The sequence below is a fragment of the Enterococcus sp. CWB-B31 genome (assembly GCF_020567645.1).
GTDB lineage: Bacteria > Bacillota > Bacilli > Lactobacillales > Enterococcaceae > Enterococcus_L.
Genome location: NZ_JAJDJW010000003.1, coordinates 173,014 through 230,684 on the forward strand (window position 1 = coordinate 173,014; position 57,671 = coordinate 230,684).

At 38.4% G+C, this 57,671-nt stretch carries 52 protein-coding genes and 1 pseudogene (1 of these 53 running past the window's edge); 44 read left to right on the forward strand and 9 right to left on the reverse strand.

Annotated elements, in window-relative coordinates; genetic code table 11:
- Positions 1-87: 87 nt before the first annotated feature.
- The 5 genes from argF to LI954_RS04970 all read left to right on the forward strand — a co-directional run bounded on the left by argF (position 88) and on the right by LI954_RS04970 (position 4,899).
- The gene (gene argF / locus LI954_RS04950) at positions 88-1,107 is read left to right on the forward strand and encodes an ornithine carbamoyltransferase (RefSeq protein WP_229443858.1); all 1,020 of its coding nucleotides are present in this window, start codon (positions 88-90) and stop codon (positions 1,105-1,107) included.
- A gap of 18 nt (positions 1,108-1,125) precedes the next feature.
- The gene (gene arcC, locus LI954_RS04955; RefSeq protein ID WP_229443859.1) at positions 1,126-2,067 is read left to right on the forward strand and encodes a carbamate kinase; all 942 of its coding nucleotides are present in this window, start codon (positions 1,126-1,128) and stop codon (positions 2,065-2,067) included.
- Positions 2,068-2,114: 47 nt separating this feature from the next.
- On the forward strand, positions 2,115-2,810 hold the full coding sequence (locus tag LI954_RS04960) for a Crp/Fnr family transcriptional regulator (protein ID WP_202065703.1): 696 nt from the start codon (positions 2,115-2,117) through the stop codon (positions 2,808-2,810).
- Between the two features lie 104 nt (positions 2,811-2,914).
- Complete coding sequence (locus tag LI954_RS04965; protein ID WP_229443860.1) at positions 2,915-4,363, forward strand: YfcC family protein; 1,449 nt, start codon at positions 2,915-2,917, stop codon at positions 4,361-4,363.
- A 74-nt stretch (positions 4,364-4,437) separates the two neighbouring features.
- Positions 4,438-4,899 (forward strand): ArgR family transcriptional regulator, encoded by a 462-nt coding sequence (locus tag LI954_RS04970; RefSeq protein ID WP_229443861.1) that lies wholly within the window; start codon positions 4,438-4,440, stop codon positions 4,897-4,899.
- 785 nt (positions 4,900-5,684) lie between these two features.
- Here LI954_RS04970 and LI954_RS04975 read toward each other — a convergent pair.
- Complete coding sequence (locus tag LI954_RS04975; RefSeq protein WP_229443862.1) at positions 5,685-6,443, reverse strand: DeoR/GlpR family DNA-binding transcription regulator; 759 nt, start codon at positions 6,441-6,443, stop codon at positions 5,685-5,687.
- Between the two features lie 164 nt (positions 6,444-6,607).
- On the opposite strand from LI954_RS04975, the gene LI954_RS04980 reads away from it, so the two are divergent.
- The 5 genes from LI954_RS04980 to LI954_RS05000 all read left to right on the forward strand — a co-directional run bounded on the left by LI954_RS04980 (position 6,608) and on the right by LI954_RS05000 (position 12,801).
- Positions 6,608-7,555 carry a class I mannose-6-phosphate isomerase gene (locus LI954_RS04980; protein ID WP_229443863.1) on the forward strand — a complete coding sequence of 316 codons (948 nt, stop codon included), beginning with the start codon at positions 6,608-6,610 and terminating at the stop codon, positions 7,553-7,555.
- Between the two features lie 18 nt (positions 7,556-7,573).
- Entirely contained in the window at positions 7,574-8,137 is a 564-nt protein-coding gene (gene hxlB, locus LI954_RS04985) for a 6-phospho-3-hexuloisomerase (protein ID WP_202065715.1), read from the forward strand.
- Positions 8,138-8,148: 11 nt separating this feature from the next.
- Positions 8,149-8,778, forward strand: coding sequence for a 3-hexulose-6-phosphate synthase (gene hxlA / locus LI954_RS04990; RefSeq protein ID WP_202065723.1), 630 nt, complete (start codon positions 8,149-8,151; stop codon positions 8,776-8,778).
- 419 nt (positions 8,779-9,197) lie between these two features.
- Positions 9,198-11,228, forward strand: coding sequence for a penicillin-binding transpeptidase domain-containing protein (locus LI954_RS04995; protein ID WP_229443864.1), 2,031 nt, complete (start codon positions 9,198-9,200; stop codon positions 11,226-11,228).
- Between the two features lie 1,033 nt (positions 11,229-12,261).
- The gene (locus LI954_RS05000; protein WP_229440901.1) at positions 12,262-12,801 is read left to right on the forward strand and encodes a DUF1697 domain-containing protein; all 540 of its coding nucleotides are present in this window, start codon (positions 12,262-12,264) and stop codon (positions 12,799-12,801) included.
- 989 nt (positions 12,802-13,790) lie between these two features.
- Here the strand turns inward: LI954_RS05000 and LI954_RS05005 are convergent.
- Positions 13,791-14,582, reverse strand: a complete 792-nt coding sequence (locus LI954_RS05005; protein WP_229443865.1) for a YdcF family protein — start codon at positions 14,580-14,582, stop codon at positions 13,791-13,793.
- 545 nt (positions 14,583-15,127) lie between these two features.
- On the reverse strand, positions 15,128-15,424 hold the full coding sequence (locus LI954_RS05010; protein WP_202065731.1) for a hypothetical protein: 297 nt from the start codon (positions 15,422-15,424) through the stop codon (positions 15,128-15,130).
- 128 nt (positions 15,425-15,552) lie between these two features.
- Here LI954_RS05010 and LI954_RS05015 point away from each other — a divergent pair, with 128 nt between their 5' ends.
- From LI954_RS05015 to fucO, 11 genes are all read left to right on the forward strand, one after another.
- Positions 15,553-15,993: a universal stress protein gene (locus tag LI954_RS05015; RefSeq protein WP_420705967.1), complete on the forward strand. Its 441-nt coding sequence runs from the start codon at positions 15,553-15,555 to the stop codon at positions 15,991-15,993.
- A 526-nt stretch (positions 15,994-16,519) separates the two neighbouring features.
- Positions 16,520-17,362, forward strand: a complete 843-nt coding sequence (gene licT / locus LI954_RS05020) for a BglG family transcription antiterminator LicT (protein ID WP_202066198.1) — start codon at positions 16,520-16,522, stop codon at positions 17,360-17,362.
- A 134-nt stretch (positions 17,363-17,496) separates the two neighbouring features.
- Complete coding sequence (locus LI954_RS05025; protein WP_229443867.1) at positions 17,497-19,383, forward strand: beta-glucoside-specific PTS transporter subunit IIABC; 1,887 nt, start codon at positions 17,497-17,499, stop codon at positions 19,381-19,383.
- A gap of 21 nt (positions 19,384-19,404) precedes the next feature.
- Positions 19,405-20,853 (forward strand): glycoside hydrolase family 1 protein, encoded by a 1,449-nt coding sequence (locus LI954_RS05030; RefSeq protein WP_229443868.1) that lies wholly within the window; start codon positions 19,405-19,407, stop codon positions 20,851-20,853.
- A gap of 921 nt (positions 20,854-21,774) precedes the next feature.
- Entirely contained in the window at positions 21,775-22,248 is a 474-nt protein-coding gene (locus tag LI954_RS05035; RefSeq protein WP_202065741.1) for a PTS sugar transporter subunit IIA, read from the forward strand.
- Between the two features lie 12 nt (positions 22,249-22,260).
- On the forward strand, positions 22,261-23,100 hold the full coding sequence (rhaD, locus tag LI954_RS05040; RefSeq protein WP_202065743.1) for a rhamnulose-1-phosphate aldolase: 840 nt from the start codon (positions 22,261-22,263) through the stop codon (positions 23,098-23,100).
- Between the two features lie 87 nt (positions 23,101-23,187).
- Positions 23,188-23,481, forward strand: a complete 294-nt coding sequence (locus LI954_RS05045) for a PTS sugar transporter subunit IIB (RefSeq protein WP_202065745.1) — start codon at positions 23,188-23,190, stop codon at positions 23,479-23,481.
- Positions 23,482-23,496: 15 nt separating this feature from the next.
- A complete protein-coding gene (locus tag LI954_RS05050; protein WP_229440906.1) occupies positions 23,497-24,918 on the forward strand; it encodes a PTS galactitol transporter subunit IIC in 1,422 nt (473 codons plus the stop codon).
- Positions 24,918-25,964, forward strand: a complete 1,047-nt coding sequence (locus LI954_RS05055) for a 2-hydroxyacid dehydrogenase (protein WP_229443869.1) — start codon at positions 24,918-24,920, stop codon at positions 25,962-25,964. The genes LI954_RS05050 and LI954_RS05055 overlap by 1 nt, the downstream gene beginning before the upstream one ends.
- Before the next feature lie 207 nt (positions 25,965-26,171).
- Positions 26,172-28,280 carry a BglG family transcription antiterminator gene (locus tag LI954_RS05060; protein ID WP_229443870.1) on the forward strand — a complete coding sequence of 703 codons (2,109 nt, stop codon included), beginning with the start codon at positions 26,172-26,174 and terminating at the stop codon, positions 28,278-28,280.
- Between the two features lie 12 nt (positions 28,281-28,292).
- A complete protein-coding gene (fucO, locus tag LI954_RS05065) occupies positions 28,293-29,444 on the forward strand; it encodes a lactaldehyde reductase (RefSeq protein WP_229443871.1) in 1,152 nt (383 codons plus the stop codon).
- A 1,343-nt stretch (positions 29,445-30,787) separates the two neighbouring features.
- Here fucO and LI954_RS05070 read toward each other — a convergent pair.
- The gene (locus LI954_RS05070; protein ID WP_229440909.1) at positions 30,788-31,495 is read right to left on the reverse strand and encodes a histidine phosphatase family protein; all 708 of its coding nucleotides are present in this window, start codon (positions 31,493-31,495) and stop codon (positions 30,788-30,790) included.
- 21 nt (positions 31,496-31,516) lie between these two features.
- Complete coding sequence (locus tag LI954_RS05075; RefSeq protein ID WP_229443872.1) at positions 31,517-32,146, reverse strand: MBL fold metallo-hydrolase; 630 nt, start codon at positions 32,144-32,146, stop codon at positions 31,517-31,519.
- 386 nt (positions 32,147-32,532) lie between these two features.
- On the opposite strand from LI954_RS05075, the gene guaC reads away from it, so the two are divergent.
- The 3 genes from guaC to LI954_RS05090 all read left to right on the forward strand — a co-directional run bounded on the left by guaC (position 32,533) and on the right by LI954_RS05090 (position 35,136).
- The gene (guaC, locus tag LI954_RS05080) at positions 32,533-33,510 is read left to right on the forward strand and encodes a GMP reductase (RefSeq protein WP_202065764.1); all 978 of its coding nucleotides are present in this window, start codon (positions 32,533-32,535) and stop codon (positions 33,508-33,510) included.
- A 310-nt stretch (positions 33,511-33,820) separates the two neighbouring features.
- Entirely contained in the window at positions 33,821-34,150 is a 330-nt protein-coding gene (locus LI954_RS05085; RefSeq protein ID WP_202065766.1) for a PadR family transcriptional regulator, read from the forward strand.
- The gene (locus tag LI954_RS05090; protein ID WP_229443873.1) at positions 34,150-35,136 is read left to right on the forward strand and encodes a permease prefix domain 1-containing protein; all 987 of its coding nucleotides are present in this window, start codon (positions 34,150-34,152) and stop codon (positions 35,134-35,136) included. Before LI954_RS05085 ends, LI954_RS05090 begins: the two co-directional genes overlap by 1 nt.
- Positions 35,137-35,194: 58 nt before the next feature.
- Here the strand turns inward: LI954_RS05090 and LI954_RS05095 are convergent, their stop codons facing one another.
- The gene (locus LI954_RS05095; RefSeq protein ID WP_229443874.1) at positions 35,195-35,731 is read right to left on the reverse strand and encodes an ECF transporter S component; all 537 of its coding nucleotides are present in this window, start codon (positions 35,729-35,731) and stop codon (positions 35,195-35,197) included.
- Between the two features lie 13 nt (positions 35,732-35,744).
- Positions 35,745-36,566, reverse strand: a complete 822-nt coding sequence (gene thiD / locus LI954_RS05100; protein WP_229443875.1) for a bifunctional hydroxymethylpyrimidine kinase/phosphomethylpyrimidine kinase — start codon at positions 36,564-36,566, stop codon at positions 35,745-35,747.
- A 119-nt stretch (positions 36,567-36,685) separates the two neighbouring features.
- Between thiD and LI954_RS05105 the strand changes: the two genes are divergently transcribed.
- The 5 genes from LI954_RS05105 (at position 36,686) to LI954_RS05125 (ending at position 42,617) form a co-directional block, all read left to right on the forward strand.
- Complete coding sequence (locus LI954_RS05105) at positions 36,686-38,131, forward strand: PLP-dependent aminotransferase family protein (RefSeq protein ID WP_229443876.1); 1,446 nt, start codon at positions 36,686-36,688, stop codon at positions 38,129-38,131.
- 199 nt (positions 38,132-38,330) lie between these two features.
- Positions 38,331-39,056: a nitroreductase family protein gene (locus LI954_RS05110; RefSeq protein ID WP_229443877.1), complete on the forward strand. Its 726-nt coding sequence runs from the start codon at positions 38,331-38,333 to the stop codon at positions 39,054-39,056.
- 289 nt (positions 39,057-39,345) lie between these two features.
- Entirely contained in the window at positions 39,346-41,070 is a 1,725-nt protein-coding gene (locus LI954_RS05115) for a phospho-sugar mutase (protein ID WP_229443878.1), read from the forward strand.
- A 146-nt stretch (positions 41,071-41,216) separates the two neighbouring features.
- A complete protein-coding gene (gene proC / locus LI954_RS05120; RefSeq protein WP_229443879.1) occupies positions 41,217-41,996 on the forward strand; it encodes a pyrroline-5-carboxylate reductase in 780 nt (259 codons plus the stop codon).
- A 333-nt stretch (positions 41,997-42,329) separates the two neighbouring features.
- Complete coding sequence (locus tag LI954_RS05125; RefSeq protein ID WP_202065793.1) at positions 42,330-42,617, forward strand: ArsR/SmtB family transcription factor; 288 nt, start codon at positions 42,330-42,332, stop codon at positions 42,615-42,617.
- A gap of 158 nt (positions 42,618-42,775) precedes the next feature.
- Here the strand turns inward: LI954_RS05125 and LI954_RS05130 are convergent, their stop codons facing one another.
- Entirely contained in the window at positions 42,776-43,099 is a 324-nt protein-coding gene (locus LI954_RS05130) for a helix-turn-helix domain-containing protein (protein ID WP_229443880.1), read from the reverse strand.
- Positions 43,100-43,242: 143 nt separating this feature from the next.
- Here LI954_RS05130 and LI954_RS05135 point away from each other — a divergent pair, with 143 nt between their 5' ends.
- The 6 genes and pseudogenes from LI954_RS05135 (at position 43,243) to thrB (ending at position 49,196) form a co-directional block, all read left to right on the forward strand.
- Entirely contained in the window at positions 43,243-43,497 is a 255-nt protein-coding gene (locus LI954_RS05135) for a type II toxin-antitoxin system RelB/DinJ family antitoxin (RefSeq protein WP_202065798.1), read from the forward strand.
- Entirely contained in the window at positions 43,487-43,771 is a 285-nt protein-coding gene (locus tag LI954_RS05140) for a type II toxin-antitoxin system YafQ family toxin (protein WP_229443881.1), read from the forward strand. Before LI954_RS05135 ends, LI954_RS05140 begins: the two co-directional genes overlap by 11 nt.
- A 171-nt stretch (positions 43,772-43,942) precedes the next feature.
- Positions 43,943-45,230: pseudogene (locus LI954_RS05145) on the forward strand (tyrosine-type recombinase/integrase).
- A 753-nt stretch (positions 45,231-45,983) separates the two neighbouring features.
- Positions 45,984-47,273, forward strand: a complete 1,290-nt coding sequence (locus LI954_RS05150; RefSeq protein WP_229443882.1) for a homoserine dehydrogenase — start codon at positions 45,984-45,986, stop codon at positions 47,271-47,273.
- Between the two features lie 4 nt (positions 47,274-47,277).
- Positions 47,278-48,336, forward strand: coding sequence for a threonine synthase (thrC, locus tag LI954_RS05155; protein WP_202065804.1), 1,059 nt, complete (start codon positions 47,278-47,280; stop codon positions 48,334-48,336).
- A complete protein-coding gene (gene thrB / locus LI954_RS05160; protein WP_202065806.1) occupies positions 48,333-49,196 on the forward strand; it encodes a homoserine kinase in 864 nt (287 codons plus the stop codon). The genes thrC and thrB overlap by 4 nt, the downstream gene beginning before the upstream one ends.
- A 409-nt stretch (positions 49,197-49,605) precedes the next feature.
- Here thrB and LI954_RS05165 read toward each other — a convergent pair whose 3' ends face one another.
- Positions 49,606-50,451, reverse strand: a complete 846-nt coding sequence (locus LI954_RS05165) for a pyruvate, water dikinase regulatory protein (protein ID WP_202065808.1) — start codon at positions 50,449-50,451, stop codon at positions 49,606-49,608.
- 93 nt (positions 50,452-50,544) lie between these two features.
- Between LI954_RS05165 and LI954_RS05170 the strand changes: the two genes are divergently transcribed.
- The 9 genes from LI954_RS05170 to recO form a co-directional block, all read left to right on the forward strand.
- On the forward strand, positions 50,545-50,973 hold the full coding sequence (locus tag LI954_RS05170; RefSeq protein WP_202065810.1) for a Fur family transcriptional regulator: 429 nt from the start codon (positions 50,545-50,547) through the stop codon (positions 50,971-50,973).
- A gap of 181 nt (positions 50,974-51,154) precedes the next feature.
- Entirely contained in the window at positions 51,155-51,331 is a 177-nt protein-coding gene (gene rpsU, locus LI954_RS05175) for a 30S ribosomal protein S21 (protein WP_002356740.1), read from the forward strand.
- A gap of 25 nt (positions 51,332-51,356) precedes the next feature.
- Positions 51,357-51,806: a GatB/YqeY domain-containing protein gene (locus tag LI954_RS05180; protein WP_229440914.1), complete on the forward strand. Its 450-nt coding sequence runs from the start codon at positions 51,357-51,359 to the stop codon at positions 51,804-51,806.
- Between the two features lie 408 nt (positions 51,807-52,214).
- Entirely contained in the window at positions 52,215-53,126 is a 912-nt protein-coding gene (locus tag LI954_RS05185; RefSeq protein ID WP_202066200.1) for a PhoH family protein, read from the forward strand.
- A gap of 29 nt (positions 53,127-53,155) precedes the next feature.
- Positions 53,156-55,354, forward strand: coding sequence for an HD family phosphohydrolase (locus LI954_RS05190; protein ID WP_202065812.1), 2,199 nt, complete (start codon positions 53,156-53,158; stop codon positions 55,352-55,354).
- Complete coding sequence (gene ybeY / locus LI954_RS05195; RefSeq protein WP_229443883.1) at positions 55,354-55,833, forward strand: rRNA maturation RNase YbeY; 480 nt, start codon at positions 55,354-55,356, stop codon at positions 55,831-55,833. The genes LI954_RS05190 and ybeY overlap by 1 nt, the downstream gene beginning before the upstream one ends.
- A complete protein-coding gene (locus LI954_RS05200; protein WP_202066202.1) occupies positions 55,817-56,218 on the forward strand; it encodes a diacylglycerol kinase family protein in 402 nt (133 codons plus the stop codon). Before ybeY ends, LI954_RS05200 begins: the two co-directional genes overlap by 17 nt.
- A 118-nt stretch (positions 56,219-56,336) precedes the next feature.
- Positions 56,337-57,239: a GTPase Era gene (gene era, locus LI954_RS05205; protein ID WP_202065816.1), complete on the forward strand. Its 903-nt coding sequence runs from the start codon at positions 56,337-56,339 to the stop codon at positions 57,237-57,239.
- A gap of 192 nt (positions 57,240-57,431) precedes the next feature.
- A protein-coding gene (gene recO / locus LI954_RS05210) for a DNA repair protein RecO (RefSeq protein ID WP_229443884.1) crosses the window boundary here: on the forward strand, positions 57,432-57,671 show its beginning. Its footprint extends 540 nt past the window's final position; only the first 240 of its 780 coding nucleotides appear in the window; it begins with the start codon at positions 57,432-57,434; its stop codon lies off the right edge, out of view.

The following is a 57,671-nucleotide window of genomic DNA, read 5'->3' on the forward strand; positions in this document are numbered from 1 at the left end:
ATCAACAGCAACAATCTTGATTGAACCCAATTAGAACAATATTTTGCGAGTTTCCGAACTTGCTCATCTAACATAGGAGGAACGAAAATGACATCAGTATTTCAAGGTAGAAGCTTATTAGCAGAAAAAGATTTTAAAAGAGAAGAGCTGGAATATTTAATTGATTTTTCCATTCATCTCAAAGATTTAAAGAAACAGAATATACCGCACAGATATTTGGAAGGAAAAAATATTGCGCTTCTTTTTGAAAAAGCATCCACACGTACAAGAGCTGCATTTACCACTGCTTCCATTGATTTAGGGGCTCATCCGGAATTTTTAGGCGCAAACGATATTCAATTAGGGAAAAAAGAATCTGTTGAGGATACCGCAAAAGTTTTAGGAAGGATGTTTGACGGAATTGAGTTTCGTGGTTTTAGTCAGGAAGTAGTGGAGGATCTGGCAAAATATTCAGGTGTACCGATTTGGAACGGGTTGACAGATGAATGGCATCCAACTCAAATGATTGCAGATTTCATGACTATTAAGGAAAACTTCAAAACGCTGGAAAACATTACACTTGTCTATGTTGGTGATGGTCGTAACAATATGGCAAACAGCTTGCTGGTTACAGGAGCGATTTTGGGTGTGAATGTTCGAATTTGTGCACCAAAGGAACTGCATCCGGAAAAATCAGTCGTAGATTATGCTGAACAATTTGCATCAAAATCAGGCAGTAAATTACTAATCACAGATGATGTTGCAGAAGGCGTAAAAGGTGCAAATGTACTTTATACAGATGTTTGGGTTTCAATGGGTGAGGAAGACAAATTCGAGGAACGTGTGAGTATGCTTAAGGATTATCAGATTAATATGGATATGGTAAAAGCAACCGGTAATGCTGATGGAGATCTGATCGTTCTTCACTGTTTACCGGCATTTCATGATACAAATACAACCTATGGAAAAATGATTAAGGAAAAATTTGGTATTGAAGAAATGGAAATTACAGATGAAGTTTTCCGAAGTAAATATGGAAGACAATTTGAAGAAGCAGAAAATCGGATGCATTCCATTAAAGCAATTATGGCAGCGACTTTAGGAAACCTGTTTATTCCAAAAGCATAGGTAGAAGGAGGAGTATGTGTGACTCAAAGAAAAAAGCGAATTGCAGTAGCTTTGGGCGGTAACGCCATTCTGACCAAGGATGCCAGTGCTGAGGCTCAACAGCATGCATTGGAACAAACCTCTAAACATTTGGTTGAGCTGATTCAGTCAGATGTTCAGCTGATCATATCACATGGGAATGGACCTCAGGTAGGCAATCTGTTGTTGCAGCAACAGGCGTCTGACTCTGAAAAAAATCCGGCTATGCCTTTGGATACCTGTGTAGCAATGACACAGGGAAGTATTGGCTTTTGGCTTCAGAATGCTTTAGAAAGGGAAATCAGAGAAGCAAGCTTAAATAAGAAAGTTGCAACCATCATTACCCAGATAATTGTGGATAAAAAAGATGAAGCATTCAAAAATCCCAGCAAGCCGATTGGTCCATTCCTTACACGTGAACAAGCTCAAGCTTTAGAAAAAGAAACAGGAGCTGTTTATAGTGAGGATGCTGGAAGAGGCTGGCGCAAAGTTGTGCCAAGTCCCAAACCAATAGCCATCCAAGAGCAGTATAGCATAAAAACGCTGGTTGACAACGATATTATAACCATTTGTTCCGGCGGTGGAGGAATTCCGATTGACAGTCAGTCGTTTAGAGGGATAGAGGCTGTTATTGATAAGGATTTTGCTTCTGAAAAATTAGCAGAACTGGTTGATGCAGATATTTTTATTATTTTAACTGGTGTGAATCAGATTGCTTTGAATTATGGAAAGAAAAATGAACAATGGCTGGATCAAATGACTGTTGCTGAAGCAGAACAATACATGAAGGAAGGGCACTTTGCTCCTGGTAGTATGCTGCCGAAAGTGGAAGCAGCTGTCCAGTACGTCAAATCTCGACCAGATTGTAAAGCAGTAATCACTTCTTTAGAAATGCTTGCAAGCATTGATGAACAGGGTGTTGGTACAGAAATCATTTTTTGATTTAGATTACGAACCAGAATGAAAATAGTTCTTTTGGAGTGAGACATATGGAAACAAATGACAGAGCTAAAAAGCAAAGAATTACTAGTGAATATCCTTATTTCTCGGTCTTGGACAATGAAACTCAAGGGCTTCTAATTGAAAATATGTATTGCCGTTCATATAAAAAAGGACAAATACTTTTTTTTACAGATGATAAACGAGATAGAATTTTTTTCTTAAACAAAGGGTTAGTTCGGCTTGAACGATCAGAGGAAAGTGCTGTATACAATTTCCTGGGAGTCATCGGTGAAAAAAGACTATTTCCATTGCTGGGGCTGTTTGAATCAGAAAAATATTACTTTTCTGCGGTTGCTGCGACAGATATAGAGGTGTGCTATATACCTGCTGTGCTTTTTGAAAAAATCGTTCAAATGGATGTATGGAAATTGAAGCTTATTACGGCTGATTTAAATGTGCTCCTCAAAAAACAGGTAAGAAGAATTCAGTATTGTACTACATCTAAGGCGAAGCAGAGAGTAAAAAATACTTTAGCGATTTTGATGGAGGATTTAGGACAGCAGGATGATGACAGAATTATCATTCCGCATCCGATTATGATTAACGATCTATCGAAGCTCAGTGGTACAACAAGAGAAACAGTTGGTCAGACACTTAGAGAATTAGTTAAGAAAAGAAAAATAATATATGAGTACAAACAATTTACTTTTCTTGATGGCGACTATTTTAAATTGGGAAAATAGATTGAGGGACTCTATATAGAGAGGAAAAATATGAAAGGAGCTCTATCTGAAGGCTGAAGTTCAAAAATATTTTTCTTTAGGGCTCTTTCGTATAGAATCGAAAAATGACAAAGAAAAAGGAAAAAAAGTCTATTTCATCTTTTAGTATTCTGTTCATCATTCTTATTCTTTTAACCGTGGCTTCATGGATTTTTTCAGGACAAACATTTGCACCGACGTTTCTTTCAGGAGGAACTGAAGAAGTCAGCAGTGTAGTTGGTGCCAGTGTTTCAGATCTGGTAATGTCCCCCTTTAACGGTTTTAGAGATGCGATTGACATTTGTGTATTTATTCTGATTTTAGGCGGATTTTTAAATATTATTACAAAGACAGGCGCATTGGAAGCTGGAATTCAGCATATTGTTCGAAAACTGAAAGGGAATGAGCTGATTCTGATACCAATCCTGATGATTTTATTCTCCATCGGCGGTTCAACTTACGGGATGGCAGAAGAAACTATTCCATTTTATAGTCTGCTAGCTGTAACCATGGTTGCCTCCGGTTTTGATATAATCGTTTCAATTGGAACCGTTATGCTGGGAGCGGGAGCAGGTGTAATCGGTTCCACAGTGAATCCATTTGCAACCGGTGTAGCAATGGATGCTTTAAAAAGCGTTGGAATTATACCAAATACGGGGATTGTTTTAGGAATTGGTTTTACTTTATGGCTTGCTACAACAGCTTACTGTATTTTTTGTGTAATGAGTTATGCTAGGGAAGTAAAGGCTGAAAAAGGTTCAACTATTTTGAGCCTGCAGGAACAAGAAGATATGGAGAAACATTTTGCAAGGACCGATTCGCAGACGATTGAATTCACTGGTAAACATAAAGCGATTTTATCTGTTTTTGCTTTTTCATTTGCCATAATGGTGATTACCTTAATTCCATGGGGATCATTTAATATCCACCTGTTTGACGGCTGGACGTCCTTGTTGACAGGTGAAAGCTTTGGTGACTGGTACTTTGGAGATTTGGCAATGTGGTTCTTTTTGAGCAGTTTGGTTGTTTCACTCATTCAGGGTTTCTCTGAAAGAGAGATCATTGCAACATTTATAGATGGAGTAAAAGACATTTTATCTGTTGTACTGATTATTGTCGTTGCTCGTGGCGCTTCTGTCATCATGCAGGTTACACACCTCGATTTATTTATTCTGGATCGAGCAGCGAATCTGCTTCAGGGCTTGTCTCCGATATTGTTTGTAATCGGTGCGTATGTTTTGTATTTGTTCCTGTCATTTCTGATCCCATCTACATCAGGCCTGGCGTATGTGTCAATTCCGGTAATGGGAGCTTTAGCCAATAATATTGGTTTGAATCCAAATGTCATGATTATGATTTTTACTGCCGGATGCGGACTGGTGAACTTGATTACACCAACTTCCGGTGTTGTCATGGGAGGACTTGAAATTTCCAAAGTGAACTATTCTACTTGGACAAGGTTTATGATGAAGCCGCTCATTATCATTGGAGTCAGCAACCTGCTGATTTTGATTGCAGCCATGCTGTTTCTATAAGCAAAAATTGACATGCATGATTGATTATCAGGGGAGCTGTTTTTTGCTGGGCAATGGAAAATAGGTGAAGACTTATGAATAAAAATGATCGCCAAAAAAAAATAAAGAAGATAATAATTGAGAATGAAATTGAAACGCAGGATGAACTGCTGATTTATCTGAAAAGAGAAGGTCTTGTGATTACGCAGGCAACGATTTCAAGGGATATGAAAGAATTGAATATTGTCAAATCTTATTTGGAAGATGGTAAGAAGAGACTCACTCTTTTAGTTCTTGAAAAAAATGATTCTGAACTGGATCAAAAGCTGAAAAAAAGTATAAAGGATTACACTAAGTCCATTGAAATTGTTAGATTCATCATTATTATTCGAACAATTCCAAATGGTGCAGATGTCATTGCAAACTATATGGATAAAAAAAGATTTTCTGAAGTAACAGCGACAATTGCAGGATATGATACCTTGATTGTAATCACAAATTCAGAAAAGAATGCGGAGAAATTTTGCGTACAATTGAATACGTATATCAATCAATGACAAAAGAATGAGTGTTGATTAATGCCGCTCTGACAGGTTTTCTTAATGAATAGAATAAGGATAAATCAAGCTTGTGATTTAGTTCGTTGCTGAAAAGTACAGTACTTTAAAAGACATTCAACCCGAATTCTCCTTCGTATTGTATGAAACGTATAAAGATATCTGGTGCTTATTTATTATTTGATGATATATTGTTCAGAAACGAACAGATTATAATGCTCCAGCTTATGTCTGAGAACAGGAAGCTGGAGAGACTTAATAGATAATCGACATGCAAATCGTTTTTGTCACTGTGAGTGTGACAGAGAACAAGCTGCAGGTCGATTGTTTTTTTGAATGACGAGAGGGGTCTTTTATCCAGTACTGCTGTTCGCCAAAGGATTTAACACAAAGCTGAAACTACTATATTTGAACGGTTTCATCTATAATGGAATCTGGAAGTAGGGAAGTTGAATGTTGTTTACAGGAGCTAGACATTGTGAATTATAGCCAGCTGTTTGGTTGTTACAAAGAAGTCAGATTATTGTACGAATGGATCGGGAATTCAGTTGTTTTTCGAACTAACTCCTCTCAAGGATTTGACGTGTTAGATGAATATATTTTAAATTACCCATTCTTATGAAAGAGAGCAGAAATGAGTATAATTTATTGGATTAAGTAAAAGTAGACTTTTTCATTCTATGGAATATAAAAAAGCTGTAAACCATCCACTGATAAAGAGGTAGTTTACAGCCTAGTCATTCATGCTGGGATTAATTTACTACAAAAATTACCCAATATTTTTTTCATTCAGATTGAAAAAATATAAGTTCTTTAGGAAATTTTTCCCGTTCCTGGTCAGTCAGTCTGCGCTCCATAAAAATCATATCCAAAGAGTCATAGGTTATAAATGAATAAAGCCCTTCATTTACCAGTTTAGAGGTATCACACAAAATAAAATTTTTCCTGCTGTGTTCAATCACAGCTTTTTTTATTTCCAGCTCATGATAAGAGCGAATCGTTGGGCCGGATTTAGAAAAGCCGTCACAGCCGATAAATGAGATGTCTATATTTAATCCGCTGATTGCATTCAACGTCCAATCACCTACATAGGAATTACTTTTCTTTCGGTATAAACCGCCCGTTAGAAGAATCTGGTTATCAGAAGCAGATAAAACCTGACTGATTTGCAGTGAATTCGTAATGATTGTTAAATCATCTCGCATAACCAATAATTTAGCTAGTTGTAAAACACTTGTACTTGTATCTAGAAATATCGCAGCATTTTCAGGGATAAATTTCATGACAGCTTCTGCAATTGTTATCTTTTCTTCCAAATGTTCACTTTCCTTAACAGAGAATTCATTCTCAAAAAAAGAGTTAACCATGGAGACAGAGCCGTGTTTTTTAGAAATTAAGTTCTTGTCCTGCAGAAGGCTGACATCTTTTCGGATGGTTTCTGTTGTTACTGCGAACCTGTCAGCCAAATCATTGATGCTTACTTCACCCTTGGTAATAACTTCGTGCAGTATTTTATTTTTTCTTTCTTCACTGGTTAATTTCATCCTTTTCCTCCAAAAAAAGTTCTCTACGTAGTATATCATAACAAACTAAATTTTTGGTTATTAAGATCAAAACAAACAGGTTTTATTTAGAAAGGTTGCAAAAACAAAAAAAGTGTTTATAATTTGAAATGTAAGCGAAAACAAATTTAAGGAGTTGGTTTTCTTTGGAAAAGCAAATTTTAAAGATTCTTCCTTTTTTTGAAGCGAGGATATGGGGCGGTAAGCGAATGCTGGAAACGTTTAATTATCATACCGAGATATTTCCAGTTGGAGAAGTCTATAATGTTGCAGCTTTGCCCGGAGAAGCAGATTGTTTTGTTGAAGATACAGATATGACATTATCAGAATTATATACTGCCTGCCCTGAGTGGTTTCAGTGTGACACTGTACAATTACCGATCCGTGTTAACTTACTAGATCCTTTGGCAGACTTGTCAGTTCAGCTGCATCCAGATGATGAATACGCGTTAAATCATGATAACTCTCGTGGAAAACCAGAAGCATGGGTTATTTTGGACACTCCAGAAGACGGCAAGATTGAGTTTGGGCATCATGCACGTTCAAAAGAAGAGTTTGTGGAGCTAGTCCAAAGTAAAGAGTGGGGAAAACTGCTTAAGTATCTTCCGGCGAAAAAAGATTATTTTATTGATATTCCTGCTGGTACGTTACACGCAATTGGAAGAGATGTACTGACCTATAATATTTCCAGAAACGCTGACTTGACTTATCGACTGTATGATTATGATCGAGTCGATCCGAATACAAAGGAAGAAAGAGAGCTTCATATTGAGAAGGTGATTGACAATGTGCTGATTCCAGATCGTTCTACAGGATTTGTCTGGTACGATTCCTATTTGAAGGCTGGCTGTGAAATTACTGATTACTGGGATGAGCCAGGGTTATATACATTGAGTCGTATCAAAACAGAAGCAAAGGGGAGATATGAACCAAAGCGATTTGCATTTATCACGATTGTTGAAGGAGCTGGAAAAATAAATGACACAGAAGTTTCAAAAGGCGAGACGATAATTGTTCCAGACCATTTTGGAAAATTAACACTGTCCGGTAAGATGGATATGTTTGTGGCAAGCTATAAAAATTTGAAAAAATAATGAGGAGGACAATTCTGAATGAATCCTGTTGACTTGTCGTATAAGGCAGCGTTGGAGCTGGCGGAAACACTTAAAAATGTGAACATTCAGCAAGTGAATACATTGTTGGAATTGATAAAAATAAAAAAAAGAATATTTGTGACAGGTGCAGGACGTTCCTTGCTTATGCTGAAAGGTTTCGCCATGCGTCTCATGCATATTGGCTATGAAGTCTATATTGTCGGAGAAGTAACCACTCCAGCATTTCTGGAAGATGATTTGTTAATTGCTGCCAGTGCTTCTGGAGAAACAAAATCTTTAATCTCTAATGCCGAACGAGCGAAAGAGTATGGCGGCTCAATCGTTGCACTGACAATTTTTGAACAGTCGAGTCTGGGAAAGCTTGCTAATGAAGTGGTAAAAATTCCGGCATACACAGACAAATTACCTGTGAGTGAAATCAACCGAAAAGGAATTCTTCCGGGGGGAAGTATGTTCGAAGAAGCGATTCTTTTATTAGGGGACTCGCTGATTCTTGAACTGGCGAAAGACCAGCAAGTGGATACAACAAAAGCATTTGAAAATCATGCAAATTTAGAATAGGCGGGATAAAAATGAAATTACAGCTGGCAATTGACGAACTGAATTTGGAGCAGGCGTTAGAACAACTGGTTACTCTTGAACCTTTCATAGATATTGCGGAAGTAGGTACCCCATTTTTAATTGATGCCGGGCGTGAAGCGGTTAAGCAGATCAAAGAAAAATTTCCTCAGCTGGATGTATTGTGCGATGCTAAAATTATGGATGCAGGAGCATATGAAGCACAATTGGCATATGATGTTGGTGCAGCTTATGTGACTGTACTTGGAATTACGGATGATTTAACCATAAAAGGCTGCGTTGATCAGGCAAAAAAACAGGGAAGAAAAGTAATGGCAGACATGATTTGTGTAAAGGATTTAGCTGCAAGAATTCCAGTAATTGAAAGTCTGGGTGTAGATGTTATTGCTGTTCATACTGGTGCAGATCAGCAGGCAGCAGGCAGAACACCCCTTGAGGAGTTAAAAGAAATAAAGAAATATGCTAAAAACGTTGAAATTGCTGCAGCAGGTGGTATCAGCAGTCAAACAATCAATGAGTATGTTGCATTGGAACCGGATATAATTATTGTCGGCAGCGGGATTTTGAATGCGGCTGATCCGCTTAGAGAAGCCAAACTGATTAAGGAAGCATTGAAAAGATGAACAGATACTTTCCTTGTTAGGATTATTGAATATTTTTTCAGCTCATTCAATTGAAAACCCAAAATACTTTATATAAATAATGAAGCCTCTTGCTTGATATGATTTCAGAGAGGTTTTTTTGTTTTGAAATGTATAAAAACAGGAAACTGAAAGAGTCAGGAGGCTGATTTAAATGTCTCACTGGTGAATATGGCAGGTATTGTCAGCTACGCCAATTACTTGTACAAAATGAGTTTTATAGTTTGAAAGAAGGAGTTATTTAAGAATAGAAAAACTGGATAAATAATAAGATTTAAATATATGATAACTTTTGCAGTAAAAGCTGTTCTTGCATACAATAAGATTGTAAGATTAAAATATAGGACAAGTAATGATGGATTAATTTTTTTATTAACTGAAGGATGAAAAGGAGACTTGGTATGGCAGGAAATGGGAAAATGAAGGTATTTATTGGCGTTGCAGCAATGGTAGTGGTTGCTGGCTCAGTTGGCGGTTATTTTGTATATAAAAATCAGCAGGAGAAAAAGAAAGTTGACAGTATTGTTGATAAATACTCCGACACATTGGCAAAGCAGGATTTTTCTGCGTATAATGCATTGTTTTCAGAAGAATCATTTAAGGACAATTCAACTTCTAAAGAGGAAGTAATTCAGCGATATGAAAATATCTTTTCAGGTATTGGCACCAATAAAATAAATGTTGAAAGCCTATCTGTCTCAAAAGAAGATGATGGAAACTATTTGATTACGTATACTTTAAAACTGGAAACATCTTTTGGAGAAATCTCTACGGAAAAGTATGATGTTGAACTGATAAAAAAAGATGATGAGTATACATTTAACTGGAAACCTTCTTTAATCTTCCCGGAAATGGATGAGGATGATACAGTCAAAGTAGAGAGTGACGATGTTGAGCGTGGCGAAATACTAGACAGAAATGGAAAGAAAATTGCAGAAAATTATGACTATCAGCAATTGGGCATAATTCCCGGACAGCTGGGAGAAGGAGAGCAGAGGGAACAAAACATACAGACAATCAGCGAAAAGTTTGGCGTTTCCATTGAGATTATAAATGAAAAACTGGCTCAGTCTTGGGTGAAGGATGACTGGGTTGTTCCTATTAAAACACTGGAAAATGCGATTAGTACTGCCGAGATGGGTGAGTTGCCTTCTGGAGCAAGTATTGGCAGCACAAATCAAAGACACTATCCATATGGAGAAGCAACGGCTCATTTATTAGGCTATGTTGGTAAAGTTAGTGCAGAAGATATTGAGAAAAATCCGGTGCTGTCTGAAGAAGACTATATTGGAAAATCTGGATTGGAAGCAGCCTTTGACGAGCAATTGAGGGGGAAATCCGGTGCTGTTATAAAGATTGTTGACAAGGACGGGAAAGAAAAGAAAACCCTTTTGTCTGTCGAAAAAATAGATCCTGCTGATATTACCTTGACAATAGACAGCGAAGCACAAAAAATTGCTTATGATTCACTAGGCGGAAAGCCTGCCACTGCGGTTATTTCAAACCCTGAAACTGGAGAACTGCTGGTTGCAGCTGGGGCACCTTCCTACAATCCGAATAAAATGGTGTTAGGCATTTCGGAAGAGGAGTATAAGAGGTATGCGGATGATACGAACCTGCCGTTCATGGCTCGTTTTTCCAATCGTTATGCACCAGGTTCAACGTTTAAAACAATCACAGCAGCTATAGGCTTGGACTCTGGAAATATTAATACAACAGAAGAGCGAACTATCGAAGGCTTGAAGTGGCAAAAAGATGCCAGCTGGGGCGGATTTTGGACAACACGGGTAAAGGATACGCCAGTTGTGGATCTGAAAAAAGCATTGGTCTATTCGGATAATATTTTCTTTGCGCAGAAGAGTCTGGAAATGGGAGAAGATGTTTTTCGTGGCGGACTAAACAAATTCATTTTTGGAGAAGAATTGGATCTTCCAATCTATGTTGAGCCTGCGAGTATTTCAAATGAAGAGACCTTTAATTCTGAAATCCTTTTAGCTGATACAGCTTATGGACAAGGAGAATTAATGATTTCTCCGATTTCTCAATTAACCATGTATAGTGTATTTATGAACGACGGTACACTTGTTTATCCGCAAATAGTAAAGGATCAGGAAGTGAAAACGAAGCAGGAAGTGGTTAGTGCGAATGCTGCCAATATTGTACTGAATGATTTGATTGACAGTGTTGCTTCACCGGAGGGCTATGTCTACAGCTTGTATAATCCTGATTTTACGTTGGCTGCGAAAACAGGTACAGCCGAAATAAAGGATAAGCAGGATACAGATGGAACAGAGAACAGCTTTTTGCTGTTTTTCGATGTGAACAACCGCAATTTTATGGGACTGATAATGTCTGAGAATTCTGGTGAAAATGGAACGGCAACGGAAAAATCCGGTGCTATTGTTCAATATCTGGAAGAGCATTATAAATAGGAAAAGAGAAATGCACGTATAAGAAAATCCTCTGATTTTGGTTGAAAGTTAATAGATAAAAGCAATTACCCGTCATTTTGATCGTAAGAGGGACTGTGACATAAGTATGTCTAAGTCCCCTAAAACCGAATAAACGGTGTTCCAGAAGCTGTCTCTTCGGAAATAAGTCGAACTATACTGAAAATATGAGTAGCTCCAGGGAGGTATCAATTCACAGCTAGTCATATTATGACTAGTGTTCCTTGACAATTTTCGTATATTCCGACTTATTGTCATAAATCACTACGATTGACTCGTCAGAGTAGATGATGCATGATACCTACCTGGTTCTTGAGACAGAACACTTCTGTCACAACCTCCTTTCTTTTGGTCTTTTCAGCATATAGCTTGGTACATCTAGGGCAGTTAGAAAAATTATTTTTTCTCATTATTTAATTTTCATGAAATACTATTTTTACAGTTTTTAAAACAATGAATTTCTGTTGACCAAACAGCGGACGTGAAAATAATCAGAAAAATGGAGCTGCCATGTGGACAAAAAGTTCGTTGTTTTTATTATCCGAACAGGCATATTATTGAAATAGGTGAAGATATGAGGACAATGCTTAAGGAGGAAATAGCAGAAGAACAGGATTTGGTAAGGATGTTTATGTTGCTGGAAGCGATTGAATATTTTCTGAGTTTTTAGCCTGTTTACTGGTATAATAAAACAGTGTAAAAAACATGTAGATACTAAAAAATCGTTAAACTAAATTGACTAAATTTTCATGCAGTTATACTAGAGCGTGTCTGAAAAGGTAGTGGAAGTTGAATGTTTCAGTGATTTCTGTTGAAATCAAGGAAGAAAACACAGCATATGTGGTTCATAAGCAAGTATTTATGACGAGGAGTTCGATAAAAATCATCAAACTATTCACCGCTGGAGTTTTCAGACACATAAGCTGCTAAAAGATTATTTCATAAGCAGATAGCACTATCGTTATTTTGCTAATTGGATTGCCAGACCAGAATAGATGAAGGGGATGTGTAGCTTTTGAAGAAATATATTGCACTTTTACGTGGGATAAATGTGGGAGGAAAAAACAAAATATCGATGCCTGTTTTAAGAACTGTATTTGAAGAGCTTGGTTTTTCAGATGTTGTTACCTATATTAACAGTGGAAATGTTGTTTTTTCCAGTGTTATTCAAGATGAAGTTGAGCTGATAAAAAAATGTGAAGAAGTAATTCTTGAAAGATTTAAGTTAACTATACCTGTTGCTGTTATATCAGCAGATGATCTGGCTGAAGCAATGGAAAATGCGCCGGAGTGGTGGAATACAGACAAAGAATCAGTGCATTATACTATTTTTGTTCTTTCGCCAATTCGTGTCGAAGAGATTTATGCAGGTGCAGGCGAAGTGAACCCAGAATTTGAGCAGGTGGGGCATCATGGCAATGTCATTTTCTGGTCGGCTCCCTTGAAAACTTATTCCAAAGCGAAGTGGTCAAAAATTGCCAGATCTTCTGTAAACAGTCATGTCACTATCAGAAATGCCAATACAGTGAATAAATTACTGTTGATGACACAATAAAAGTATTTAGTTAAAATAAGGATCAATTTAGAAAAATTGCTGTTCCCCTTTATTTCATAAAGTACAACATATTCTTAAAATATGCAGAGTCCGGGCTGTTACTTTCCTGGACTTTTTTAATTAGAATGTAAAAACGATGAAAGGAATAGTAGAGTAGTAAATCTCCATTACTAATTAAAATAAGAAGGTTAGTAATTTTATTGCATTATATTTGTACTTATGGAAAATTAAATATAATAAAATGAACATATTGGTTTTATGAAAACTTTGGAATGTATTATAGGCTTTGGATTATTATAGCAGCACTTGTTCCTGTGACTGTTCATGCATATGGAGTTGACTACAGATCATTGGAAGTACGGAGCTGGGGAGCTTCTGCTTATTCTCTTGTTCAAAAATATGACTGAATTGGAAACTATCTATTTAGACTTGAGAAATCGCAGCAGTCGGGATGAAGTAGGTACTGATTTGAGGTCTATACATGATATTTCTGTATTAAATGGACTGGAAAATTTATCCTATATATTAAAGAAACCGCAGGGCAGAAACTCTCTATTCAAAAGAAGGATGAGTCAGTATCAACTAGTGAATACAAAGGAGAGTTTACTGATCGGGTAATGACGGTTATATCAATGGTTAGGAAAAGATAAGTTGATAATAATAATTTTTATGTGATGTGATATGTTCATATTAAGAAAAGGAACATAGCTTTAACAGCCTGAAAAACTGGTAACGATTTATAAAGAACAAGGGTTTGTTATCGATTTTTAGATGGATTTGTCCGGCAAACTCAAATAAGAAAATGTGATAGCTTTATCCTAAAAATAAAGAAAACCTTCCAATGAGAATGAGTAGCAAACATAACGCAGTTTATACGATAGATAAGAAACAGAAATTGTGAAAATTTGGATAGCTTCATTTCAAAATAACAGGTTTAAATAAGTGACTACGTTTCGATCTAAATAGAATGTTGTTATATTATTTTCCTTTTATTGAGAAGCAAATTTAGGATTTGCCTTTCGGATTAATTCTGGATAGTGTGTGCTTACTTCGTCGAACGCATGCATAACATTAACAGGAATATCAATATGAGTCAAAAAGTTTCGCCCCTTTGGACCATATCCATGCTCATCATCCCGTATCCTCGGAATTTCTCCCAATAATAAAGAAATATAGCGTTTGATTTCCCACATTCCTTTGATATCTTCCCGATATGCTAAACCATTATTTCTCAGAATGATTTCAGCATGGTAAGCCGGGTAGTTAATAACTGTCACATCTTTTGAAACATGTTTTTTTAAAGTTAAATCCATTCGCAGCTGCATGGCAGCATCCTGTATAATCAGAATGCTTTTTGCAGGTATTTGTTCCCTGTGTATTAAATCCAACAGATAAGTCACATTATTTCCGCAATTGGTAGATTTTGTTTCAAGATAATCAGGAGCTAATCTGTATTCTGCAGATAAGATAGCAGAAAATAATTCAGCTTCAGATTCAATACCTGTTGAAATACCAGGAAAAGCATTCTCTGCTTTTGTGAATAAGGTTTCTGAAGTATGTCCATAGCCGCCAACAATAATATATTGTTGTGCAATCTGATTTTGAATAGCATCAGCCATAACCTCGACACCAGCCAGAATACTTCCGCCAAAAAGAACCATTACATCTACTTTTTTAATGCCGTAAGTATCGTTTAATGCTTCTTTCGTCAAATGCTCAATATCCTGTTTTCCACAAAATGTTCCTAAACAATTAATAGACTGATCGATCGAATGTGTCATTGGACTATCTCCGTTTTCAATAAAATTGTAAGAGGCTTCATGCAAAATTGTAACAAGGATTCAGCAAGGGAGTCAATGAGTAAATTATGAGTCTATGGAGAGAAAGCAATTACTATGAAGATATGCTAATGGATTCCCTTGTATTTCTGCATGCCCCTTCTTTGAGGGAGCTGAAAGTAAAGAAGATTCTCGGACAAGAGATAAAGTGCTGGGCGGAGAAGGGATCACTATTTGGGAAACTTGATGGAAGCTATGGGGATAAAGAGCTAAGTCGCTTGGAATCCTATATTTTGCAAATATACTAAAGGCTGCTATTATGCATTTATGGTTTCCTATTCTATAATTTCCTCAAAATTATTTAGGAGACTTAAGGTGGCTCTTTTATGAGTGGTCTTTTTTTAATATGGTGCTATTTCTTGGGTATTAGCTATTTTTGGAACTATTCTTTAACATATGGAAGAAAAATAGCCGGCAGGGAAGACAAGTAATAAGGATTGTTGATTAAGAATAGAAACTAAGACACAACCCGGATTTATTGAATGGTATCAATTCAAGTATTTTTCCAAGCGTTCAATCATATCTTTTTGAGCAATGAATGAACGCAGGTAAGGGAGAGAAACCTCATTAGGAAGAATAAACCAAGAAGAATGATAGCCATTAGTGGTTGTTGGAAACCCTTTATCTTCTTCATTATCACCATCATATCTAATGGCGAATGCGTCTTTTCCGTTCCATTTTACTTTAGCAACAGAGTATCCTTTGTTCGTTTGGGTCCCGTCTTCAATCAATGCAATAAGCTCTAGTTTTTCTTTTGGGCTGACTACTTTGTTCGGTGAAACCATGATAAACCCTCCATTCATTTTCTTATATCTATTATACTCAAAAAGAATAATTATTTCGAGAAGAAGCATGCTGCTTTATTCGCCCAATTGAATGATTCATAGTATACTAAAAGCAGGAGGGGATTATGATGGCTGACAAGTATACGAATATCTTGGTTGCAGTTGATGATTCTGAGCAAGCAAACAAAGCATTTAAAGAAGCAGTTGCAATTGCTAAACGAAATGACGCAGTTCTTTGTATTTTAAGTACATTTGCTATTCCTACTTATGATTCATTAGGTCTCTCTATACAAAGTATAATTGATATGGCAGAAAAAGAAACAGAGCAGCTTGTCCGGGAAAAAACAGAGCAGGCAAAGAATTCAGGCCTGAAGAATGTCATTTATCGAGTAGTACAAGGGCATCCCAAACATATCATTGTAAAAATGATAAAAAGTGAGGGGTATGATTTAGTTGTTATGGGCTCTTCTGGAAAGGGAGCTGTTGAGCGAACGCTGCTTGGCTCCAACACGTCATTTGTAGTTAATCATGCTCCTTGTGATGTATTGGTTGTAAAGGATAAAAGCTAAGCGGATTGATTGAGTATTTTTAAAGAATGTGGTATAAAATAGGTGTAAGGGATTTAAAACTCCCACCATAAGCTGGTCCAATGAATACAGAAATGTTGCAAGCGGAAGAAAACTTATGGGGTGCGTACGATGTAGGCTGCGTACAACTTGCAAAGCTATTGCGGAAGCGATAAAAGGAGCGTGGGGGATGAAGAGATTCCTTACAAGGTACAAGGTACAAGGGGCTAACAATAGGTGAAGGCTGAATGAGTAGACATAGGAACCTCAGTTTCAGCAGTGCGAAAGCAAACACCATTGTTAGTCCTATTTATTTGGCTCTAGCTCAAAGAGTGCGGTTAACCATTAAATTTAGGTGAATTCAAAAAATATTCCTGCTTGTCATTTTAAGTAATCCGTGGTATTCTGATATCGATAAAGGATTGTTACTGTTAGGCAGGCAAAACCAGAATGAACTTATTTACTGTATGCAGTAAGATAGTGGGTGAATTCTAGGTTTTTTTATTTTTGGAAAAGGACTTTCATTATGATTATTATTGATAAAATTTTGAATAACAATGTAGTGATGGCGCTTAACAGTTCGGGAGAAGAAACAGTTTATATGGGCAGAGGCCTTGCTTTCAGCAAAAAAGTTGGAGATGAAATTTTTCCGGAATTTATTGAAAAAGAATTTATTCTGAAAGATACAGCACTTTCCAGTCAGCTTGAACAGCTGTTTTCCGATATTCCCTCTGAAGAGGTCGAAGTAGTAAAAAAGATTGTTGATTTGGCTGAAGAAGAACTGCAAATGGAACTATCTTCAAATATCTACCTGACTTTAACAGATCATATTCACTATGCAATCGCGAGGGCCAAAGAGGAGATTGTTCTTTCCAATCCTCTAAAATACGAGACCCGTAAATTTTATCCCAGAGAATTTAATATTGCCCGCCAGGGAATTAAGATGGTTAACGAGCAGTTTGATGTGTCGTTTTCAGATGACGAGGCGGGATTTATTGCTTTTCATATTGTCAATAGCGAACAGGGAAACAATACAATGGAAGTTACGATGACGGCAACAGAAATTGTTAGTAACGTTTTAACGATTATTCAACGGTATTTTGGTACCCTGTTTGATGAAGATGCTCTGAACTATCAGCGTATGGTTACGCACTTGCAGTTTTTCAGTCAGCGTTATTTAAAAGATGAACTGAATGGTGATGACGACGAATTTTTGTATGAGCTGATTCAGTCAAAGTATCCTAAAGCATTTCAAGCAGTGCAGCGGATCAATCAGTTTTTAGAAACCGAGTACAACAAGCCGATTGGAAAATCGGAACAAACCTATCTGACCATCCATATTCAGAGATTGGTTGGAGAAAAAAATGAATAATCCTCAATCATCGGATTGTTACTGGTAATGCAGGCTAAACCCGGATTGAAAAAATATGCTAGTACAGAATTTCTTGTGCTGCCGTTTTTTCAATTTGGGTTTTTCTTATTATAAAAAAAGAAAGAGGGATAGTAATGAGTAAAAATCAGGAAATTGCAGCTCGTATTCTGACACTGGTTGGCGGAGAGAAAAATGTAATTAGTGTAGTTCACTGTGCAACACGTTTGCGTTTTAAGCTGAAAAATGAGACTGATGCAAAAACAGACATATTAAAAAACGATCCGGAGGTTATTCAAGTTGTTCAAAGCGGTGGTCAGTATCAAGTGGTTATCGGCAGCCATGTAAGTGATGTGTACAAAGAATTAATGGCTCAAAGCAGCTTGGGAAATGAAGGTACAAAGAATTCTGATACCAAAGGCGATGGAAATATTTTTAACCATTTGATTGATGTTATTTCATCCATTTTCACACCATTCCTTGGTGCGATGGCTGGGGCAGGGGTATTGAAAGGGTTTCTGACCCTTGCAGCAACAATGGGCTGGATGGCTGCTGACTCAGGTGACTATTTGGTTCTATACGCAGTAGCAGATGGATTGTTCACTTATCTGCCGATTCTCTTGGCATTTACAGCTGCCAAGAAATTTAACACAAACCAGTTCCTAGCTGTCTGTCTAGCAATGGCACTTGTCCATCCAAGCATTAATGCTTTGGCTGGAACGGAATTAAGCTTTTTCGGTATTCCGGTTATTTTAGGTGCAAGCGGTTATACATCCTCCGTTATTCCTATTATTCTAGCAGTATTTGTTATGCAGTATGTAGAACACTTCTTTAAAAAAGTTATTCCTAATGCATTGCAGATTATCTGTGTTCCATTAGCAGTCTTTTTAGTAATGACACCATTAACTTTCATCGCTATTGGACCTATTGGAAGTATTGCAGGTGATCTGCTTGGCGGAGCGTATAATTCTATTTATAATTTAAGTCCGATTCTGGCTGGTGCTGTAATGGGTGGCTTCTGGCAAGTGTTTGTTATGTTCGGTATGCACTGGGGCTTCGTTCCGATTATGATGCTGAACCTGTCTGAAGCAGGCGGCGGTATGGATACACTAATGCCGATGCTTTTACCGGCAGTTATGGCGCAGGGTGGTGCAGCACTGGCTGTTTTCCTGAAATCTAAGAATGTAAAGCTGAAAGGATTGTCTCTTTCTTCTGCAGTGACATCTATTTTTGGTATTACTGAACCCGCTGTTTATGGTGTTACACTGCCATTGAAAAAACCTTTTATTGCAGCATGTATTGGTGGTGCAGCTGGCGGAGCCTTTGTTGCATTCAGCGGAACAAAGAACTATGCATTTGGATTGGTGAGTCTGTTCAGTTTACCGGGCTTCATTACTCCGGGAACCTCTGATACTTCAGGTATTGTTTCAGCAGTAATTGGTACTGGAATTGCAGTAGTCATAGCGTTTATTTTAACCTTGGTTTTAGGATTTAAAGATGAACCAAATGAAGGAAAAGTTTTATCAGATGGATCGGATAAAATGATTTCCAATGATATAGAAAAAGGACAAAAAATTATTTTGACAAGTCCTGTCAGCGGGGATATTATTCCGCTTTCTGAAGTGAAGGATAATGTGTTTTCTTCAGGAGCCATGGGTAAAGGTCTGGCCATTCGTCCGAATGATGGTGCAGTTTATGCACCTGTTGACGGAGAGATTACCACTATTTTCCCAACAGGTCATGCAATCGGTATTACTTCTAAAGACGGAATTGAAATTCTGATTCATATCGGTATGAATACTGTTGAGTTAAATGGAGAAGGCTTTGAAGCGTTTGTGAAAAATGGCGATAAAATTTCCAAAGGAGATCTTTTAGTGAAATTTGATGTTGCGTTAATTACAGATAAAGGATACTCTGTTGAGACTCCAGTAGTAATTACCAATAGCAATAACTTTTTAGATGTACTGGATTTATCTCAAGAGAATGTTTTACATGGGGAAGATTTTCTTGTAATAGTAAAATAATAATTTGGAGGATAAATGAATATGAAAAAATTTACAGGTTTTCCCGAAGGATTTTTGTGGGGCGGTGCAACAGCTGCCAATCAGCTGGAAGGCGGTTATCGTGAAGATGGTAAAGGACTTTCTGTTGCAGATGCAATGCCTGGCGGTAAAGCTCGTTTTGCAGTACTTGGAAGTGAAGACTTTGACTGGTCGATAGATGAGGATAAGTATGTTTACCCGAACCATCGTGGGATTGATCATTACTACCGTTATAAAGAAGATATCAAACTGTTTGCTGAAATGGGCTTCAAGTGTTACCGTTTTTCAATTGCATGGGCACGTATCTTTCCACAAGGCGATGAACGCGAGCCTAATGAAGCGGGTCTTGTTTTCTACGAATCAATGATTGACGAATGTTTGAAATATGGTATTGAACCTGTAATTACCATTTCTCATTATGAAATGCCGTTGAACTTGGCTGTTGCTTATGGCGGCTGGAAAAATCGTCAACTGATTGATTTCTTTGAACACTATGCGAAAACAGTTTTAACTCGTTTCCATAAAAAAGTAAAATACTGGATGACTTTTAATGAAATAAATTCAGCGTTTCATTTTCCGGTTCTCAGTCAGGGACTGGTGAAAAAGACTGGTGCAGGAGATAAACAGAATTTATTCCAGGCATGGCATAACCAGTTTGTTGCAAGCAGTAAGGCGGTTAAAATCGGACATGAGCTTGACCCTGAACTTCAAATCGGCTGTATGATTATTTACGCGACAACGTACAGCCTGGATGCAAATCCAATCAATCAGATGGCTACACTGGAACAGAATCAGGAATTTAATTTCTTCTGTACAGATGTACAGGTTCGCGGAGAATATCCTGCGTATACCGGCCGTATCTTTAAAAAATATGGAGTAGATGCTGAGAAAATGGATATTACAGAAGCAGATTTGGATTTGCTGAAAAAATATCCAGTTGACTATATTGGCTTCAGCTATTATATGTCAGCAGCGGTGACCATCACCGAAAAGAGTGAGGAAGTAGCTGGAAATCTGCTTGGCGGAGTGAAGAATCCATTTCTTGAAGCAAGTGACTGGGGCTGGCAAATTGATCCGGAAGGGTTGCGCATTGCCTTGAATGAATTGTATGATCGTTATCAAAAACCGTTGTTTATTGTTGAAAATGGACTGGGTGCTATTGATAAGGTTGATGAAAACTTCTATGTGGAAGACGACTATCGTATCGATTACCTGCGTCAGCACATTCAGGCGATGGAAAAAGCGATTGAAGATGGTGTTGATTTAATGGGTTATACACCTTGGGGCTGTATTGATCTGGTCAGTGCTTCCACTGGAGAAATGAGTAAACGCTACGGCTTTATCTATGTTGATCTGGATAATAATGGAGAAGGCACGATGAATCGCTGCAAGAAAAAATCCTTTAATTGGTATAAACAGGTCATTGAGACAAATGGGGAAAATTTAGATTAATAATACTTTAAGCAGCCGTCTCAGCGAGAGTTGAGGCGGTGTTTTTGTATGGAGAAATGTGGGTTGCCTTTTGAATGTTGGTCTGAATAAAAGAACTAAAATATATCTAAACAGCATCAAATCTCCATGAAAATGAGTGTAAAAAAATAAAATCTGGTAGTTACCAAATTTTAGTGACTTTACCGAATATATTCTTATTTTTAACCCAGCCGTTGACAAAGCCGTGATTGTTGGCAATCTGATATTCAACCTGACTGTTCCTGGTTCTGATTGCAGCAATCAAATGTGTATAGTAATTTCCTTTGACTTTGCAGAAGACGATATCATTTACCCGTAATACAGTTTCTTCCGTTACCGGTATCAGGGTGACTGGCTGATTCTATTTAAGAATCGGCAACATCGAATTTCCTGCTTCTTTATATTTTTCAACAGTTTTTCCTTGTTGAAGCAATGAAGCAAAATAACTTGCTTTTGACACTAAAAATCCCTCCTTTTCCATTAAGTATAGCAAAAGAGCTAAGCAGAAACAATATGAGAAAATATTTGACGTTCCCCATTTTTCATTAAGAACCCTATTATATCAGTAGTTACAGAAGCTGGTTTCTAAACAAAGGAAACACGCCTCGAAATACTGTAGTTCAATAATTTTTTGTATTAGTTTCAAAAATTTGAAGTAAATTCAAGGAGAAAATCAAGTGTCACATTGAAACTTTGGCAGAATACTCCCAGCGGAAGAAAGGTATCTGCTGATTGAGGGGGTACTATTTTCATAGCTGCTAAAATAATATTTCCCAGAGAAAAAAGTTCGGATGGTCCAAAAGATAATCAGTTAAAAAATAAAAATTGTGATGAAAGCGGTCACAAATGCAGCATACTATTTTATATAATGTGGCTATAACTAAAGGAAGGAGGGGCAAAGGTATGACAATCGATCATTATTTTAGTGAAGAATTGGCAGATATTATTGAAGAAAGCAACAATCAGGAGGAATTTTTTTCGTATATTTTCCAAAAACTGAAGCATAAAGGATATGTGGAGGATAGTTTTTATGAGGCAGTCACGGAACGGGAAAAGGATTATCCGACAGGCTTAAAGACACCTTTTTTGAGTGTGGCTATTCCGCATACAGATCCAACGCACATAAAAAAACCGTTCGTATTTATAACCAAGCTTTATCAGCCTATTTCTTTTGGACAGATGGGATCTGTTGATGAAAAAGTAGAAGCTCATTATGTGTTTGTCCTTGGATTTGAAAAAGGTGAAGAACAGCTGGTTCTTTTACAAAATTTAATGGCGATGTTTTCTGATGAGAGAACAATGACCCGATTATCTGAGAATATATCGGAACATGAAATGTATTCAATTGTAAACCAATACTACATTAATAAAGAATAGGAGATTTTATCTATGACAAAGATTCACAATATTTATGAAGCGCCCTTTATCAAAGAAATGTGTGAAGCAACAAGGAACCTTTGGAATAATGGTTGGGCGGAAAGAAACGGAGGAAATATCAGTTACCGTTTGGATGAATCAGAGGTTGGCTTCTACTTGGATACAGATCGGATTTTGAGTGAAGTGGAACTCGGCTTTGAAATTCCGGAGCTTGCAAATATGATATTTCTGGTTTCCGGCTCAGGGAAATATTTTAAAAATGTGTGGCAAAATCCTGCAGATAATCTGGTTATTTTGAAAATTGATGCAGCAGGAAAGAAGTACCAGGTTTTATGGGGACTGGAAACAGGCGGAGTACCAACCAGTGAGCTTGCATCTCACTTGAAATGTCATGCAGTCAGACTGAAACAGGATGCAGAGCATCGGGTAATCCTTCATACTCACTCCATAGCCATTTCAGCGATGACCTTTGTTCATGAACTGGACGAAGATAAGTTTACGAAGACTTTATGGGAAATGATTACAGAATGTCTGGTCGTATTTCCGGACGGTGTTGCTGTTTTGCCATGGATGGTGGCGGGAACAGTAGAGCTGGGGGAAGCCTCCGCTGAAAAAATGCATTATTCACGAATCGTTGTTTGGCCGCATCATGGAATCATGGGTGCAGGTCAAACAATGGATGACGCATTTGGATTGGTGGAAACTGCTGAAAAAGCTGCAGATATTTACATGCGTGCTGTACAGGTGCCAACTGGAATCATCCAGAAAATCACTGATCAGCAGCTGTGGGATTTAGCTGATCGTTTTGGTGTGGCTCCCAAAGAAGGAATTTTAGCACCAAGAGAACAATAATAGATGGGTTGGTCAATTCCCATCTCTTACTGCAGAGTTATTGAGTGAGTATAAACAACAATTATTTTAAAAGACAGGAGAATAGTGATGAAAAGAATTAATGTAATCTCAGTATGCGGCTCCGGGACTGTAACAAGTTCTATGGTAGCTGGAAAAGTAAAGGATTTTTTGGAGGATAACGGGTATAAAGCAAAGACTGTTGAGGTGAATCCAGGCGGAGTGGAAAATGAGCTGGCTTCCGGACAATGGGACATAATTGTTCATACGAGTCCATTAAAGGGGACTTATAGTATCCCGACGATTAATTCAGTAGGACTATTGACAGGAATGGAAGAAGAGGAATTTTATGAAGAGCTGCTTGAAACGGTAAAATCACTGTAAAAGGGGGAGGAAATTGTGTTAGAAATTCTATCAAGTATTATGGATGCATTTGGAGCGGCAATTGTCGTTCCAGTCATTATTTTCTTTATTGCGCTGATTATGAAGGTTAAGCCTAAAAAGGCATTTACTGCAGCACTGAATGCAGGGATTGGACTTACTGGTTTTAACATGATAATCGGAGCCTATTCACCGATAGTCACTCCAGTTGTTCAGAGAATGGTTGAAGAAACAGGCGTAAATCTGCGTATTTTAGATACAGGATGGCAGGCAACGAGCGTGGTTGCGTATTCTACCCAAGTAGGAATGATCTTTTTGGGTCTGGGGCTTGTGCTGCAGCTGGTTCTCTTTGTTTTGAAATACACTAATATCTTCATGCCTTCAGATCTCTGGAATAATTTTTCATTTATGTTGTGGGGATCTATGCTCTATATTGCAACGGGTAATTTATGGCTGTCAATTGGCTTGATGGTTCTCTCGAACTTGTACAGTCTGGTATTCTCTGAAGTGGTTGCTAAAAGATGGTCAACCTATTATGGTTATCCAAAATGTACAATGACTGCGCCTCATCATATATGCTCTGTTCCGCTGGCTATAGGAATGGATTGGATTTTGACAAAATTGGGGGCCAATAAAGTACAGTGGAATCCGGAAAAAATTCAGGATAAGCTGGGCTTCCTCGGTGAGCCTACCTCACTTGGATTTATGTTGGGGCTGATTTTGGGCTTTGCAGGTAATTTCATGCGTTTGAACACGATGGAAGGCTGGGGAGAGATTGTGACAGTGGGAATAGCGACGGCAGCGATTATGGCCATTTTCCCGAAAATTGCAGGAATTTTTGCTTCTGCCTTTACGACGATTACGGATGCTTCAAAACGGACTGCAAAATCCGGTGGGAAAGACCGTGTTTGGTACTTGGCAATTAATGATGCGGCTGGGTATGGTGAAACAGCTACTTTGCTCACCGGTATGCTTTTGATGCCGATTATTTTAGTCCTTGCAATCATTTTGCCGGGCAATGAAACCTTGCCGATGGTAGATTTGATAGCAATTCCCTATATGATAGAATTGATTATTTGTATTTCAAACGGAAATATTTTTAAATCTCTGATTTCAGGCACTATTTGGTGTGTCGGCGGCTTGTACATGATTACAGCAGTAGCTCCTACTTTCACAAAGGTTGCTTTGGATGTTGGGGTGAATTTACCGGAGGGTGCGCTGCTTATCTGTAGTTTTGCAGTGATGACCAATCATATTATGGGCGGTTTATTCCTGATATTTATGACGCAGAATCCTCTTTGGATTGGGCTTTCTGTAATTGTTTACATTGCAATGTATCTTTTTGTGCGGACGAAAAGAGAAGTCATTCATGATTATCTTGAAAGACAGGCTGAATTAGAAGAAAATGTACAAATGGCATTGGAGCAGGAGGCGGTATAATGGTAAAAGTAGTCGTAGTTGGTGATCGGCTGGTCAGCAGTGAAACATTAAAAGAAGCTGCACTGCAGTTGACTATTGGAGCAGAAATTGAAGTTATGGAATTTAACTGGCACGCTGATTTGACAAAAGATCAGTTTCAGGAAAAAATTCTTCAGATAGAAAAAGGCGGACCGGAAGCTGTGCAAGTACCGGAAGGGATTGTTGAGGCGATGGCGGATGCAGACTATCTGCTTGTCCATATTGCGCCGGTTTCAAAAGAGATGCTGGCGAATGCATCGCAGCTAAAAATGATTGGAACCTGTCGAGGCGGCTTGGAGCATGTAGCTGTGGATAGTATAAAAGAAAAAAATATCCCGCTGATTCATGTCATTAGGAATGCTGAGCCGGTAGCAGATTTTACAGTTGGACTGATTTATGCTGAAACACGAAATATCGCCAGAGGTCATCGGGATGCAATGACAGGAAAGTGGACAAAGGCTTTTCCAAATGATCCATACAAAACAACGATTGATCAGTTGAAAGTCGGCTTGATCGGTTTAGGCTATATTGGAAAACTGGTTGTAAAAAGATTAAATGCGTTAGGTGTAGAAGTCATGGCATATGATCCGTTTGTTGATCCGGAAAGAATAAAAAAAGAAGGTCTGTCTGTAGAATTTAAAGAGCTGGAAGAGGTTTTTTCGGAAGCTGACGTTCTGTCGCTGCATATGCGAGTGACACCTGAAACAACGAATATGGTCAGCGATCATTTGATTTCACTGATGAAGCCCAGTGCCTATTTAATAAATACAGCCAGAGCCGCTGTACTGGACAAAAACGCATTAATAACAGCCCTGAAAGAAAAGAGAATTGCAGGTGCTGCGCTTGATGTAATTTGGAAAGAACCCATTGAGATGGACGATCCTTTATTACAGCTGAATAATGTGACTCTCACCCCACATATTGCAGGCGACACCATTGATGCGATTCCAAAATCTCCTTATTTGTTAAGGGATGTCATTAATGCGTATTTAAAAAACGGCATAAGTGATATGCTGATTAAATTATAACTAAGAATCATCAAAAAGAAAAGATTTCTTCAGTTGTATTCAGACTATAAAATATATAAAGTTTCTATTCAAAGAAATAAATATACAACTTTTTCCAAAGTGTTGGGAATTTGGTTAGCTGAACGCTGACTCGGTATGTTTTCAGAAGCTGGGTCAGCAGTTCTAAAAATTGAACGTGAATGCTGATAATGAAAAGGAGATGTTCTTATGGATTCAATGATGAAGCGAATAATTGAAATGATTTTGAATACACCCGGTGTCGCTTCACAGTATCTGAAGGATGAACTGCACGTCAACAAAAGTCAGCTGGATTATCGAATCAAAAAGATTAATGACTGTCTGGAAGAAATGGGCTTTCAAAAAGTAAAAAAAAGAAACCAGCGCTACTTTCTTTCTGTCAGTGCTGCACAGCGCCGACAGCTTTTAACCTCAGGTTCATCATTGATCCATCTTCAAGGGCATGAACGCCAAATCTATATTATTCTGTTGGTTATTCTGTATAAAAACTTAACTTTGGGGATGCTGGCAGAAAAATTAAGTGTCAGCCGTAATACCATTCTGTCAGATATTAAAACAGTCGAACCTTTCTTGGCAGCCCGACAATTGGGGATTCGTTCAACGAGGGCAAAAGGCTATTTTCTGACCGGTGAAGAAATTGCTGTTCGTAAATTATGGCTGTATTTGGTGAAAGAAGAAATTGAAAAGGACTTTGAGCTGAAGTTTTTTTATGAGCTCCTCTCGATTGACAGAGACAAACTTCACAGAATTGATCAAAGAATCAGTTTAATGGAAAAAGAACTTCAGCTGTACTTTTCAGAAGTAAAGATTTCCTATTTGAGAATGATTGTTTATTTATCTCTTGTTCGTTTTTCGAATAAGGAAGAAGTAGCAGCCCGAGATATTGCCGGCTATGGCGATTTGTTAAACCAGGAAATTTTTCATGTGGTTGAACAACATTTCAGCAGTCTATACTCGGAAAGCTCAGTACAGCCGTATGACCAGGAACTTAGGTTTATCATCATGCATGTTCTAAGTATTAATATCGTCAAGCGAACTTCTTTTAAACAAAGCCCTGAACTGTTAAAGGCGATAAAACACAGTATTAATTATTTTGAAAAATCCAGTATTACATTTTTTGAAAACAAGCAGGAGTTGTGCGACGTGCTTTATCAGCATATCATTCCTGCCAGCTATCGTATTCGCTTTGGAGTGCCGGATGAAGGAGATCTATCCCAGTCTATCAGACAAGAGTACAGAGAATTTTATTTTATTGTGAAGAAGGCAGTGTGCCCTGTTGAACGGATATTGGGGATTGAGTTTGTGGAGGAGGAATTGTCGTATATTCTGATTATTTTCCTCAGCTTTTTAAAAGGAGAAAAGATAACCGAAGAAAAGCAAAAAACTGCAGTAGTTGTTTGTATGCACGGTGTTTCTGTTTCCCGACTGCTTTTGGAAAATTTAAAGGAGCTGCTGCCCGATATTCTTTTCAAGCGCTATATGTCTTTGCGTGAATTTTATGAATTGAATCCCCAAGTGGATATTGTTTTTTCAACAGTTGGTGTGGACACGGATATTCCTACATTTTTTATTAAACATTTCCTGACTGACCATGAAAAAAGAACTCTTAAAAGAAAAGTAGAAGGTACTATATTTAGCCGTTATTCCTATAGTGAAGGAATAGATTCTTTGAACCTTGATGGGCTGCTGCAGGTTATTGAAAAGTATGCAGATATTCGTGCAAAAGGACAATTAAAGCAGGAGCTTGAACAATTTTTGTTGCCGGATAATGACAATGAGGAAATCACAGGAAGTCTGGTTTTTAAAGACGACTATTCTTTACTGGAGCTGCTGCCAAGACAAAATATTCAAATTTATGACAAAGCGTTGAATTTTAACGAAGCCATTCGTTTAAGCGCAAAACCGCTGCTGCAGAATGGTTCAATTGAAACCGGCTATGTTGAAAAAATTCTTGAAGGCTATAATCCTGAGTATCCCTATTTTGTGATTGCGCCTGAAGTAGCCATTCCGCATGATGGACCTGAAAATGGAGTAAACAAGCTGGGGATGTCATTCCTTCGAGTCAGAGAACCTATCCCTTTTTCAAAAGAACTTTCAGTACGAATCATTGTGATGATTGCACCAAAAGATAAGAAAACACATTTGAATGCAGTGACGACATTATATAATCTTGTGAATAATGAAGCATTCCGTTCAGCACTTTTGACTGCTCCTTATGAACAGGATATTTACGAGTTGTTCTTTAATGAACTGACTGAAAATAATAAAGGACAGACAAAACAGAAAATATATGAATAGAGGAGGAATTTTATGGTTAATCGAATGATTTTAAACGAAACATCCTATTTTGGTAAAGGAGCAATTGAGGAAGTTCCGGCAGAATTTAAAAAACGGAATTTTAAGAAAGCAACCGTGATTACCGACAAGGAGCTGATTCAATTTGGTGTAGCGACAAAAGTTACAGATTTACTGGACAAGGCGGGAATAAACTATACCGTTCATGATGGCATCGTTCCGAATCCGACGATCCAGAATGTGAAGGACGGGGTGATGGCTGTTAAAGAAGTGGGAGCTGACTGTATTATCGCTATCGGCGGCGGGTCGCCGATTGATACAGCCAAAGCCATTGGAATTATCGTGACAAATCCTGAGTTTGCAGATGTCCGAAGTCTGGAAGGTGTTGCAGATACGAAGCAACCCTGTCTGCCGATTCTGGCGGTGCCGACCACTTCAGGCACTGCAGCAGAGGTAACGATCAACTATGTTATTACTGATGAAGAAAATCAGCGCAAGTTTGTCTGCGTAGATCCGCACGACATTCCTATTGCGGTATTTGTGGACAGTGATATGATGATGGGGATGCCGAAGAGTCTGGCTGCGGCAACCGGCATGGATGCCATGACCCATGCAATTGAAGGCTTTATTACCAAGGGCGCATGGGAAATGACGGATATGCTGCACCTGAAAGCAATTGAGATTATTGGTCGATCATTGAGAGCTTCCGTAAATGGTGATGAAACCGGAAGAGAAGCATTGGCACTGGGGCAATATATTGCGGGAATGGGCTTTTCCAATGTCGGATTGGGACTGGTTCATGGAATGGCACATCCGTTGAGCGCTTGGTATAATATTCCGCACGGCGTTGCCTGTGCTTCATTACTGCCGACCGTCATGAAGTACAACAAAGCATTTACCGGCGAAAAATACCGTGAAATCGCTGAGGCTTTAAAAATTGAGGGCGCAGAAACGATGATGATTGAAGAGGCAAGGGATGCCGCCTGTGAAGCAATTGATCGTTTAAGCCGGGATGTAGGCATTCCGGCGACTATTTCAGAGCTGGGTGTGAAGGCCGAAGACCTGCAGAAGATTGCCGAGGATGCATTTAAGGATGTCTGCACACCAGGCAATCCAAGAGATACCTCAGTAGAAGAAATCATTGGACTGTATCAGAGTTTAATGTAGAGACTTGAAGCGATAAGTAGTACGAAGTGCTAGGTGAAGGTTATAAATTTTTTCAAAGGGATAATCTGACTGATATTGAAAAATATCTTCCCTTTGAATTTTCTATTTTGAAGGTTACATACAAATGTCTTTGTGTTACAAAAGAATTAGAAATAATAAAATGGAAAAAGACCCGTGAAGGTTTGCCTCTTCTCTGAATAGTTAGCTTCTGACTAAACGATCAAGAGGATATTCAACCATATTTCGTTTTTTTTCTACATTTCGGGTAAATAAAAGATCCCTGTTAGACGTTGCCAACAATTAACAAGGACCAAATAAAATTTTTTTTCTACCTCCATTCTAGGGCGTGTCTGAAAAGTTAGTGGCATTCGAATTTTTCAGTGATTATTGTTGAAATCAAAGAAGAAAACACAGCTTATGTGGTTCATAAGCGAGTATTTATGACGAGGAGTTCGATAAAAATCATCAAACTATTCGCTGCTTGAGTTTTCAGACACACCCTAGTACGGGTAATGTTTTTTACACTTTTTACTGTGCACAGTTTCGTTAAAAAGAACTGACTGTAAAGTCAGTTCCAAATTTTTTATGAGCGATGTGAGACTCTGGCATATGCCATCTTACTTTTTCGGGTTAGGGAAATAGCGGTAATTGCTGCGATAGAAATCAGGGAGCCTGCTGTCAATATTTTTTTCATGTACATCATCCTTTCTTTCTAGTAAGAGCTGCCTTTTTAGGCTGGTAACATATATCTATGATTAACCCTACAAAGGATAGGGAAATGTGGACGGCAGGATTCGAACCTACACCTCTGGAAATTGAGCACAAACATCTGTTAAGCCTCAGGAGAGTAAAAACACCACGTTCATCCACAGAATAATTATTTTAGTTGTAAGTAATTTTTATTTGATGTGTATGGAGAGACAAGGCTCTCCATAACAATTAAAAATTGGGGTTTTGCTTCTGACTCTCTTTATAAATTCTGAAGATAAAACCCAAAAAAGAAAATCCAATTCCTTGAAACAGCCCCTTTCTTATTAACTGAATTCATCATACTCATTTAAAGTGAAATGGAGCATAAAAAAATTGGAAGAATCTGCTTTGAATCGTGAAAGTTCTGTGAACTCTTTTAAAAAAGAGTTAAAAGGGTTATTTTTTTCTTTGAATGAAGCAGAAGCTATAGAAGTAATAGAAGAAGAATGATTCTATTTTGTGAGATAGTTGGAATGAGAAATAAAATCTTAATACTTTCTTTGGTATTTGCTTAAAGGATACTAATTTAAACAAGCCAAAAAAGAACAGGAAGATTCAGAAAACAAAATCTTGTCTGTTCTATTTGAGCTTTATTATAGTAAATTCTTTTCTTCAAGTTCTTTTTTACCGTCTGCAATATAGTGGAGATCATTAACATCTTCAATAGTAAACGAACCATCCTTATAAGTCAGTGTTGTCACACTGCCGTTTTCCAATCCGATTTGCATAGGCAGGTCGTTATCAATTAGAGACAGCAGGAACGAAATAGTCAGACCATGGGAAACAACCATGATGTTGCCGCCGCCATCTTTTTCTCTGTAATGTGCCATATCTTCGAAACCTGACCAGACACGTTCTTTGATCTTTTCATAGGGCTCTGCCCAATTGGAGGTGTCGGCTTCAATGATTGCATCCGCCAAGTTCTTATAACTGATGGTTTCTGACATCATTTCATCATAATTTTTAAATGCTAAAATTCTGGGAACAACCCCCCATAGTTCGCCATCATATCCACCATCTAACGAACCAAAGCACCACTCTCTGATGCGTTTGTCTGTACGATAGGGAATACTTTCCCCCTGCAGATGCTCCTGTAAAATAATTCTTGCCGTCTGCATGGCTCTTCCGCTGTCGCTGGAATAGGCTTCTTTAAAAGGAATTGTTTTTAAGCCGGCACCCAGCTGTTGGATGACCAGTTCTCCTTCAGCAGTCAAAGGTGTATCTGACCAGCCCTGTGTTCGACCGATCGTGTTAAACATTGTTTTTCCATGACGGATAATATAAAGCTTTGTTTCTGTCATTTTTTTCACCTCAGTTAGTTTTTATGATTGGAAAAATGGATTGGTTTTCTTTTCATGCTCAACAGTTGTTGCATCTCCATGACCCGAGTAAACTGGAAATTCACCTGGTAGAGTGAAAAGGTAAGTGGTAATACTGTGAATAAGCTGATCAAAATTACCTGTTGCCAAATCTGTTCTACCAATGCTTCCTCTAAACAGCGCATCACCACAGACAACAAAATCATCAAAAATAAAGCTGACACTTCCAATAGAATGTCCTGGGGTGGGGACAACAGTAAAGCGCATACCGCTGATTTCGTATTCTTTCATTTCAAATTCATATTCAGCTGACTGAACGATAATATCCGGAATATCATTATGCCGACCCAATCCGGACAAGTTCATGACAGGATCAGAAAGCCAGCTTTGTTCCAATGGGCTAACATAGACTGGAATGTTGTAATGCTTCCGAAGCTCCTCAACAGCACCGATATGATCATAATGTGTATGGGTCAGTAGGATAGCTGTAGGCTTCTTTCCGGTTTTATCCACTGCTTGAATTAATTTCTGAGCCTCTGCTCCGGGATCGATAATCAGCAAGCCCTCTTCATTGTAAATAAGGTAGCAGTTTTCCTGGATAGGGCCGGTTTTAATTCGCTCAATTTTTAGCATCGTATCAGTACCTTTCTTTATTGTTCTTTTATAAGTATACAACAATTCATGGGAGGAAAACAAAGGTCTGGGATTGTTTTGTCGATAATTTAATCTGATTCAAACAAGCCTTCTTAATTAAAAAGAAAAACGTGGTTGATGAAGACCTGTCTTTTTGGTATTTGTTTATCTAAAAATGAGCTGTTTTTTAGGGACTTAGAGAACTGCTGATAAAAGTAAAATCAAACTTCTTGTAAAAGTCTTTGGATGCGCTAAGAATTCCTTTGACATTCGTCTGAAAATGGTGTAAATTATCATGGGTAGAAAAACCGAACGTTTTTTATTTGATAAAGCTTTTTATTACGTGTTTTTGTCCCGAAACTATTAAATTGCTAGGAGATAGTAGAATGAAAGTTTTTGATTATGAAGATGTTCAACTGATTCCCAACAAATGTATTGTCAACAGTCGTTCTGAATGTGATACAAGTGTAAAGTTAGGTGCGCACACTTTTAAAATGCCTGTCGTTCCTGCGAATATGCAGACGATTATTGATGATAAAATTGCAGAATTTTTAGCTGAAAACGGCTATTTTTATATTATGCACCGCTTTGATGAAGAAGCACGGATTCCGTTTGTTCAGCGAATGAAGAAAAGAGGACTCATTACTTCTATCAGTGTTGGAGTAAAGGAAGAAGAATATGTGTTTGTTGAAGAATTAGCCAAGCAAAATCTGATCCCAGATTATGTAACAATTGATATTGCTCATGGGCATTCCAATGCAGTGATTCGCATGATTCAGCATTTGAAACAGACGCTGCCGACAACATTTGTCATTGCTGGGAATGTAGGAACTCCAGAAGCTGTTAGGGAACTGGAGAATGCGGGAGCGGATGCAACAAAAGTGGGTATCGGACCTGGTAAAGTCTGTATTACGAAAATAAAGACAGGGTTCGGAACCGGCGGCTGGCAGTTGGCAGCATTACGCTGGTGCGGTAAAGCTGCACGTAAACCAATCATTGCAGACGGCGGAATTAGAACGCCTGGTGATGTAGCTAAATCTGTTCGATTTGGAGCGACAATGGTCATGATTGGTTCTTTATTTGCCGGACATGAAGAATCTCCAGGAGAAACAAAAGTAGAAAATGGTGTGGTATACAAGGAATACTTTGGCAGTGCCTCTGAATTTCAAAAAGGGGAAAAGAAAAACGTTGAAGGGAAGAAAATCTGGATTCGTTACAAAGGAAGACTTTCTGACACACTGGTTGAAATGCAGCAGGACCTTCAGTCTTCCATTTCTTATGCCGGCGGGAGAGATTTAGAATCCATCCGCAAAGTTGATTATGTGATTGTGAAAAACTCAATCTTTAATGGAGATACTATTTAGGTTCTGTCTGAAAACTCTAGCGGTAAGTATTTTCGATATTTTTATGGAACTTGTCGTCATAAATTTTCAGATACGCCCTAGTAAAATACAGGAGAGACGACAGTAATGAGTTAGTTATCCATTCCTCTGAAAAAGCCTATCGACTTCTTTAATTAGTTGTTGACAGGCTTTTTATTTATACAGTAATTTTTATCCAAACAAAATAAATAATCTTTTCAACACATTTTACTTTACCTATCGTAGTAATCATGTTAATATAATTACAACGACAGACGTAGTACGTTAGATGAAGTAATTTGGAGGTGATTCAATGATCGGAAGCGATGCAATTAGAGGATATAATGACACATTCATTTTAACGATTCTTTCTGAAGGTGATTCTTATGGATATGAGATTTCCAAACAGATCAGAGAAACCTCTCAGAAAAATTATTCTATAAAAGAAACGACATTGTATTCAGCCTTTACCCGTTTGGAAAAAAACGGATATATTGAATCATACCCGGGACAGGTGACTCATGGGAAAAAGAGGACATATTACAAGATTACAGAATCAGGAGCAGAGTACCTGTTGGAAAAAATTAAGGAATGGCAGTTGACAAAAAAAGTCGTTGAATGCTTTATTAAGGAGGAAGACTGATGAAAACAATTCAAGACTACATAGAAAGCCTATTTCTGGGAATTCAGGAAACTGGGCAGATCAGGAAATTAAAAGAAGATCTTTTGGCCAGTGCCGAGGACAGATATGATGATCTGAAATCACAGGGGAAATCTGAAAATGAAGCAATCGGCGCTGTAATTACTGAATTTGGCAACATTGATGAACTACTGGAAGAAATGAATATGAAGCAGGAATATACTGACGAAACTGGTCAAGAGATTGATGAAATTTCAGTTGAAGAAGCTAACGGATTTTTACAGGTACAAAAGAAAGGTGCTTTGTTTATCGCTCTGGGTGTAATGTCTATTCTGATTGGGTTATCAGCATTTTTCGCAGCAATGGCAATATGGAATAATGGAGGTTTTGAAGAGGCAATAAGCATTGTGGGGCTCTTTCTTGGAGTTGCTGTGGGTGTTCCATTGTTTATCGTTGCCGGCATCAGCATGACCAATAACAAGAAAAATCTGGATGATCGGCTTATTCCGCTTCAGGTGAAAAAAATGGTTGAGAAGATAAAAGGGGACTTTCAGCGCTCCTATGTATTCAGTATTTCGGCTGGAGTGGTTCTTTGTATCTTGGCTGTTATTCCTTTAGGTGCGATGCCTATTATGGGTGATATGGAAGAATTTCCGCTTCTGGGTATGTCTATTGCGTTTCTTTTTGTTTCAGCAGGGGTCTTCCTCTTCATCTATGCAGGAGTTATCATGGGAAGCTTTACTCAGCTGTTAAAGCATAAATACTTTATTTCTGATGAAGATAAATTGGGTCCTCGTGCGAAGGAGGAAAAAAATAGAAAAAAGCCGCAATTCTGGCTGGTTATTGAAAAAATCTATTGGCCGCTTGTTGTTGTCAGCTATCTTTTTCAAAGTTTTATCGCCGGAAACTGGGGGACTTCTTGGATTATTTTTCCAATCGCAGGGATCATTTTTGGAATTCTGGAAAGTATTTTTACCAGTGAAAAATAACTTATTATAAATCCGGTAATAATAAAAGAAGCGTTTGGCTGCCAAACGCTTCTTTTATTTACCTGAAAATAGTAGTCATTGCTTTTTTCAAAGGGAAATACACGAGTGACACAAAAATGATTGTAATTGTCACATTCAAAACTGTTGCAAGCAGCATGGATAAAGCGCTGGAAAATGCCAGTTGAAAGCTGCTGCCTGCAAATAGGGCCAATGCTGTATTTTTCAGCTGTGTCATAATGATTTTTGCAATCCCCGTCACGATTGCAACAGTCATTAATTTTTTAATATTGTCAATGTTGTTATGAAAAGCCATCATTGCGATAGCGGCTGCTCCGCCAACAATAAAGCTTTCTATGATGAAATAAGGTGCTTCCGCAGCAAAGCCATTCATCAGATCAAAAATTGCAAAGCCCAGACCACCTGCCAAGGCTCCTCTAGTATAGCCTAACAACAAAACGGCGAGTAGCAGGACAGCATTTCCCAGATGAACAAAAGCCCCTGTAGGCAGAGGAATTTTTATCATTGTTCCTACAATGGTTAAGGCGGTAAATAGTGCTACAAGTACAAGCGACAGTGTCGTATTCTTTTTTGCCATATTCCGGACTCCTTTATTTCGTCATTCGTTTTTCAGCTTGGTTATAAGCACCATGCCACACGTGTCCCAGAAATGGATTAATTTTTTGTCCATTTTCAATAGCTGCTGCAACAAATTCTTTTGCTGTCTGAACCGCCTGTGCCACTGTATACCCTTTTGCCAGTCCGGCAGTAACAGCTGCAGCAAACGTACATCCGGCTCCATGATTGTAATCTGTAGCCAGCTTTTTGTTTTCCAGTAAAGTAAAGGTTTGTCCATCATAAAACAGATCAACTGCATTCTCGGTAGGAAGTCGATGACCGCCTTTTATCACAACAGATTGAGGACCCAATAAAAGAATCTTTTTAGCTGCTTCTTTCATCTGATCAATGGAAGTCAGGGCACCCATTTCGGATAGAATGCCTGCTTCAACCAAATTTGGAGTGGTGATAGTCGCTGTAGGAAGAAGATGTTTAACCATTGCCGCAACATTTTCCGGCTGCAGCAGTTCACTTGTTCCTTTACAGGCCATCACAGGATCAATCACAACATTCTTCATATCAAATTTATCGATATACTGTCTGGTAATTTCGATTGCACCAACCGTTCCAAGCATACCGGTTTTCATACCGTCTAACGCCCCGCCAGCAAAAATTGTTTTTAATTGTTTTTCCACTAGTTCCGGCTCTATAGGGGTCACAAGATGACTCCAGCCTTCATCAGGATTCATGGTAACGATACTCGTCAGAGCAGAAAAACCAAATGTACCAAATTCCTGAAATGTTTTTAAATCGGCTTGAATCCCAGCTCCGCCGCTAGAATCAGACCCCGCCACAGTTAATACTTTCTTTATCATTGCTGTACCTCCCTGATTGAATGTTGTTACAATAGTTATATTCTAGCGCAGCGTTCTATTGACAAAAACAGCCAATTGGATTATTTTTAACTCATCCAATTTTTGCGGAGGAAGTAAGTATGTGGGAATTAAATAAAGAAAAAGGTCTTCCTGTTTACAGAAAAATTATCGAACTGATCCTTTCGTATATTAGAGAAGGGGAACTGCTGCCCGGAGAAAAGCTGCCGGCTGAAAGACGATTGGCAGAAAAGCTTGGTGTCAATCGTTCAACGGTTGTCCATGCATTGGAAGAACTGGAGGATATGGGTTGGCTGATTCGAAAGCAGGGGAGCGGTTCGTTTGTTGCAGAAGGGAAATGGGGAATCGCCTCAACTGCACGGACAGACTGGCGAAGATATCTGGAGCAGAATGCATTTAATAAAACAGAACCGTTTATCGAAAAAATGAATCAGTTAATGAGTGAAAATAGTGATCAGATACTGGATGTTTATACAGGGGAGCTGCCCTTGGAGCTGATTCCCAGCTTTGACATCCCGCCGCTGACTTGGAAGCATTTTTTAGAGGAAGAAGAACAGGACGACTTCGGTTATTTACCTCTAAGGGAATCCATTTGCCGAATGGTTGAAAAGGAGTATGACTTTTCTCTTCAGAAGGAGTCGCTGCTCATAACTTCCGGGGCTCAGCAGGCCTTGTTTCTGATTTTGCAGGTTCTTTTAAGAGCGGGAGACAGTGTCGCTATTGAAGACCCGTCTTTCTTTTATGCTCTGCCGATTTTTCAGGCAGCAGGAATTCGACTCTACGGTGTACCAATGGACGATGAGGGAATAGAATTGATGAGTTTGGAGCAGTTAATTCGTCAGCACAGAGTGAAGATGGTCATGGTAAATCCCTCCTTTCAAAATCCGACGGGGAAAGTAATGGGCGTTAGGCGGCGACAGGAGCTGGTTAAGCTGTGTCAAAAATATCAAATCCCTATTGTAGAGGATGATGTATTTGGTCAATTAAGTGAAATTTCTGCAATACAGATTCCCCCCCTGAAAAAATTAGATCCTGAGAATGTTCTTTATATAGGGTCACTGTCTAAAATATTAGGCTCTACAACGAAAATCGGTTGGCTGAGTGCGCCGCCGTCAGTCAATCGACAAATTGCTGAAGCGAGAAAAATAATGGATTTTTCATTAAGTATTTTCCCGCAGCTGCTTGGTAATATTGCATTAAATGATCCATCATTTGATGAAAAGCTTTCTTTACTGAAAAATGAAGTTCATCAACGCGGAGAGGCAGTTTACACTGTTTTGAAAAAGCTGGAATGCTGGAAAGTGGAGAAACCGCAGGGAGGCTTTTACCTATGGGCGACTTTCCTGGGAAAAGAGCTTAAACAAAATGACTGGCAGCAGTTTCTCAGAGAAGGGCTGCTGGCGGCACCTGGTTTTCTGTTTAGCAGAGATCGAAACAGTGTACGTATCAACTTTTCGAGAGTTTCAGCAGAACAGCTTCCACTATTCAGACAAAAGATAGAAAAAATATCAGAAAGTATTTTTAAAACCACTGAGAGCAGAAAATGACGATTAGCTGTTTAGAATTTAAACTTTTTTGAACAAATATTGCTGCTGCCAACGCTCAGTTAAAATAATACTAGTTGAGAAGATTTTACAAACATTGTCCACTGGCTCTTTTGTTGGAAAAAGCAGAATAAAAAAACTCAGTTTCTGAGCTGGAATTCACCGTAAATATGATAGAATAAACTGGAATGGAGGGAAAAGTATGAATGAAACAATGAAGGTATTAGTGAATAGAAAGACACATAGAGATTTTGATGAGCAGTATGTTATACCGGAGGAAGCGCTGAATTCCATTTTAAAAGCGGCCAGACAGGCACCCAGCTGGATGAATGGTCAGTTTTACAGCATCTTTGTCATTCGGGATGAACAGATAAGAAAACAACTTGTAGAATGGAATCCCGGGAACCCTCATATGTTGAAAAGTTCTGTTTTCCTCATTTTTGCCGGTGATCTATACCGGACACAATGTGTCAGCGAAGAATACGGAGTAGAAAATTTGACTTCTGAAAGTATTGATTCTACTCTGATTGCTGCAACAGATGCTGCATTGGCATTGGGAAGTGCTGTGACTGCTGTTGAAAGCATGGGGTTGGGCTCTGTTGTGGTTGGAAGTATTCGCAAACATGGGAAAGAAATCAGCGAGCTGCTGGAAATGCCTGTGGGAATGTTTCCATTGTTTGGTTTGAGTATCGGTAAGCCGACTGTTGAAATGAAAGTGAAACCAAGGCTTCCGAAAGAGACGATAATTTTCCATGAAAAATTTACATCTTATCCGTATACCTTAATAGAAGAATACGATGAGACCATGGAAAAATTTGGAGAAGTCCGTGAAACAAAATTATGGAGTAAGAAATTTGCCGATTATTTTTCATCCAAACCAAATCGGTTGATTGATCAACTGTTGAAACTTAAAAGGGTATTTAAATAGAAATAAATCGGATATTGAGATTAACTGGGATCTGGCTGGAAGCTGTTGAAGAAACGAAAATTTCAGGGATTTTAAATGCAAGGACTCGTTCCTCTGCTTCTCTGAATGCTCGTCGCATGCCTGATGGTCATACAAGGCATGCTGAAATAATTATTTTCAGTACAACATTCAGTAAAGCTATATATGTTTCCTTTGGCTGCTTACGGTTTTTTATTACATTACTTTCTTAAGCGAAGAAGGAATGCTATACTGTTAGAAGAAAAAACAAAGTATGAGAGGGGTTTTATTCATGTCTTGGGAACAAGTATATGAGCAATGGCTAAATGAAGAAAATTTACCTGCAGAATTGAAAGAGGAGCTTAATTCACTTGCTGATGACAGTGAAAAATGCCAGGATGCATTTTATGCTCCTTTGGAATTTGGGACAGCAGGAATGCGGGGGATTTTGGGTGCCGGAATTAACCGAATGAATATCTTCACTATTCGTCAGGCAACTGAAGGTCTGGCGTTGTTTATGGACGGACAGGACGTTGAAACAAAAAAACGCGGGGTGGCAATTGCATATGATTCTCGTCATAAGTCACCTGAATTTGCAATGGAGGCTGCGAAAACATTAGCCCAACACGGAATTCCCGCCTATGTATTTGAAAGTCTGAGACCAACCCCTGAGCTTTCTTTTGCAGTGAGACATCTTAATGCTTTTGCCGGCATCATGATTACTGCTTCTCATAATCCTGCTGAATATAATGGGTATAAAGTTTATGGTGCTGATGGCGGACAAATGCCTCCAGCAGATGCAGATGCTTTAACTACTTATGTTCGTTCAGTAGAAAATCCATTAAAAGTTGAAGTTCTGTCTGAGGAAGAAGGTAAGAACCGTGGCTTGATCACAATTATCGGTGAAGAAGTCGATAAAGAATATCTGAGTAAATTGAAGTCTGTAACGATTAATCAGGAATTAATCAATGAAATGGGCGGAGAATTGAAGCTGATTTATACACCGCTGCATGGAACAGGGAAGATGCTTGGAGAAAAGGCACTGAAGCAAGCTGGCTTTACTCAGTTCTCGCTTGTTTCTGAACAGGCAGTTGCAGATCCTGACTTTACAACAGTTAAGTCTCCAAACCCGGAAGAACATTCAGCTTTTGAATATGCGATTCGTTTGGGGGAAAAAGAAAATGCGGATTTGCTGATTGCGACAGATCCTGATGCGGACCGTTTGGGTGCAGCTGTTCGTCTTCCTGACGGCTCTTATCAGGTTCTAACTGGAAACCAGATTGGTTCTGTTATGCTTCAATATATTCTTGAAGCACATAAACAAGCAGGAACATTACCTGAAAATGCAGTAGTTCTAAAATCCATTGTATCCAGTGAACTGGCAACTGCCATTGCTGAAAAATACAACACAAAAATGGTTGATGTACTGACTGGATTCAAATTTATTGCCGAAAAAATTGAAGAGTACGAAGAAGACCATTCACAGACATTTATGTTTGGGTTTGAGGAAAGCTATGGTTACCTCGTAAAATCATTTGTCCGTGATAAAGATGCCATTCAGGCGCTGGTACTTCTTGCAGAAGTTGCTGCGTATTACAAGAAGCAAGGAAAAACGTTATATGACGGTTTACAGGATATTTTTGCAGAGTATGGCTATTATAAGGAAAAAACAATTTCAGTTACACTGAGTGGAATTGAAGGAAGCCAAAAAATTAAAGAATTAATGGCGAAATTCCGACAAGAAGCACCAAGTGAGTTTGCAGAAGTTTCAGTGACTAAAACAGAAGATTTCAAAGAATTAGTCAGTCGAACTGCGGATGGGAAAGAGGAAAAAATCTTAACGCCGCCGTCTGATGTTCTGAAATATTATATGGGAGATGGCAGCTGGATTGCTATTCGACCTTCCGGTACTGAACCGAAGATTAAATTTTACGTGGCAACTATTGGCACAAGTCATGAGAACGCAGATGAAAAACTTGCTGCATTTGAAAATGCAGTAAACAAAATTACTGAATAGCAAAACTCTAATGAGAAGAGGATGGTTAATAATTTGCGTTAAAATTATGCCATCCTTTATTATTTAAGAAAAAAGTTTTTTAGTATACTTTTCCAGCAGAGGTTTTCTTAATTTATACATATGCAGTAAGAAAGGGGAGCAATAAAATGAATATTGGTTTTATCGGCGCAGGACAAATGGGCGGTGCAATGATTGAGGGCTTGCTCAAAGTAAAAACTGTTTCCGCTAAACATCTTTTTGTGAAGGGCGGTTCCAGCGGCACAGCAGAAAAACTTCAGAAAAAACTTAAATTCCAGCTGCTTCCTGACTACGAGCAGTTTAAAAACTGTAAACTGATTTTTATCGCAACTGGTGCAAAAATTGTTTTGCATGTATTGAAAGAGCTCGCTCCCTTTCTGTCTAAAGACACCGTGCTGATTTCGGTTGCTGCCGGACATACAATAGCAGAGGCTCAGGCAGTTTTAGGGAATGAAAGCTATGTTGTTCATGCTATTCCCAATACCCCAGTCAGCGTAAATGAAGGAATGATTGGTGCAGCTTATTCAGATAATTTGCCGAAAGAAGAAAAGGAAGCGGCTAAAAAGATTTTGGAAAGCCTTGGAAAAGTGGTGGAAGTTCCAGAAGATCTTCTTGGAACTGTCGGAACAGTGGCGGGATGCAGTCCTGCATTTGTAGATGTGTTTATGGAAGCTTTGGGTGATGCAGCTGTAATGGAAGGCCTGCCAAGAGCGCTCAGCTATGAGATTGTCGCACAGATGATATTTGGGACGGCTCGACTGGCGATAGAATCCAGAAGACATCCGGCTGAATTAAAAGATGATGTAACTTCTCCGGGAGGAACCACCATTAAAGGAGTTGCCGCTTTAGAAAAAAATGGATTTCGTTATGCGGTCATTGATGCAGTAAGACAGGCAAATAATGCATAGATAACAATTTATATTGAAAAACGCAAAAACTTTGTTATCCTATCCTTCAGCTGTTAAGCTGAGAGCGGTTTGAACTATTCAAAGTAAAAAATCTTATAAGAGCAGTAAAAAACAGTTTCCGGTTTTACAAAATATGAAAACCGAATTAACGGCGGCACAGAAGCAGTTCCTTCGATAATAAACGAAATTGTTGAGAGACACTGTTTTATAAATAAAATGGATGTTGAACAATACCATCTGGTCACTAAAATAAATGAATTTTTTTAGTGAATTTCTTCTTACTGTCAGAAGATAAATGCTTTCGTCCCGACTTCACGGAAAGAGTTGAGAGTTATGGAGTTAACCGAAGAAATTCAACAAGTCAGTCAGCTGTATAAAGTATTAAGTGATCCTACACGATTACGTATTTTACTTGTTTTGAAAAAAGGTGAATTAAATGTAACGGCGATAGCTGCAGAACTTGACATGGAGCAGTCAGCAGTGTCTCATCAATTGAAGCTGCTGAGACAAAGCCGTGTTGTAAAATCAAGAAGAGATGGGAAAACCATTTATTACTCATTAGACGATCATCATGTTATTGATATTTTAACGCAGACCTTTGAACATATTAGTCATCACTAAGGGAATAATAGTTAAGGGGAATGTACGCCTAGAATCCTTGATTTAATAGCATTTGGAGTTAGTTAGAATTGTTTGAAATCAGTTAAAGCGACTTGAACTGTCTCCGAGATTGTCTCCAAAAAAATAACTCTGCCAAGATTTTTTTACTAGGCAGAGTTTTATAATTCTGAAAGCTTCAGTATTTGAGTGAAAAGCTCAATATACTGGGCTTTTTTTGGTGATTTTAGAAGTAAATGCAGTAGCACAGTTAAGCTCTCATCTGTCTGTGAAAACGGTAGAAAAAAATCACTTAAAGAAACCTCAAGAGCAGATAATAACTTCACTAGTGTCTCCAGAGACACACTTCTCTTATTATTTTCAATTAAGTTAATAAACGGAAGGCTTAAATTACAAACCTCAGCTAACTCCTGTTGTGTCATTTTTTTAGCTACTCTTAGCTTCCTAACCTCGCTTCCAAGATTACTCAAAATATCTTGTTCCATCTAACAGTATCAGTAATAAGCGTCTCCTTGTATTCATTCTCTAGCTCCAAAAAAGCTGGTATACATCAAGTTATATTGGCTCACAACGCTTTACAACGTATATACGATAATGCTATAATAGTTGTAAGAAAGGGGCTGAGAATATGGCACAGTTAAACTTGCGATTAGACGACGAATTAAAAGAAGAATCTGCTAAGTTTTTTAACGATATCGGCATGGATCTCTCCACTGGAATCAAAATTTATTTAACTAAGGTTGTTAAGGAACAAGCTATTCCATTCACGTTATCTCTAGGTCAAGACGATTTATCTCAAGCATTAAAAGAAATTGAAAGTGGCAATTACAAGACCTTTAATAACAAACAAGAGCTGATGGAAGAACTAAACAATGAAGATTAGAACAGCTCCCACATTTGAACGTAACTACAAGGCTTTAAAGAAAAAACATTATGACATGGATAAATTCGAGGTAGTTCTTGACTTGCTACTTAGTCAAGACACTGAGCAACTGGTACGTATTTATAAAGACCATGCCTTAAAAGGAAATAAACAAGGTCTACGAGAATTGCATATTGAAAAGGATTGGTTACTAGTTTATCGAATCGATAATGGTTGTTTAGAATTGTGGCTACTTGCAACTGGCTCACACGACCAATTTTTTAGGAATACTTAAAGTAGTACCTTTTGAGTTCTAAGGGGTACTCTTTTCGTTTCTCAGAACAAATCAACTTCAGTTATAGTAACATTATAGTTTCCGTTGTATAATAAGGCCTAGGCTATATTTAGTCTGCTGGTACAAGCAATTCTAGGTGTAACGTTATCTAAATCGGAGGATGATTTAGATATGGCAAAAACAAATTTCAAAGGGGTATATGTTAATACCCAAGGACAATTTTATTATGAGATTAGTTTGGGAATTGATAGAATTACGGGTAAACGAGTTAAAGCGAAGTCTCAAAACTTTGAAAACGGCAGGAAGTTTGAAACAGCTAAAGAAGCTTATACTGAGGCAACTAGATTTATGAACCTTTATTTGCAAAATAATGGCTTCTCAAACCACAACATTACTTATGGACAGTTCATGAAGCAGGATTACATCCCTTTTTATGAATCAGATGTTCAAGAGAGTACCTTTGAATCCCGAAAACCTATGTTAGATGTGCTTGTAAGGCGTTTTGGAAAGAAGAAACTTCGTGACTTGACCGTTCAGGATGCTCAAAACTTTAGAACATGGCTTCTTTCTAAAAAAGGCGCTAACTACTCACAAGCATACGCAAGCTTATCTTATGGAACATTCAAGAAAACATGAGAATTTGCTGTAAATTTACAGTATTTGAATGTAAACGTTGCAAGTAAAGTGAAAGCTATTCCAAAAGGTAGAGCTCATGTAGAATATTGGACAAAGAACGACTTTGAAAAAGGCATTACGACTATCTATATAGAGGATTTCTACGACCACCTTATCTTTGTGATGTTATGGGTCTATTTTAATACAGGTGTTCGAGTGAATGAAGGCTGTGCTCTATGGTGGAAAGACGTTAATTTTTCAAAAAAGGAACTGCGAGTTAGCCATATGTTGAAGCTTAAATCAAAAACGAATTGGCATCGCCAAAACTACACTAAAACTGAAGCTGGAAGTCGTATTATCACGCTAGATGATGACACAATTGAAATCTTAAAAGTCTGAAAAAAACGACAGCTTGATATAGGTATTACGACAGATTTCATCTTCAGCTATGATGGTGCTTCTATGATGAAATCAACCCTTTCAAGAAACATTAAGAAATACGCTAAAGAAGCTGGTGTGCCAGAGATTCAGGCTAAAGGGCTACGCCATTCTCATGCTAGTTACTTAATCAATGAGCTAAATGCTAATGTATTGGTCATTTCAAAACGGCTAGGGCACTCTTCACCAGATATTACCTTAAAACACTATGCTCATATGTGGGCAGGAGCCGATAAGGAGCTTGCACTTGATATGACGGGAAGAATTGCCATAAAAACAGCCCAGCAGAAATTTTTCTATTTCAATGGCAATCAAGCAATAAAAGGCATTGTCTCCAAAAATGTCTCCAGAAATAAAAACAACCCCTAAAAGTGCTGTTATACCAAGGGTTACAGAGCTTTTTTAACAGCATTGGAGTGGGAACGATTTGTTTTAATATAGAATAAACTGTGTAGTAAATCACTATGATTGATTTGTCAGAATAGAGGATGATGATATCTGTTTGGTGCTAGAAGCTGGACTTCTGCCTATACAGTTGTTTATTGTCTATTCAAGTTTGAATGTCTACCCATTCATCAGAGCGTTGTTTCGCATACAGCACAACTATTAAGACCTGCGACGAGTATTCAAAGAAGCGTAGGAGTAAGCTTTTAACATAGGGATGAATTATTGCTAGTTTATTTGATGTCCTATGCATATCATAATTCATCCTCCGGAAGTAAAAAAGGATGGTTGAAATCGATGTTCTTTGCCGAGCAGCTCTCGTTCTGACTGCATGTTTCATGGACTAGAAACATAACTTATTTTTAATTCGGTCGAAACGCTAATAGAACTGGCAGCCCAAGATAAATAAAATTCTGTCACAAACTTTTTAGTGTTCTCAAGTAATCAGTTTAAGCTGGTTTTTTCTTTTAATTTAGTGAGAAATTAGGAGAAAAGGCTAGTTTTTTATTTATCGGTTAGGTATACTAGATACATATTTTATGAGAAAAAAATGAAATATTTCTCATTTTAAATATCGTTAAAAGGACAGCAGGTTCTATTGAAAATCAGGTCTGTTTATAATTGGAAAGAAGAAGATGCCTGGTTTGCAGATTGAACAGCCTGTTTCATTTTTCACTATCCATATACACATTAATCAGTTGGGGGAAATAAAATTATGAAAGAAAAGTTGAAAATCGGTTTACTGGGACTGGGAACAGTAGGTTCCGGTGTTCCAACAATCCTTCAGGAGCATCGTGAGAAGATTTCTCAGGTGACAGGGATGGAAGTAGTTATCAGCAAAGCACTTGTCCGTGATGAAAAGGAAAAACAATATCAGTCTGAACGATTTGATATTGATCTGACTACGGATGTTGAGGAAATCATCAATGATACGGAAATCAACATTGTTGTGGAACTGATTGGAAAAGTAGAACCGGCTAAAACTTTTATTACAAGAGCGCTTAAGAATGGCAAACATGTCGTAACGGCAAATAAAGACTTGCTGGCTCAACATGGCAGTGAGCTTGTGGCGTTGGCACAGGAAAATCATTGTGATTTGTATTATGAAGCCAGTGTTGCCGGGGGGATACCCATTCTGCGAACAATAGCAAATAGTCTTGCAGCTGATGATATTCAGAAGGTTCTTGGGATTGTGAACGGGACAACCAACTATATGCTGACAAAGATGCTGTCGGAAAAGAAATCCTACGAGCAAGCGTTGAAAGAAGCACAGGATTTAGGTTTCGCTGAATCTGATCCGACAAATGATGTAGACGGGATTGATGCAGCATACAAAATGGTCATTCTCAGCCAATTTGCGTTTGGAATGAACATTGCATTGGATCAGGTTGACAAAAAAGGGATTAGAGGAATTACTTCCGATGATGTGTCAATAGCGTCTCATTTAGGGTATGAAATTAAGCTGATCGGTTCTTCTGAAAAAAGCAATGGCGGGATTGCTGTTGAAGTGGGCCCAATGCTGGTAGCTAAATCACATCCTTTGGCTTCTGTACGGAATGAATTTAATGCGGTATTTATTAACAGTGCCGGTGTAGGAGAATCTATGTATTACGGACCGGGAGCAGGAGCAAAACCAACTGCAACAAGTGTTGTCAGCGATATCATTACAATTGCAAAAAATATGAATCTGGGGACAACGGGTCATATGTTTAATGAATATCAGCATGAGACAAAATTAACAGACAATGACGGAATTTTTGGGAAATATTACTTCTCAATCGAAGTTCCTGACAAGTCGGGACAAATTTTGCTTCTAACCAAGCTGATGGCTGAAGCAAACGTAAGTCTGGATCAGATGCTTCAACAGAAATCTGATGGGACTCGCGCCAAGGTCGTGTTGATTACACATACGATTACGAAAGAACAGATGCTGAAAGTAACAGATCAAATAGAAGCTGTTTCAGATTTCGAGCTGTTGAATACGTTGAAAGTTTTGGAGGGATGATACAATGTACGAAGGATTACTAAAACAATATAAAGAGTACTTACCGATTACTGAGAAAACACCGATGATTTCTCTGGCAGAAGGCAATACGCCTTTAATTCCATTAAATAATTTATCAAAAGAGCTTGGAATTACTCTTTACGGAAAATATGAAGGATTAAATCCTACTGGTTCATTTAAGGACCGCGGTATGGTTATGGCTGTAGCAAAGGCTGTTGAAGACGGAGCGAAAGCTATTATCTGTGCATCAACAGGAAATACCAGTGCAGCAGCGGCAGCTTATGCGACACGTGCCGGAATCAAAGCCTATGTTATTATTCCTGATGGGAAGATTGCGATGGGAAAACTGGCTCAGGCGATCATTTACGGTGCCGATATTATTTCTATTCCGGGTAACTTTGACGAAGCGCTGAAGGCTGTTAGAGATATTGCACAAACAGAAGCAGTGGCATTAGTCAATTCAGTGAATCCTTATCGTCTTGAAGGGCAGAAAACAGCAGCGTTTGAAGTTTGCGAACAGTTGGGCAAATCTCCGGATGTACTTGCAATTCCTGTTGGGAATGCCGGTAATATTTCTGCTTACTGGAAAGGGTTTAAAGAATGGCATGATGTGAAAGGAACTCTTTTTCCAAGGATGCACGGCTTTGAAGCAGAAGGAGCTGCGGCAATCGTAAAAGGAGAAGTCATCGAACAGCCTGAAACAGTGGCAACAGCGATCCGTATCGGCAATCCAGCCAGCTGGAAACTGGCTGAAGCAGCGAGAGATGAATCAAAAGGATACATTGACAGTGTGACAGATGAAGAAATTTTAAATGCCTATCGCAAAGTAGCTGCACAGGACGGTGTATTTATCGAACCAGGTTCAGCAGCATCTTTGGCGGGAGTTATTCAGCATGTTCAATCCGGAAAAATAAAACAAGGTGAAACGGTTGTAGCTGTCTTTACCGGAAACGGCTTGAAAGATCCGGATACTGCACTGAATGCAGTAGATGTATCGATCTCAAAAATGAGTGATCTCGAAGAAATGCGTCTTCATTTACGTGATGGAGTGGCTAGTTTATGAAGATAAGAGTTCCGGCGACCAGTGCCAATTTAGGACCTGGTTTTGACTCCTGCGGCATTGCGCTGTCCCAGTTCTTGAGTGTTGAAATTGTGAAAGATACAGAAGAGTGGGAGATTGAGCACTCGCTTGGTGAGGAAATCCCCAGGGATAAAAAAAATTTGCTGATTCAAACAGCATTAAAGGTGAATCCTAAATTATCACCAAAGCGGTTGAAGATGACATCGGATATTCCATTAGCAAGAGGATTGGGCAGCAGCTCCAGTGTAATTGTTGCCGGCATTGAACTGGCGAATCGTTTAGGCGGCATGCATTTGTCGCAAAAAGATAAGGTCCAGATTGCGACAGAGATAGAAGGCCACCCTGATAATGTAGCTCCGGCTATATGTGGTGATTTTGTAGTAGCCAGCTATGTAGATGGGGAAGTGCGTTATGTTAAACATCATTTTCCGATGTGTGATGTGATTGCTTATGTTCCCGATCGTGAGCTGCTGACAAAAGAAAGCCGCGAGGTACTTCCTCAAACAATGTCTTATCAGGCAGCAGTCCAGGCCAGCTCCATTGCAAATGTGATGATTGCCGCTATTTTGAATGGTAATCTGCCGCTAGCCGGTGTCATGATGGAAAAGGATCGCTGGCATGAATCTCATAGAAAGCATCTAGTTCCTCATTTAACTGAAATACGCACTCTGGCTCATCAAGTAGGTGTTTATGGTGCCTTTCTAAGTGGAGCAGGACCGACAGTTCTAGTTCTATCTCCAGAAGATAAGACAGACCAGATGATTAAAGAACTTGAAAAATTAACAATGGAGGCTTCCATTCATCTGTTGTCGGTTGATCAGGAAGGTGTCCAGGTATTCTAGATTAGTAAAAAAGACTGGAATGACAAGTCGGTTTCGAAAAGGTACAGGTTTGATTTAACTTTTTGAGACGACTTCATTCTCAGTCTTTTTGTGTTCAAGTGGACGAATAATTTTTACTTTACGTCGAATAAACATGAATTCGCAAGCTCATTCAGCCTGAAGGATGAATGCGAGAAATTATAGTACAATAATAGTGGAAAGGGAAAAAACGCCACTAATTTGGAAAAGTTAGTTATGCCGAATGTCAAACTGGCTTGCTTTATTTCTTGAGAACCCTGAAATATAGCCAATGAGCATGTGCATAAAAAGTTGATTTTTCATGGAATGAAGCACTCCTTTCCCAAAAAAGTGCTGGTAGAGATTCTCAAGGAATTCTCTACCAGCACGAAATATCATACAACCATAATTTTTATTCTTCTGCGGAATAGTAGCTGTGATCTTCCAAATGCAAAGCATTTAAAATCATTGCAGCAGTCTCTTCAATTGAAAGAGAGGCTACATTAATTGTTACGCAGTCAAGTTTTTTGTAAAGATCCGCAGCATAAGTTAGTTCTTTCCGGATTTTTTCAATATCCGAATAGGAAGTATCTGCGGGCAAACCATAAGCTCTCATTCGCTCTTTCCGGATGCCGTTCAAGATCTCTGGATCATTTGTAAGCCCTACAATTTTTTTCGGGTCCATTTCCCATAATTCTTTTGGCAGATGTGCTTCTGGGATTAACGGAAGATTAGCAACCTTCAAGTTTTTATTCGCTAAAAATAGACTTAATGGAGTTTTTGATGTTCTTGAAACACCCAGCAGTAAAACATCTGCTTCAAGAAACCCACGAGGATCTTTACCATCATCGTATTTAACCGCAAATTCCATTGCTTCAATCCGATTAAAATAATTTTCATTTAAGTGGTGCAGAGCACCTGCTTCACCGCTTCTGGAGATCCCCGTAAAGCGTTCAATCTCTTCAATAGGAGAGGTTAGAATGTCAAAATGATAAAGTGCATTTTTTTCAAAGAAATCTGTTGCTGTTTTTACAAGCTCCTTACTAATAATTGTGTACAGGATCATTGCATTTTCATTTTTAGCTTCTTCAAGCGCCTGTTCAAGCTTATCCTTTTCTTTGACAAAAGTTCTTCTGTACAAAGAAAAATCCACGGTTGGGAACTGAGCCATGATGGCAGCAGCTTGTTTTGAAGCAGTCTCACCTGCTGAATCAGAAATAACAAAAATAGTAACTGTTTTCTTTTCAGTATTTTCCATAAAAACAACCTTTCTTGATTTTTTTCTGAGATTATTATACCATACAACTTAGGAGATAGTTCGTAATAATTTCGATTTAGAAGGAGCAAAAGTATGAGCCAAGTTAAATCAAAGGTAGAACAGTCGCTTGAAACTATGAAGGAGCATGGTCTGAAATATACAAAAAAAAGAGAAGCCATTATTACATATCTGATAAAAAGGAATCGATACATATCTGCAAAGGAAGTCTATGAGTTCATGAATGGGGAGTATAAGGGCGTGAGTTACGACACGATTTATCGGAATCTGCATGATTTTGAAGAGATGGAGCTGCTTGAAACAACCGATCTAAATGGAGAAAAGAAATATCGGTTTCACTGCAGCCATGAACTTGAGCATCATCACCATTTTATCTGTGTGGTTTGCGGAAAAACAAAGGAAATTCATATGTGTCCGATGCAGTACTTTGAAGAGCAGCTGAATGGCTGCAGTATAGAAGGACATCGATTTGAAATTCTTGGAAGATGTGAAAACTGTCAATGATTTTCAGAAAAAACAGGTTAGAATTTTGAATAAATAAAATATTTTCGTCAATTTTTCATTACAGAGGTTGACGATAAAATGTGCATTAGCTATAATGTAAAAAGGACAGTATTCTATTTATGAATTTACTTTATAAATAAGAAAAACGGTTACTTTTTAAGCCCGGAGGGAGGGAATTACAATGTCAAAAACTGTCGTTCGTAAAAACGAATCTCTTGATGACGCTCTTCGTCGCTTCAAACGTTCCGTTTCAAAAGCGGGTACTCTGCAAGAGTCTCGTAAACGTGAATTCTACGAAAAACCAAGCGTAAAACGCAAGAAAAAATCAGAAGCTGCTAGAAAACGCAAAAAATTCTAGTTTCTGATGAAGTGGAGCTGGTTGCATGTCATTATTGACAACTTTGAATGACGATATTAAAACAGCAATGAAAGCGAAGGACAAAAATTCTTTAGCTGTTCTGCGCTTGTTGAAGACCGGCATTCAAAATGAGCAGATCAACGTAGGCCGTGATTTGAACGGAGACGAAGAATTAACTGTTTTATCTCGTGAGATGAAGCAGAGAAAAGATTCTTTAATGGAGTTTGAAAAAGCGGGACGTGAAGATCTAGTCGAGAAAGCAAAAATTGAAATTGCAATTGTTGAGAAATATATGCCGGAACAGCTTTCTGAAGAGGATCTTCGGAAGATTGTGACAGCAGCCATTGAAAAAACCGAAGCGACTTCTCAAGCAGAGTTTGGGAAAGTGATGGGTGCAGTGATGCCGCAGATAAAAGGCAAAGCAGATGGTAACTCAGTAAATGCAATGGTCAAAGAGCTATTACAAAAGAATTAAGCAGAAAAGCAGTTGGGAGCTTTCGTTTCCAGCTGTTTTTTCTATTTTTATAAAAAATGCAGGACTTGATCACTGTTTCTTTCAGCTGATATGATCGGAGTGTCAGATAGTAAATTGAGAGCATTCATTTGGTTTTTCTGCAGAGCTTAATAATTTAATCTTATTATTTTGCTGTTAAATGTTTAAAAGAACATTCTATTTATCATGGTTGTTGACCTAATGTCTTTTGACTATCTTAGAAGAGAATGACAGTTTTTTTAATCAACAATGACTGCTTCTTTTTTATGGAAGAAGAATATGGTATCATTACTAGGAATGTAAATAAAAGGAGCTGGACTTTTTTTGACAGAAAATGGAAATCGTGAAATTTCTATAGAAATTAAATTGACAGATACTGATGATGCGAGCATGCTGTTTGGCACACATGACAAACACTTAAAATTTTTAGAAGAGAATGGTGCCGTAATCATCAATACCAGGGGAGAAGTTATCCAAATTATAGGACAGGAAGAAAATGTTCAGATTGTAGGCTCTGTTTTTCGTTCACTTCAGACACTAATTAGTCGGGGAATCAAAATAGGCACTCCTGATGTAGTGACTGCGTTAAAAATGGCTAAGAATCAGCAGCTTGATGCATTCATAGCAATGTACGAAGAAGAAATCCTAAAAGATCATTACGGAAAATCAATCCGTCCCAAAAGCTCTGGACAGAAGAAATATATAGATGCCATCAAAAATCATGATGTTGTATTTGGAATAGGTCCGGCTGGAACCGGGAAAACATACTTAGCTGTGGTGATGGCTGTAGCTGCTTTAAAAAAAGGGCAGGTTCAGAAGATTATTTTAACTCGTCCGGCTGTCGAAGCAGGAGAAAATCTTGGCTTTCTTCCAGGTGATTTGAAGGAAAAAGTCGATCCGTATCTTCGACCTGTTTATGATGCGCTGTATCAAATTTTCGGTGTGGAACATACGAATCGCCTGATGGAGCGAAATGTGATTGAGATTGCACCGCTAGCCTATATGAGAGGGCGGACGTTAGATGATGCATTTGTCATATTGGATGAAGCACAGAATACGACTGTTGCTCAAATGAAAATGTTTTTGACACGTCTGGGCTTTCAATCAAAAATGATTGTTAATGGGGATACCAGCCAAATCGATTTGCCCCGAGGTGTTGTTAGCGGACTTGTTCATGCAGAGCGGACATTGAGAACGATTAATAAAATCTCGTTTGTTCATTTTGAGACAGGGGATGTAGTAAGACATCCAATCGTGGCAGAGATTATTCGCGCATATGATGAAGAGAAAAATAACTCTTAAAAATTTTTAAAGGAAGGAGCGATTTTCTTTTGAAGCAATGGCTGCTTAAAGTACGTGATAAGCTGGGTAAGACATTTATTCCCACCTTACTCGTTGTTTTTTCAATTTTGATATTTGGTGTTGTGTTTGGAAGTGTTTACGAGAAGAAGATAGCTATTAAAGAGGGACAACTTGCAGATACAACGATTCGTGCGAATAAGAATATTGAAAATACATATGAAACGGAACAAAAAAAGAAACTGGCTGCAGAAGCAGTCACTCCTGAATATATTTTTCAAGAGGATACAGCTGATATTCAGTATGAACGGATAGAAAAGCTTTTTGCATTGATTTATACGGCAAACGAAAAAATAGATAAAGCTTATGAAACAGAGAAATCAGAAGCTAAAAAGGATGAAACCATTCCTCAGCCGACGAATGAAGAACGTGTAGCTGCGTTAAAATCAGAATTTGAAAAGCTGAATCAGGATGAAGTGACACTGTACCAATCATTTCCAAGTGTTTTTTATCAAAATATTTTTAATCTGACCGGTGAACAAATCGATGTGGTAAAAACAGAAAGTTTGAAAATTATTGATGAGACAATGCAGAATCATGTTCGTGAAAATGAACTTTCTGAGATACGACAAAAAGCCATTAACAAAATTCAGTTTCTTGATGTATCCTCAATGATGCAGCAGGAGATTCGCTATGTGGTAAATGCAGGGATTGTTGCAAATGATTTTCCAAATGAAAAGAAAACTGATGAGTTAAGACAGGCAGCTCGTAATGCTGTACAGCCGGTAATGATCTATCAGGGTGAAATTATTGTTCGTGAAGGAACTCAAATTGATGCAAAAGCTATAGAAAAACTGAAACTGCTGGGAATGACAAACCAAAATCCTTCGGTTTTTCCGATCGTAGCACTTACCTTGACAATTTTATTCCAAGTGATTGTACTGATCTTTTTCTCAAAGCAGATAAGCAAGGAAGAAAGCAGGCGCTCCTTTATTCTTTTTTATGTGAGTGCCATGTCCATCAGTATTCTATTGATGAAGTTTTTCCAGCTTTTCCAAAGTGAACAGCTGCTTTATATTCCATTATTTTTCCCTGCTGCATTTGTTCCGCTGGTACTCAGCTTTTTTGTAAATCGCCGTGCGGGAATTTTGTCAGCAGTCTTTCAGGTGCTGTTTGCACTCTTTGTATTTTATGATTCTATAGGTACCAACACATTAACTATTATTTTGGTAACCTATCTATTTGCCGGGTCACTGGCAGCTGTAGTCAATCGAACACGTATTAGTCAACAAGGGTGGAGTGCTGCTGTCTGGGTCATTTTAATGCCGATCTTTATGAACTTTATTCTGGCTATTTATCAGGGGATGGGTTTGTTGGATGGAAAAACATGGACAATGCTGATTTCTGCTCTGGCAGGAAGTGTTCTTGCGTTCTTATTGACAATGGGTCTGCACCCATATATTGAATTGATTGTCACGGATGATAGTATGATTGTGTTGAATGAATTGAGTAATCCGAATCATCCTCTGTTAAAACGGCTGCTGGAAGAAGCTCCGGGAACTTATCATCACAGTATGATGGTAGCAAGTTTGAGTGCGAATGCAGTGGCTGAAATCAGCGGACGTTCCTTATTGACTCGTGTAGCCTGTTATTATCACGATATAGGAAAGCTGAAGCATGCGAATTTCTTTGTTGAGAATCTGCCTGCCGGGGCTGAAAATCCGCATAATTTCCTTCTGCCGGAAGACAGTAAGCAAATTATTTTTGGTCATGTGATTGATGGAGCCAAGATTTTGGAAGAGTATAACATGCCTGAAATGGTTATTGACATTTGTCGGCAGCATCATGGAACAACACTTATGAAGTTCTTTTATATGAAAGAAAAGGAGCGTAATCCAGAAACTTTGGAAGTCGATTTTCGATATCCGGGTCCTAAGCCTCAAACGAGAGAAGCAGGAATAGTTAATATTGCAGACACTTGTGAAGCGGCTGTTCGGGCAATGAGCAACCCGACAAATGAAAAAATTAGAGAGTTTGTTCATTCTGTTATTCAGGAACGAATTTCTGATGGTCAGCTTGATGAGTGCGGATTGACAATGCGGGAAATTCGTAAAGTGGAAAAATCGCTGATTAACGGTCTTTGCAGTACGTTCCATTCCAGAATCAAATATCCTAAAATGAAATCTGAAGCTGAAAAAATGAAAGATGAACAGGAAAAGAGAGAGGTTTAATGGATATTACTTTTATTGATAAAACAGAGAAGGTCTCCGCCGATCATGTGGAGGAGGTGGAAAATCTGCTGCAGTTTGCAGCAGGTTTTCTGGAAATTTCTGAAGATACAGAATTATCTGTGACCTTTATGGATAATGAAGAGATTCGTGTAATCAACAGAGATTATCGTGGAAAAGATACAGCGACAGATGTAATCAGCTTTGCACTGGAAGAAGAAGGCGCTGGTGAGATGCCGATAATCTTTGATGAGGAAGAAAGCGCCCTATTCCCAAGAAATCTTGGAGATCTTATGATTTCGATTGAACGTGCAGAGGAGCAGGCGGCAGATTATGGACACTCCTTTGAAAGAGAACTTGGTTTTTTGGCAGTTCATGGATTTCTGCATTTAAACGGCTACGATCATATGAATGAAGCAGATGAGAAAGAGATGTTCGACTTACAGAAAGAGATACTGAATGCCTATGGACTTGAAAGATAAACAGACAGAAAAAAATAAACACTTTGTTGCGTCTCTAGAATTCGCACTTCAGGGAATTCGTACGGTTTTCAAAGAAGAACGAAATATGCGGACACATCTGCTTGCGGCGATTGCAGCAGTTATCTTCGGCTTCGTTTTTAAGTTATCTGCAGGAGAATGGCTTTGGCTGATTCTTAGTATTTTTCTGGTATTTGTTGTTGAAATTATCAATACTGCATTTGAAAATGTAGTAGATATGGTTACAGATTTTCATTTTCATCCTATTGGGAAAAAAATTAAAGATATGGCAGCAGGCGCTGTGCTGATTACTGCACTTTTCTCTATGTTCGTCGGACTGATTATCTTTTTACCGAAATTCTGGGGTTTGTTAAAGGATTTTCTTTAAACATTGATTGGTAATTATATAAACAGATTATATATGCAGATAACTCTTTCTGCACTTGAGACATCATCATAATAATAAGTACTACGAAATCAAAATAGAGAAGACAAGGGGAAAATACATGACAGAAACACATAAATCAGGATTTGTGGCTATTGTAGGCAGACCGAATGTGGGGAAATCGACATTGTTAAATCGAATTGTCGGTCAGAAAATTGCTATTATGAGCGATAAGGCTCAAACAACCAGAAATAAAATTCAGGGAGTTTATACAGTACCGGAAGCACAGCTGATATTTATTGATACCCCAGGGATTCACAAACCCAAGCATCGATTAGGAGATTTTATGGTGGAGACTGCCTACAGCGCTTTGAGGGAAGTGGATGCAGTGCTGTTCATGATCAGTGCCGATCAAAAACGCGGCAAAGGTGATGACTTTATTATTGAGCGTCTTAAAAATCAACAGGCACCGGTCTTTTTAATTATTAATAAAATTGATAAGGTTCATCCAGATGAGCTGTTGGGAATCATTGAAGACTACTCCAATCAAATGGAATTTGCAGAAGTTGTTCCTATTTCGGCAACAGAAGGAAACAATGTGGAGCGAATGATGGATACATTAATTGCAAAAATGCCGGAAGGACCGCAGTATTTCCCAGAGGATCAGGTAACAGATCACCCGGAATACTTTATTGTTTCAGAGCTTGTCAGAGAAAAAGTATTGCTTTTGACCAGAGATGAAATTCCTCACTCTGTCGCAGTTGTTGTGGATTCAATGAAGCGGGACGAAAATGATAAAGTCCATATTCAGGCCACTGTCATCGTAGAACGGGACAGTCAAAAAGGAATTATTATTGGAAAAGGCGGAAAAATGCTGAAGCAGATTGGTACAAAAGCCCGCAGAGATATTGAACATCTGCTAGATGATAAAGTTTATCTGGAACTGTGGGTTAAGGTTCAGAAAGACTGGCGTGATAAAAAAATCTATCTGCAGGACTTTGGTTATCGTAAGGATGACTACTAAACGATTATCGAAAATTTAAATGAAGTGTTTATCCCGCCGCTTATTCGGGGGTAGATACGAAGAGAGTTGGGAACTTTTGGTATGCTCCCTCTCTTTTTTCTTTTGATCGTATATTCCTTTGGCTGCTACTAATAAACTGTTCTTTTTTTAATGATTTTGCTAAAATGAAACGATGAGAGGAGGGATTGGTTTATGGCGTTAGGAGAAAGCAAAGGACTCATTCTTTTTACAAGAGACTATAAAGAAAAGGATAAACTTGTGAAAATTTTTACTGAATCTTTTGGAAAACAAATGTTCTTTATTAAGGGAGCACATCGCAAGAACAATCCTATCACTCCGGCTATTCTTCCATTTACTCAGGCAGTATACATAGGTGATTTCAGGTCAGAAGGCTTGTCATTCATTAACGGCAGTAAAGAGGTTAAACCATTT

What these genes read in the sequence shown, in the direction of transcription:
- LI954_RS05025 (WP_229443867.1), top strand. Translation starts at nt 17,497, where the DNA reads ATGAGTAAAAATCAGGAAATTGCAGCTCGTATTCTGACACTGGTTGGC.
- LI954_RS04995 (WP_229443864.1), top strand. Translation starts at nt 9,198, where the DNA reads ATGGCAGGAAATGGGAAAATGAAGGTATTTATTGGCGTTGCAGCAATG.
- LI954_RS04965 (WP_229443860.1), top strand. Translation starts at nt 2,915, where the DNA reads ATGACAAAGAAAAAGGAAAAAAAGTCTATTTCATCTTTTAGTATTCTG.
- LI954_RS05135 (WP_202065798.1), top strand. Translation starts at nt 43,243, where the DNA reads ATGGCACAGTTAAACTTGCGATTAGACGACGAATTAAAAGAAGAATCT.
- LI954_RS05010 (WP_202065731.1), bottom strand. Translation starts at nt 15,424, where the DNA reads ATGGTTTCACCGAACAAAGTAGTCAGCCCAAAAGAAAAACTAGAGCTT.
- rhaD (WP_202065743.1), top strand. Translation starts at nt 22,261, where the DNA reads ATGACAAAGATTCACAATATTTATGAAGCGCCCTTTATCAAAGAAATG.
- LI954_RS04970 (WP_229443861.1), top strand. Translation starts at nt 4,438, where the DNA reads ATGAATAAAAATGATCGCCAAAAAAAAATAAAGAAGATAATAATTGAG.
- LI954_RS05075 (WP_229443872.1), bottom strand. Translation starts at nt 32,146, where the DNA reads ATGCTAAAAATTGAGCGAATTAAAACCGGCCCTATCCAGGAAAACTGC.
- LI954_RS05140 (WP_229443881.1), top strand. Translation starts at nt 43,487, where the DNA reads ATGAAGATTAGAACAGCTCCCACATTTGAACGTAACTACAAGGCTTTA.
- LI954_RS05200 (WP_202066202.1), top strand. Translation starts at nt 55,817, where the DNA reads ATGGACTTGAAAGATAAACAGACAGAAAAAAATAAACACTTTGTTGCG.
- hxlA (WP_202065723.1), top strand. Translation starts at nt 8,149, where the DNA reads ATGAAATTACAGCTGGCAATTGACGAACTGAATTTGGAGCAGGCGTTA.
- LI954_RS05015 (WP_420705967.1), top strand. Translation starts at nt 15,553, where the DNA reads ATGGCTGACAAGTATACGAATATCTTGGTTGCAGTTGATGATTCTGAG.
- LI954_RS05030 (WP_229443868.1), top strand. Translation starts at nt 19,405, where the DNA reads ATGAAAAAATTTACAGGTTTTCCCGAAGGATTTTTGTGGGGCGGTGCA.
- LI954_RS04960 (WP_202065703.1), top strand. Translation starts at nt 2,115, where the DNA reads ATGGAAACAAATGACAGAGCTAAAAAGCAAAGAATTACTAGTGAATAT.
- ybeY (WP_229443883.1), top strand. Translation starts at nt 55,354, where the DNA reads ATGGATATTACTTTTATTGATAAAACAGAGAAGGTCTCCGCCGATCAT.
- LI954_RS04975 (WP_229443862.1), bottom strand. Translation starts at nt 6,443, where the DNA reads ATGAAATTAACCAGTGAAGAAAGAAAAAATAAAATACTGCACGAAGTT.
- LI954_RS05115 (WP_229443878.1), top strand. Translation starts at nt 39,346, where the DNA reads ATGTCTTGGGAACAAGTATATGAGCAATGGCTAAATGAAGAAAATTTA.
- thrB (WP_202065806.1), top strand. Translation starts at nt 48,333, where the DNA reads ATGAAGATAAGAGTTCCGGCGACCAGTGCCAATTTAGGACCTGGTTTT.
- LI954_RS05165 (WP_202065808.1), bottom strand. Translation starts at nt 50,451, where the DNA reads ATGGAAAATACTGAAAAGAAAACAGTTACTATTTTTGTTATTTCTGAT.
- LI954_RS05055 (WP_229443869.1), top strand. Translation starts at nt 24,918, where the DNA reads ATGGTAAAAGTAGTCGTAGTTGGTGATCGGCTGGTCAGCAGTGAAACA.
- fucO (WP_229443871.1), top strand. Translation starts at nt 28,293, where the DNA reads ATGGTTAATCGAATGATTTTAAACGAAACATCCTATTTTGGTAAAGGA.
- LI954_RS05035 (WP_202065741.1), top strand. Translation starts at nt 21,775, where the DNA reads ATGACAATCGATCATTATTTTAGTGAAGAATTGGCAGATATTATTGAA.
- LI954_RS05150 (WP_229443882.1), top strand. Translation starts at nt 45,984, where the DNA reads ATGAAAGAAAAGTTGAAAATCGGTTTACTGGGACTGGGAACAGTAGGT.
- LI954_RS05045 (WP_202065745.1), top strand. Translation starts at nt 23,188, where the DNA reads ATGAAAAGAATTAATGTAATCTCAGTATGCGGCTCCGGGACTGTAACA.
- LI954_RS05180 (WP_229440914.1), top strand. Translation starts at nt 51,357, where the DNA reads ATGTCATTATTGACAACTTTGAATGACGATATTAAAACAGCAATGAAA.
- LI954_RS05105 (WP_229443876.1), top strand. Translation starts at nt 36,686, where the DNA reads ATGTGGGAATTAAATAAAGAAAAAGGTCTTCCTGTTTACAGAAAAATT.
- LI954_RS05085 (WP_202065766.1), top strand. Translation starts at nt 33,821, where the DNA reads ATGATCGGAAGCGATGCAATTAGAGGATATAATGACACATTCATTTTA.
- thrC (WP_202065804.1), top strand. Translation starts at nt 47,278, where the DNA reads ATGTACGAAGGATTACTAAAACAATATAAAGAGTACTTACCGATTACT.
- rpsU (WP_002356740.1), top strand. Translation starts at nt 51,155, where the DNA reads ATGTCAAAAACTGTCGTTCGTAAAAACGAATCTCTTGATGACGCTCTT.
- LI954_RS05170 (WP_202065810.1), top strand. Translation starts at nt 50,545, where the DNA reads ATGAGCCAAGTTAAATCAAAGGTAGAACAGTCGCTTGAAACTATGAAG.
- LI954_RS05130 (WP_229443880.1), bottom strand. Translation starts at nt 43,099, where the DNA reads ATGGAACAAGATATTTTGAGTAATCTTGGAAGCGAGGTTAGGAAGCTA.
- LI954_RS05090 (WP_229443873.1), top strand. Translation starts at nt 34,150, where the DNA reads ATGAAAACAATTCAAGACTACATAGAAAGCCTATTTCTGGGAATTCAG.
- LI954_RS05095 (WP_229443874.1), bottom strand. Translation starts at nt 35,731, where the DNA reads ATGGCAAAAAAGAATACGACACTGTCGCTTGTACTTGTAGCACTATTT.
- LI954_RS05185 (WP_202066200.1), top strand. Translation starts at nt 52,215, where the DNA reads ATGCTGTTTGGCACACATGACAAACACTTAAAATTTTTAGAAGAGAAT.
- thiD (WP_229443875.1), bottom strand. Translation starts at nt 36,566, where the DNA reads ATGATAAAGAAAGTATTAACTGTGGCGGGGTCTGATTCTAGCGGCGGA.
- era (WP_202065816.1), top strand. Translation starts at nt 56,337, where the DNA reads ATGACAGAAACACATAAATCAGGATTTGTGGCTATTGTAGGCAGACCG.
- LI954_RS05005 (WP_229443865.1), bottom strand. Translation starts at nt 14,582, where the DNA reads ATGACACATTCGATCGATCAGTCTATTAATTGTTTAGGAACATTTTGT.
- proC (WP_229443879.1), top strand. Translation starts at nt 41,217, where the DNA reads ATGAATATTGGTTTTATCGGCGCAGGACAAATGGGCGGTGCAATGATT.
- LI954_RS05125 (WP_202065793.1), top strand. Translation starts at nt 42,330, where the DNA reads ATGGAGTTAACCGAAGAAATTCAACAAGTCAGTCAGCTGTATAAAGTA.
- LI954_RS05070 (WP_229440909.1), bottom strand. Translation starts at nt 31,495, where the DNA reads ATGACAGAAACAAAGCTTTATATTATCCGTCATGGAAAAACAATGTTT.
- LI954_RS05110 (WP_229443877.1), top strand. Translation starts at nt 38,331, where the DNA reads ATGAATGAAACAATGAAGGTATTAGTGAATAGAAAGACACATAGAGAT.
- hxlB (WP_202065715.1), top strand. Translation starts at nt 7,574, where the DNA reads ATGAATCCTGTTGACTTGTCGTATAAGGCAGCGTTGGAGCTGGCGGAA.
- argF (WP_229443858.1), top strand. Translation starts at nt 88, where the DNA reads ATGACATCAGTATTTCAAGGTAGAAGCTTATTAGCAGAAAAAGATTTT.
- LI954_RS05060 (WP_229443870.1), top strand. Translation starts at nt 26,172, where the DNA reads ATGGATTCAATGATGAAGCGAATAATTGAAATGATTTTGAATACACCC.
- guaC (WP_202065764.1), top strand. Translation starts at nt 32,533, where the DNA reads ATGAAAGTTTTTGATTATGAAGATGTTCAACTGATTCCCAACAAATGT.